Raw genomic sequence first — 56954 nt, 5'->3', positions numbered from 1 at the left:
AGGTCGATCTCTTGCAGCTCGCCACTGGCCAGGTCCAGACGCACGGCATCCAGCGGGGCGATCCACACCGCATCGTTGCGCAGCACATAACGTCGGCTGAGGGTAATGGACAGGGTTTCCAGGCGCTGGCGGGACTGGCTGATGCCGCACTGCACAAACAGGCTGTCGGCGAAGGCGCGAATGGTGGTGTTGGCCAATGGCACAACCAACGGGTAGTGCTCCAGCTGGCTGCGGTCCAGTGGCCCCCGGGTCAGGGGGTGATCTGCGCGCACCACCAAGGTCATGGATTCGCTGTAGAGGTGTTCAAAATTCATACCCTGAATTTCCGGGCTGTCGGTCATGCGCCCCACTACCAAATCCACATCACCTACACGCAACTGCGATAACAGATAGGCGCTAGGCCCGGTCACCACGCTCACCACCAACGACGAATGCCGGGCATGCAGACGCTGCACCAACTCGGGTATCAGCAGGCTTTCGACGGTGGACAACACCCCCAGCCGCACTGTGCCGCCCACGTATTCGCCGCCGCGCAGGGCATTCACGCCTTCACGCAAGGCCTGCACCGAAGGTGTCGCATAACGCAGAAATGCCACCCCGGCCTCGGTCAGGGTGACCCCGCTTTTACTGCGCACAAACAGGCTGACCGTCAACAGCGCCTCAAGCTCCTTGAGGGTTTTCGACATCGCCGGCTGGCTGACCGCCAGCACATCCGCCGCCCGCGCCAGACTGCCCTGGCGCGCCATCTCCAGAAAGCACACGAGGTGACGGTACTTGATACGGGTATCGATATTCACAGGGCTAACAACTCCGGGGCGGGGTCACGCATCATCAACGGGAACGTTCTGCAGATAAAACTCGTGCAGCTTGGCTTGCAATAACTTCTTGTCCGGCAGCCTGGTCTGATACTCAGCGATCAAAGCGGGAGACAGGGAACGGTTAAGCGCGTATTCAACCACTTCATTGTCTTTGCTGGCACACAGTAAAACACCGATTGCCGGGTTTTCGTGAGCCTTGCGGTGGCCCTGATCCAGGGCTTCGAGGTAGAAGTTGAGCTTGCCCAGGTGTTCGGGTTCGAAGCGCGTCACCTTCAGTTCGATCGCCAGCAGGCAATTGAGGCTGCGGTGAAAAAACAGCAGATCCAATGCAAAGTCCTGCCCGCCAACCTGGATCGGATACTCAGAACCCACATAGCAAAAATCACTGCCAAGCTCGGTCAGGAAGCGGCCAAGATGTTTAATCAGTCCCTGGTGAAGGTCGGACTCTGAATGATCGTTGGTCAACCCCAGGAACTCAAAAAAATACATATCCCTGAGGTACTGGGTCGCCAGTGGATGAATTTCTCTCAACGCTGTCGATACTTTTGCAGGTACGAGCTGGGTTCGCACAAACAGATGGTTATCCATCTGTCGTGCAACCTCGCGGACTGACCAGCGTTGCTCAACCGCTTTGCGCAAATAAAAAGCGCGCTCATCAGGGTGTTTTGCGCGAGTCAAAATGTGCAGATTCGATGACCATGGCAATTCTCTCAACAGTGTTGAGAGATGTGGCTCACTTCGATAAGCCTCGAAAAATTGCCGCATTCTCCAGATATTCTGCGAAGAAAACCCTCTGATACCGGGCTGTGTACGCTGAATGTAAGTGGCCAGCTCTAGAACCGTCGCTTTGCCCCAGCCAGCACTCGCAGTTTTCTGGCTTACGTATTGGCCAACTTGCCAGTACAACTCGATAAGCGCTGTGTTAATGGCTCTGGCTGTGTACTGGCGGGCCTGGTCAATCAGTTGCACTACCTCAAAAAATGATGAGTCCTGGGCTACCACTGCAGTTGGGCCAGATTGTTTTTTTGTCATGCCGAGCTCCGAACAAGATGCTGAGAAACCCAACGATATCTCCCGCCCTCTAGCTCGTAAGTCAGCCCCAGCCCACAAAAAGCCGATACGTTCTGTAGCCCTAAACAGCAAACCCTAACCCCCAGTGCCATACTCCCTCCCCAAATCAAGAAGCATCTGACAGCCGGGCTGGCGTGGCCTCGACTCAGCAACAACACTTTTGACCATGACTTATCAGAGGATTACCCCATGCTTTGGAAAAAAGGCCGACGTAGCGATAACGTCGAAGACGTCCGCGATCAAAGCACTGGCGGTGGCGGCGGTATGCGGATTGGCGGCGGCAAAGGGCTGAGTTTGATGGCCGTGGTGGTGATTGTCGGCATCGGTTTGTTAACCGGGCAGGACCCCATGCAGATTCTCGGACAGTTAAGCGGCCAGCTCACCGATCAATCTTCCCCCCAAGTTACCCAGCCCGCTGGTCGCGCACCGGCGGCCAATGACGAGCAGGCCGATTTTGTGCGGGCGATACTGGGCGACACCGAAGACACCTGGCGCCAAGTGTTTCAGCAAGCCGGGCGTAGCTATAAAGACCCGACCCTGGTGCTGTTTCGTGGCCAGATCAATTCGGCCTGCGGCTTTGCAACAGCTGCCAGCGGGCCGTTTTATTGCCCGGCCGACCAAAAGGTCTATCTGGATATGAGTTTCTTCCAGGAAATGGCTCAGCGCTTCAAGGCTGCTGGCGATTTTGCCCAGGCCTATGTAATCGCCCATGAGGTTGGCCATCATGTGCAGACCTTACTGGGTGTGTCGTCGAAAATGCAGATGGCCCGCCAACAGGGCAAGCGCATGGAAGGCGATGGCGGCTTGCTGGTGCGTCAGGAGTTGCAGGCCGACTGCCTGGCCGGGGTGTGGGCCAACCTGGCGCAAAAACGTCACAATTGGCTGGAAGCAGGCGATATAGAATCGGCCTTGAACGCCGCCAACGCCATTGGCGACGATCGCCTGCAACAGCAAAACCAGGGCCGTGTGATGCCGGACTCCTTTACCCACGGCACTTCTGCGCAGCGGGTCAAGTGGTTCAAGACCGGCTTTGCCCAGGGCAATATCAATCAGTGCGACACCTTCTCGGCAGCGAAACTGTAAATGGTGATACGTCCACTTGCGTCGATCCTGGGCCTGTTGCTGACGTGCTCGACTGCTCAAGCAGCGGAGCACGGGGTTAAAGAACTGAGTCCCGATCATCTGACCATCGGCCCCGGTGAGTTGAGTGTCGGGATCAGTCAGCAATGGCAACAACCGCTGCCGCAGGTGCAGCGCGCATTGATTGTGATTCATGGCCGCCTGCGCAATGCCCAGACCTACCTGCATAGCGCCGAGCAGGCTGCGATCCAGGCCGGGCAGTTATCCACAACCCTGATCGTCGCGCCACAGTTTCTCAATGACACGGATGGCTCGCGCCACGCCCTGCCCGACGCCGTATTGCGCTGGCACGCCAATGACTGGATGGCGGGTGATCCGGCGCTGGGCCCGGCGCCGCTGAGTTCCTACGCAGCACTGGATAAAATCCTTGAGCGGCTCGATGACCGCAAGCGCTTCCCGGCCTTGCGCGAGGTGGTGATTGCCGGGCACTCCGGGGGCGCCCAGGTGGTGCAGCGCTATGCCCTGACCACTCAAGCCGACAAGACCTTGCAGGCAGACGGGATCAAGGTGCGCTATGTGATTGCCAACCCTTCGTCTTATGCCTACTTCAATGCCCAGCGGCCGATTCCAACTTTTGATGCAGCGAACTGCCCGGGCTTCAATACCTGGAAGTACGGGCTTAAGGAGCTTCCTGCCTACGCTCAAGGGGAAAAACACCGACAGTTGGAGCAGGCTTATATCGAGCGTGACATCACCTATCTATTAGGAGCCAAGGACACCGACCCCAATCACCCGGCGCTGGATAAAAGTTGTGAGGCCGAGGCACAGGGGGCGTTCAGGCTGGAACGGGGCAAGAACTACTTTGAGTATTTGACCCAGCGCCATCCGCAGGGCCTCAACCAGCGACTGGTTGAGGTGCCCGGAGTCGGGCACAACGGCGAGCAGATGTTTACTTCGCCTGAGGGGCAGAAGGCGCTGTTTGGCGAGTAAGAGCACCCTGTGTAGCAGTTGCCGAAGGAACGAGGCTGCTTTCGATTGCAAAGCGATCGTGAAGTCTGAGTGCACGGTTTAACTGACTCACCGCGCTGCCTGGATTTACGACGGCTTCGCCGTCGAACGCAGCCTCGTTCCTTCGGCAGCTGCTACAAGTGTTTCGTTAACCGAGCAACTGCCGCAGCTCGTAACAGTCTTTGGCGTGCCAGTCGGTCAGCTCCGGCCACGGGTTTTCAGGCACGTTGACCAGTACGGTCTGGCTGCCGGCGGCGCGGCCACAGGCCAGGTCAAAGTAGTAATCCCCCACCATCACCATCTTCGCCGCCGCCACGTCCCAGGCCCGTGCCAGTTGCAGCAGGCCGTCCGGGTCGGGTTTGTGCGCAGCGTTGTCACGGCCCAGTACATCCTCGGGGGCAAAGCATTCACCCAGGCCGATGGCCTTGAGGGTGATATGGGCCAGTTCCTGGGCATTGCGGGTCAGAATGCCCAGGCGACAGCCTCGGGCCGCCAGGTCGCGCACCAGCTCAACCGCACCCGGCGCGGCGGTGGAGGCCTGCGCCAGTTCGCGTTCATGCTCCAGCAGCCAGGCATGCTTGGCCGCCGCCACTTCGGCGGGCAGGCCGTTGAGGTGGGTGAGGATGTCGGCATCTGCCGGGATTTCCAGCTCACGGCGGATCAGGGCAAAATCATGCACGGCAACAGTCAGGGTGCCGTCCATGTCAAAAACCCAGTGCTTGACGTCCTTGAGTGTCATGCCCAGTCCTTGCGATGGCGAATCAACCCTTCCTGCGTGACAGACGCAACCAGCTGGCCAGCGCGGTTGTAGACACTGCCACGGGAGAACCCGCGCGAGTTGCCTGCCCACGGGCTGTCCATCGCATAAAGCAACCAGTCATCGGCACGCAGGTCGGCATGGAACCACAGTGCGTGGTCCAGGCTGGCGACCTGCATGTCCTTTTGCCATACGCCTTTGCCGTGGGGCAGCAACGAGGTGGTCAGCAAGCCAAAGTCCGAGGCATAGGCCAGCAGGTATTTATGCAGCGCCGGGGTGTCAGGCAAGCTGCCATCGGCACGAAACCACACATATTTGATCGGATCAGTGACCTTGGGGTTGAACGGGTCTTCGCCTATTACCGGACGAAACTCGATGGGCTTGGCGCAGAGCAGTTTTTCCCGCATAGACTCGGGGATCAGGTCCGCACGCTGGCGGATCATGTCCAGTTCCGAAGGCAGATTCTCAGGGCCTACAACGTCAGGCATGGTCGTCTGATGTTCAAAACCGCCTTCGTCGTACTGAAACGAAGCGCTGCTGGTAAAAATCGGCTGACCCTTCTGGATTGCGGTTACCCGCCGCGTGCTGAAGCTGCCGCCGTCCCGCACGCGGTCGACCTGATACACCACCGGCAGGCTTGCATCGCCCGGGCGCAAAAAATAGCCGTGCATGGAATGCACATGGCGGGCGTCTTCAACCGTCTGGCTCATGGCCGACAGCGATTGACCGAGCACCTGACCGCCGAACAACTGGCGAAAGCCCAAGTCCTGACTGCTGCCGCGAAAGAGGTTCTCTTCGATCGGTTCCAGGGTCAGCAAATTGACCAGATCATCCAACACTTGGCTCATTCAGATTCTCCTCACACAGAGCATTACCGTCGTAATCTTCGTTACGCAGGTCAAAATTTTTGGCTTGCGCCGTTAAACACACGCCTAGCCGTGCAGGGTTTCCAGCCACTGTGCCCGCGTAATGCGGTACAGCACATGGGGCCTGAGCGGGTCATCCGCGCCCAGTAAGGGATGGTCAAAATCACCGTCCACATCGTGCTGCATGCCAATGGCCTGCATGACTTTCTGCGAGGGCAGGTTCAGTCGGCTGGTAAACGACACCACCTGATCCAGCGCCAGGCGATCAAAAGCACAACGCAGCGCTGCCCAGGCCGCCTCACTGGCGTAACCAAGGCCCCAATGCTCAGGCGCGAGGCGCCAGGCAATTTCAACGGCCGGGGTAAACGGCGCCTCGAATGACACATTCATCAGCCCGGTAAAACCGATAAAGGCACCGGTGTCCTTGCGCTCCAGTGCCCACACCCCGTAGCCATATTCGGCAAAGTGACCACGAATCCGGCCAATTAGCGCAGCGCTTTCGAGGCGGCTCAGGGGCGCGGGGAAATAGCGCATCACCTGGGGGTCGGCGCACATGGCAGCGAACTCGGGCAAGTCTGTGTCACGCCAGGGGCGCAAGTGCAAACGGGCACTTTCGAGTTCTTTGATCTGCTCCATCGGTTCTCTCCGATTTGTTACCGGGCTTTGCGTATGTCAGCAGTGTACAGCGCTGTTAATATCCAGCGCTCGTTACGACGCGAAAATCCCTATGCCTGTACCGCTGATTTACCACGATGACTACAGCCCAGTGTTCCCGGCGGATCACCGATTTCCGATGGACAAGTTCCGTCTGCTGCGTGACCACCTGGTCGAGTCCGGGCTGACCCAGGATGCCCGGTTGCTGCGCCCCGAGCTGTGCCCTGTGGATATCCTCGCCCTGGCCCATGACCCGGCCTATATCGAACGCTACATGGCCGGCGAACTGGCCCGCGAAGACCAGCGCCGGCTGGGCCTGCCCTGGAGCGAGGCGCTGGCACGGCGCACCGTGCGGGCCGTGGGCGGCTCGCTGCTGGCCGCCGAGCAGGCGCTGGAACACGGCCTGGCCTGCCATCTGGCGGGCGGTACCCACCACGCGCACTACGATCACCCCGCAGGGTTTTGCATCTTCAACGATCTGGCGATCATCAGCCGCTATATGCTAGAAAGCGGCCGGGTAAACCGCGTGCTGATTTTTGACTGCGATGTGCATCAGGGCGACGGTACTGCACGAATTCTTGAACATACGCCGGATGCCATTACCGTTTCCCTGCACTGCGAAAAGAATTTTCCGGCGCGCAAGGCGCAAAGTGACTGGGATATCGGCCTGCCTATGGGTATGGGCGATGGCGAATATTTGCAAGTGGTGGACGAGGCACTCAATTACCTGCTGCCGTTGTATCAGCCAGACCTTGTGTTGTACGACGCCGGGGTCGATGTGCACAAAGACGATGCGCTGGGTTATTTGAAGCTCACCGACGCTGGCGTGGCCGCGCGTGACGAGAGCGTGATGCGCCATTGCCTGGGCCGCGACATACCGGTGGTCGGGGTGATTGGCGGCGGTTACAGCAAGGACCGCAAGGCCCTGGCACGTCGCCACGGGATATTGCATCACAGTGCACAGAAGGTCTGGCTGTCATCGGGGTGTCACTAAGCTGTGATTTTTACCCACAATGCCTGTGGAACTGCCTGTGGATAACCTGAGTGAAAGCGCCTGCAGGCCACAGGGAGTATAGCTCTCAGAGGGCTGTATACTTTTCGTACAGTTATGAAAGCTGTGGGAGCGGGCTTGCTCGCGATGGCCTCTCCAGGGTTTGCCTGACACACCGCAGCGCCTGCATCGCGAGCAAGCCCGCTCCCACAAAGGGCAGATGCGGCCCAGTCAGGTAGAATGCCCGGCCTATTTCGCCGATTTGCAGCCCTGCCATGACTGAACCCTCCACGCTCCCTTCCCGTCACGTCGCCATTATTGGCGGTGGCCCCGCCGGTTTGATGGCAGCCGAAGTGTTGAGTCAGGCTGGGGTGAGGGTCGATCTCTACGATGGCATGCCGTCAGTGGGCCGCAAGTTTTTGCTGGCCGGGGTCGGCGGCATGAATATCACCCATTCCGAAGCCTACCCGGCCTTCCTGTCGCGCTACGCCGAGCGCGCACCGCAGATGGCACCGTTACTGCGCGCCTTCGATGCCGATGCGTTGTGCCAGTGGATTCACGATTTGGGTATCGAAACCTTTGTCGGCAGCTCTGGCCGGGTGTTCCCCACCGATATGAAAGCCGCGCCGCTGCTGCGTGCCTGGCTCAAGCGTTTGCGCGAGTCCGGTGTAGTTATCCACACCCGCCATCGCTGGCTGGGGTGGCAGGCCGATGGCCAGTTGCTGGTGGACAGCCCCGAAGGCCAAAAGCAGCTCAAGCCCGACGCGGTGCTGCTGGCCCTGGGCGGCGGCAGTTGGGCGCGTCTGGGTTCGGACGGTGCCTGGATGCCGTTGCTGGCCGAACGCGGCGTTGAGCTGGCACCGTTACAGCCGAGTAACTGCGGGTTTGATGTAACGGGCTGGAGCGAGGTCCTGCGCAGCAAATTCGCCGGCGCCCCACTGAAAAACATCGCCATTGCCCTGGAGCACGGCATGCCGCGCTTGGGCGAATGCGTGATCACCGCCAGCGGCATTGAGGGGAGTTTGATTTACGCCTGGTCGGCGCCGATTCGCGAGGCGATCAACCAACACGGCCAAGCGACCATCCTGATCGACCTGTTGCCGGGCAAGCCTGTGGATAAAGTCGCGGCCGCATTGGCCAAGCCCCGCGGCTCACGCTCGATGAGCAAGCACCTGCACAGCCAGTTGGGGATTGACGGGGTAAAGGCGGCGCTGCTGCGCGAATTGGCACCCGCCGAATGCTTCAACGACCCGGCGCAATTGGCCAAGGCCATCAAGGCGTTGCCTTTGCAACTGATAAAAGCCCGCCCATTGGACGAAGCCATCAGCAGCGCCGGCGGCGTGCGGTTTGAGGCTGTGGATGAAAACCTGATGCTCAAAGCGTTGCCGGGGGTATTTTGTGCGGGCGAAATGCTGGACTGGGAAGCCCCCACCGGCGGCTACCTGCTCACAGGCTGTTTTGCCAGTGGCCGGGCTGCCGGGTTGGGGGTTTTGAGCTGGTTGCAGGCGCCACGCTGATCAACCTGTGGGAGCGGGCTTGCTCGCGATGCAGGCAACGCTGTCTGGCTGACCCACCGCATGGATGCCATCGCGAGCAAGCCCGCTCCCACAGGTGCCGAGTGTTTACGGCTTGCGCTTGCGCGGGCCGGTGTTGAATACCGGCACTTTACGCACCGGCTTGACCGACGGCTCGGCTGGGGCCGCTTCACCGCTATCCACCCACTTGCCCAGGTTACGCTTGCCGCCACCGCCCGAAGTCTTCGGCTTTTTTGGCTTCTTCGGTTTCTTGATGACCTGACCCGACGCATCGGTCTCGGGCACGCGGTGCTCAGGTTCGAAATCCTGCTCTTCGTGGCGCGGCAATGTCTGACGGGTCAACATCTCGATTGCCGACAGCATATTCACTTCGTCTGCACAGACCAGGGAAATGGCTTCGCCTTTCTGACCGGCACGGCCCGTACGACCAATGCGGTGGATGTAATCTTCGGCCACGATCGGCAGGTCGAAGTTGACCACCAGCGGCAGGTCTTCGATGTCCAGGCCACGGGCAGCCACGTCGGTGGCCACCAGAATCTGCACTTCGCTGGCCTTGAAACGGTCCAGCGCCCGTTGGCGCGTGGCCTGTGGCTTGTCGCCATGAATGCCGTCAGCATTGACCCCCAACGCTTGCAGCTTGCCTACCAGTTCATCGACACCGTTGCGGGTCTTGGCGAACACCAGTACCTGCTTCCAGTGCTGGGTGCGCAGCAAGTGCAAGAACAGCTCGGCCTTGCGCTTTTTGTCGACCGGGATGACCCACTGCTTGACGCTGCTGGCCGCCACGTTGCGCGGGCTGACTTCGATGCTCAGCGGGTTGTCGAGCATCTGCTCGGCCAACAGGCGGATCGCGTCAGAAAAGGTCGCCGAGAACAGCAGGGTCTGGCGCTTTTTCGGCAAGGCACGGTAGATGTCCCGCAGCTCTTCGCTGAAGCCCAGATCGAGCATGCGGTCGGCTTCGTCGAGGATCAGGGTTTGCAGCTGGTTGAACTTGATCGCCTTCTGCCGGTACAGGTCCAGCAGACGACCCGGCGTTGCCACCAGCACATCAACGCCTTTGCGCATTTTCATCATTTGCGGGTTGATGCTGACACCGCCATACACCGCGTAGGTGCTCAACGGCAGGTGTTCGGCGTACTGGCGGATGCTTTCGTGAACCTGTTCGGCCAGTTCGCGGGTCGGCACCAGCACCAGTGCACGCACCGAGTTGCTGGCCACTTTCGGGCCTTCCATGGTCAGCGACTGCAACAACGGCAGGGCGAAACCGCCGGTTTTGCCGGTACCGGTCTGGGCCGCAGCCATCAGGTCGCGGCCAGCCAGTACTGCGGGGATCGCTTGGGCCTGAACCGGAGTTGGGGTCTTGTAGCCGAGCGTCTCAAGGGCGCGCAGCAAGGGTTCGATCAGACCAAGGGTGGCGAATGTCATGGGGATACCGTCGAAAAAGGTCAGCGCGTGGGTGCATAAGTTGCAATGGCGCGCAGTTTACCCTAATTCAGGCCGGTTTCTGCTTGCGCCACTGCGGCAAACCGATCAACACCACGGCGCTGATGATGACCGCCATGGCCAGGCACTCCTCAAAACCGATGCTCTCGCCCGCAAAGGCAATCCCCAGCATGACCGCCACGGCCGGGTTGACGTAGGCATAGCTGGTGGCCGCTGCAGGACGCACGTTTTTAAGCAGGTACATATAGGCGCTGAAGGCGATGATCGAGCCGAAGAACACCAGATACAGCAGTGCGCCCCAGCCTGCTGCGGTGGGCATTTGGGTCATGCGTTCGCCACTGAGCAGGCTGCCAGCCAGCAACACGGCGCCGGCAGTGAGCATTTCCGCAGCACTGGCCATTGGCCCAGCCGGAAGCGGCAAGTGACGGCTCCATACCGAGCCAAAGGCCCAGGCCGCGGCGGCAAAAATCACCATCGCCGCGCCCATCGGACTGGCCTGCAGGTTGGACCCCAGGTTGAGCATACCGATGCCGATAAGCCCCAGGACAATCCCGGCCCATTCCAGGCGGGTGTTGCGGTTGCCCCAGAAGTAGCCGAACAGCAGGGTGAACAACGGCACAGTGGCTACGGCCAGGGCGGCGACGCCAGAGGCAACGCCCGAGTGTTCGGCCAGGGTCACGCCGCCGTTGCCGCACGCGAGCAACAGAAAGCCGATCATGGCCGCCGAACGCCACTGCACGGCAGTGGGTGCCGGTGCACCGCGCCAGCGCATAAAGCCGTACATCAAACTGCCTGCAATCAGAAACCGCACGCCAGCCATCATCAACGGCGGCCAGGACTCAATACCGATGCGGATGGCCAGATAGGTCGAGCCCCAGATGATGTACAGGGCGAAAAAAGCACCGATCAGTTGTAGCGGAAAACGACGTGCGGCAGGCATGAAGGCAGCTCAAGGGCAGAGGCAGGGGACTGGAGAGTTTAGACAGGGAGCCGGGAAATAATAAGTAACAGAATGCACCAAAAGGGGCCGTACACTTTTAACGGAACCGAAAAACACTGTCCAGATTGCAGGCAGGGAACACAAACCCTCGTAGCAGCTGCCGAAGGAACGAGGCTGCGTCCGGCGGCAGAGCCGTCGTGAAATCAGGTTCGCCCGAGTGTCAGGCAGACCTGATGGTCTAGGTTTGCGAGCGCTACGCACTCGGACGCAGCCTCGTTCCTTCGGCAGCTGCTACACGATTTGTTGTCCTCGCAACCGCGTCGCGATGCTTTTAAAACCCGCGATAGCGCTTCAGATGCTCGTTGACCTTCGCTGCCGGGACTTTTTGCAAACCACACAGCAGGTCGTGATTGAGCTCTTTCAACCCATGCTTCTGGCGCAATTGCTCAGCCAGATACGCCGTCAGGTTGGCCGCCATCTCGGCATCGGCCATGGCCCGGTGAGCCTGGCCGGTATGTGGCAAATCGGCAAAAGTGGTCAGGGTGCCCAGCTTGTGGTTGGGCGCCGCCGGCATCAGGCGTCGCGCCAGCAGCAAGGAGCAGGCGAAATTCTGCAAACGGGTGCGCTTGATGCGACCCATTTCGAAATCCCAGAACTTTTGGTCAAACGCGGCATTGTGCGCCAGCAACGGGGTGATGCCGACGAACTCGTTGACCTCATTCATCACCTGCTCGGCCGACGGTGCGGTACGCAGCATGGCGTTGCTGATGCCGGTCAACTGCTCGATAAACCCCGGGACCCGCACACCGGCATTCATCAGGCTTTGGTAACGCTCGACAATGCGCCCGCGCTCCAGAATCACCACGGCAATTTCAGTGGCCCGGCAAGTGCTGCTCGGGGAGATGCCGGTGGTTTCAAAGTCAATTACCGCGATGCGTTCCAAACCTGGTCAATCCTGTAAAAAGTGGGTTACTTGAGCAACAAATTGCCTTCAATCGGCACATAGCGGCTGGCCGCGCGAATCAGTGAGTTGGCGGTCAGGCCGGGCACGCCGTAGGCCACGGTTTCAACTCCGTGCTTGCTGGCAATGCGCTCCAGCAGCAGGTCGAAATCACCGTCGCCCGAGGCCAGCACCACTTCGTCGACATTGGCCGCCGAGTCCATGATGTCGATGGTGATACCCACGTCCCAGTCGCCCTTGGCCGAGCCATCGCTGCGCTGGATATAAGGTTTGAGTTTTACGATAAAACCGAGGTTGCGCAGGATCTGCTGAAACTGCTGCTGCTTGCTGTCACCCCGGTCAATCGCATAGGCATAGGCCTCGACAATTTCGCCGCGCTGGCTGATATCAGCCCACAGGGCGGCGTAATTGAAATGGCAGCCATAGGCCTGGCGAACCGTGTAGTAAAGGTTCTGCACATCCGCGAAGACCGCAATTTTTTTCACCGGTAAACCCCATGGCACCCGGGCAGCGGGCACGCGACTGAAAACAAGGTTGCAGTATGCCAGCCTGCCGGGGGTTTGCGCGGATAAACCGCCCGGCGTGCAATCACCCGCCGGGCGACGGGATCAAACGTAGGAGTCGTCGTCAGAAAAGAAACCGTCATCGTCCAGACCGACGTCTTCAATTCCCGAACCGCTGTTGGCGTATTGCTGGTTGCCACTACCCCAACCACTGTCGCTGGCGGGGGTTGGCTGTTCGATGATTTCTTCAATCACCTGCGGCTGCTGATTGTGGTGGAACAGGCTGCTGATGCCCTGCGCCAGGATCACGCCACCCGCCACCCCCGCCGCCGTCTTGAGGGCTCCGCCAAGAAAGCCGCCGCCCATTGCCGGGGCCGCAGGCGCCGCTTGAGGAGCCGGAGCCGCTTGCGCAGGGGCCGCAGGGCCATCACGCCAGCCACCACTGCCTGGCGGTTGGCTAGGCGCAGCAGCAGGGGCCTGGGCAGGCGCAGAAGCACCGCCACCAAACAGACCGGATAAAAAGCTGCCGCCTGTGGGGGCTGCGGCCTGGGGTGCCTTGGCCTGGGCCAGTTCGGCCTGCAATTGCCTGTTCTGTTGGTCGAGCTGTTTGAGCGCGGCCTCTTGCACCAGCAGTGCCTGAGCCATGTAGTACGTTGCCGCCGGCTGGCGCGCCAGATGCTCATTGATGCGCGCCTGCGCCTGGGCATCGCGCGGAGCAGAACCTGCCTCTGCTTGCTGCAACCGTGTAAACAACCCGTCAATCAGGGTTTGCTCTTCGCTGTTCATGACCACCTCGTTCGATTGCAGCTAAAAACCTGCCCCTTGCACTACGCAGAAGCTCAAAAACCGTTCTTGGGGCATTACAGGAAGTTTCAACAGCAAATAGCCTGCATGAACTTTTGTTCATTCAGGGGGTTCATCGGGTAAAGTGATGCACCGCTCTTGACTGCTGACAACTGCCAATGAATCCGCTGACTGTTCTTCGCGACTCCCTGTATTTCTTCCAGCGCAATCTGAGCCAGATCGTGACGCTGTGCCTGCCGCTGGTCATTGTTGAAGCCATATTGCAGCGCATCGTTGACGATGCCGTTGGCCCCGATGCATCCGCCGGGTTTGGCCTGATTGTCGGTCTGTTGCTGTATCCGCTGTACACCGCGGCCCTGATCCTGTTTCTGGATGCCCGCAGCCGCGGTGAAAGCCCGCGCAACCGCGAGCTGCTGGCGCAAGCTGTCAATCTGTGGCCCAGGTTCGCCCTGCTCTCGGCGATCAGCACGTTGCTGATCGTGTTGGGGCTGTCGATGTTTTTTATTCCGGGGATTTTCCTCACCGTGGTACTGGCCTTCTCCGAGTACCGCCTGGTATTGCGCGGTGAAGCGCCACTGGCGGCCATGAAGTCGAGTTTCAGCCTGAGCCGTGGGCATTTCTGGCGGATTTTCGTGTGCATACTGGCCGTATTGGGCCCGCTGATGTTACTCAAGGAATTCAGTTACTCGCTGTTTTCCAAGGACGACAACACACTGCTGTCGCTGGCACTCGACAGCGCCAACAGCTTCTTGCAGTTGTTTGTTTCCGTCGTGCTGTTTCGTTTATTTATGCTAATTAGCGAAAAGTCAGGCCAATAAGAACAGCAATTTCCTACATAAAGAACCTTGGAATGCCGCACTGCCGTCGGGTATGTTCGATTATTCTCAGCAACGTCATAAGTCGAGCCCATGCCCCGTTTATTACGCCGCACCGTATCAGGTTTGCTGCTGTTCTCAGCGCTGCTGGCATGCCTGATTTATAGCGTGACATGGCGTCCCGATGCCCGCGAGGTGTTGCCGCTGACGTGCCCTGGCAGCGCCCCCGTGCTGGTGCCCGGCCAAGCGCTCAAGGTGATGACATGGAACATCCAGTACCTGGCCGGCAAGCGTTACGTGTTCTGGTACAACCTGGCCGACGGCAGTGGCCCTGATACCCGCCCCACCCTGGAAGACATGGCCTTCAGCCTGGATGAAGTGGCGCGGGTCATCCGTGACGAGCGCCCGGATCTGGTGCTGCTGCAGGAAGTCGATGACAACGCCAAGGCCAGCGCTTACCAGAACCAGCTGGCCCTGCTGCAAGAGCGTCTGGTCGACCTTTACCCCTGCAGCACCCAGGCCTTTACCTGGAAGGCTGATTTTGTGCCCGACTGGCATATTTTCGGCAGTGTCGGGCGCTCTCTGGTCACCCTCAGCCGCTTCCAGATCGAACACGCAGAACGTCTGCAATTGCCTCTGGCCGATGCCAACTTTGTCAGCCGCCAGTTCCAGCCCAGGCCTGCACTGCTGGTCAACTACCTGCCACTCAATGATGGCGGCCAACTGGCAGCAATCAACACCCAGCTGGATCCGCCCTCCGCCGACAACAGCAACCTGCGCCTGCAAATGCAGACCGTCGCCACACTGGCCGACAAGCTCGAAAGCCAGGGCACTCCGTGGCTGATCGGCGGGGATTTCAACCTGCTGCCCATCGGCCAGTACCTGCGCCTGCCCGCACCATTGCGCCAGGGCTACTCGCAAGACAGCGAGTTGCACCTGCTCTGGGAAAAGTACCCGATGATCCCCAGCAACCCTGAAGCCACCGGCATCGACCGCGAACTGTGGCTGACCCACTTGCCCAACCGCCCCGACGCCGACGAGCCCGACCGCACCCTCGACTACCTGTTCCACAGCCCCAAGCTGCAACGCATTGAAGGCTATGTGCGCCAGGAAGACACCCAGACCATTTCCGACCACCTGCCCGTGCTGGGCCGATTGCTGCTGCCTGCAGACTGATGGGCGTTGCATCGCTGCATATTTTTCTCCATAGTTGTACGATGACAGATAACTAATAACAATCCCTGCCATCCCCCGAGCGGAGAAACGCCATGACTGATCCAAAGCGCCACAACCATTACATCGGGGGCGAGTGGGTCGCCGCCACTGCATACAGCGCCAATATCAACCCGTCCGACCTGAACGATGTGATCGGCGAATACGCCCAGGCCGATGCCGCCCAGGTCCAGACCGCCATTGATGCGGCGCGGGCCGCGTTCCCCGCGTGGTCGACCTCCGGCATTCAGGCGCGCAGCGATGCGCTGGACAAGGTCGGCAGCGAAATCCTCGCCCGCAAGGAAGAGCTGGGCACCCTGCTGGCCCGTGAAGAAGGCAAGACCTTGCCCGAGGCCATAGGCGAAGTGAGCCGCGCCGGTAATATCTTCAAGTTTTTCGCCGGGGAATGCCTGCGCCTGTCAGGTGACTACCTGCCCTCGGTGCGCCCGGGCGTGCATGTAGAGGTTACCCGCGAAGCCCTGGGCGTGGTGGGTCTGATTACCCCGTGGAACTTCCCCATCGCCATCCCCGCCTGGAAGATCGCCCCGGCCCTGGCCTATGGCAACTGCGTGGTGTTCAAGCCTGCTGACCTGGTGCCGGGTTGCGCCTGGGCACTGGCCGAGATCATCTCCCGCGCCGGTTTCCCGGCTGGCGTGTTCAACCTGGTGATGGGCAGCGGTCGCGTAGTTGGCGACGCGATCGTCCACAGCCCGAAAGTGGACGGCGTAAGCTTTACAGGCTCAGTGGGCGTTGGTCGCCAGATTGCCATCAGTTGTGTGTCGCGCCAGGCCAAGGTGCAGCTGGAAATGGGCGGCAAAAACCCGCAAGTGATTCTCGACGATGCCGACCTCAAGCAAGCGGTCGAACTGGCGGTGCAGAGTGCGTTCTACTCCACCGGCCAGCGTTGCACCGCCTCCAGCCGCCTGATTGTCACGGCGGGCATCCACGACAAATTCGTCGAGGCGATGGCCGAGCGCATGCGTTCGATCAAGGTCGGGCATGCCTTGCAGGCCGGGATTGATATCGGCCCGGTGGTATCCCGCGTCCAGCTCGACCAGGATTTGGGTTATATCGACATTGCCCGCAACGAGGGTGCGCGCCTGGTCGCTGGTGGCAGCCTGGTGACATGTGACACCGAGGGTTACTTCCTGGCCCCGGCCCTGTTTGCCGACAGCACGGCCGACATGCGCATCAGCCGCGAGGAAGTGTTCGGCCCGGTGGCCAATATCATCAAGGTTGCGGACTACGAAGCAGCGTTGGCGATGGCCAATGACACCGAGTTTGGCTTGTCGGCGGGTATTGCCACGACCTCGCTCAAATATGCCAACCACTTCAAGCGCCATTCCCAGGCTGGGATGGTGATGGTCAACCTGCCCACGGCCGGCGTTGATTACCATGTGCCGTTTGGCGGGCGCAAAGGTTCGTCCTATGGCTCGCGCGAACAGGGCCGCTATGCGCAGGAGTTCTACACCGTGGTCAAGACCAGCTATATCGGGTCGTGAAGCTCTACTCACCGCGTTGATGCCATCGCGAGCAAGCCCGCTCCCACAGGAACTGCGCAATTTTATTGTGGGAGCGGGCTTGCTCGCGATGCGTACACCCGTTCGCTACGGCTTGCGCGGCTTGATCCGCGCCGTGGCTTCGGCCACCAGCGGGTCATCGGGCCAGTAGTGCTTGGGGTAGCGCCCCTTCAGGTCTTTCTTCACTTCGGCATAGGTACTGCGCCAGAAATTGGCCAGATCCTGGGTCACTTGCACCGGTCGCCGCGCTGGCGACAACAGGTGCAGTTTGACCACTTGCCGCCCGCCCGCAATGCGCGGGGTATCCGCCAGCCCGAACAACTCTTGCAGGCGCACCGCCAGAATCGGCGGCTGCTCGCTGTAGTCCAGCCGCACCGAGGAGCCCGACGGCACCTTGATGTGATGGGGCGCCAGTTCGTCCAGGCGCTGGGGCAGCGGCCATTTGAGCAAGTTATGCACAATGCTCGACAGGTCGAGGTTGGCAAAGTGGCTAAGCCGTGACACACGCCCCAGGTACGGCCCCAGCCAGTCTTCAAGCCCGGCCAGCAAGGCGCCATCGCTGACGTCGGGCCATTCGCTTTGCCCCGGAGCCAGCAGATCCAGTTGGCGCAATAACGCCACCCGCGCCTGCCACTGACGCAGCTCGGGCGTCCACGGCAACAGTTCCAGGCCCTTGCGCCGCACCAGATTGACCAGCGCCTGGGTGCGCGCTGCTTCGTCGAGCCCGTTCAAGGGCTCGCGGCTGAGCACCAGTTCGCCGACCTTGCGCTGACGTTCAGCGCGCAACACACCTTCGCGCTCGTCCCAATCCAGTTGGTCGACCACGCTGACCTGCTCGCTCAATACGTTATCCAGCAACCCGGGGTCGAATTCGGCGGCCAGATAGATACGTTCTTCACGTTGCCCCTGACGGCTGCCCAGGTCGGCAATCACCAGCCAGGACTGTTTCATCAGGCCGTCGACCTCGCTGAACAGCGCCGCCCGGCCATTGGCCAGCCGATACTCTGCACCGCCGGGTTTGCGCTGCTGGGCCACGCGGTCGGGGTAGGCCAGCGCCAGCAAGGCACCCAGCCAGCGCGGGTGATCGGGGTCGGCGACCGGTTGCGTGGCATTGCCGCGCAGGTAGCCGCGATAGTGCCGGGCCAGTTGTCTGGCCCGCTGCACGCCACCCTGCCCGCCCCGTGCAACACGGCTCTCGCCCGACAGTAGGGCCAGACGGCTGTGCACGTCCGCCCCGGCGCCGCGCAAAATATCCCGTTCACCGAGAAGCGCCGCCACGTCACAGGCCATTTCGGCCAGCCCCAAGTCCTGCCCGCGAATCAGCAAATGGGCAATACGTGGATGCGCGGGCAATTCAGCCATCGCTTCGCCGTGGGCGGTGAGTTTTGCTCCGTGCAAGGCACCCAGGCGTTCGAGCAATTGCCGGGCCTGTGCATAACTTGCCGAGGGCGGCATATCGAGCCAGATCAGTTGCTCGGGCGCCACGCCCCAGCGCGCCAGTTGCAAGGCCAGCCCGGCCAGATCGGCCTGGAGGATTTCCGCACTGCCATAGGCTGCCAGTTGCGCGTGCTGGTCTTCGGACCACAAGCGATAGCACACGCCGGGCTCCAGCCGCCCGGCACGGCCAGCGCGCTGGGTAGCACTGGCGCGGGAGATGCGCTGGGTATCGAGGCGGGTCATGCCGCTGCCCGGGTCAAAACGCGGCACCCGCGCCAGCCCGGCGTCGATCACCACGCGCACGCCGTCGATGGTCAGGCTGGTCTCGGCAATATTGGTGGCCAGCACGACCTTGCGCAGCCCCTTGGGCGCAGGTTCGATAGCGGCGCGCTGGGCCGCCAGATCCAGTTCGCCATGCAAGGGGCACAACAGAATATCGCTGCGCGAACCCAGCGCGTCGGCCAGTTGCTGATTGACCCGGCGAATCTCCGCCTGCCCCGGCAGGAACACCAGCAGGCTACCGCTTTCATCATTGATGGCATCAAGCACGGTCTGCACCACCCGCGGCTCGATAAATTCACCCGGCACAAACGGCCGGCCCCAGCGCATCGCCACCGGGTACATGCGCCCCTCACTGCGCAGGATCGGCGCATCGTCGAGGAGGCTGGCCAGCCGTTCGCCTTCCAGGGTGGCGGACATCAGCAGGATTTTCAGCGGCTGCTCGTCACGAAACAGCTCACGCCCGTTGAGGCTCAAGGCCAACGCCAGATCGGCATCCAGACTACGCTCATGGAACTCGTCGAAAATCAGCAGGCCCACCCCTTCCAGCGCAGGATCGTGCTGCAGGCGGCGGGTCAGGATGCCCTCGGTGACCACTTCGATGCGGGTCTCGGGGCCGACCTTGCTGTCGAGGCGAATGCGGTAGCCTACGGTCTGGCCGACTTTTTCACCCAGTTCACTGGCCAGCCGCTCGGCCGCCGCACGCGCCGCCAGGCGCCGGGGTTCGAGCATCAGGATCTTCTGCCCGGCCAGCCACGGCTCGTTGAGCAGGGCCAGCGGCACACGGGTGGTTTTACCAGCGCCGGGCGGCGCTTCGAGCACGGCTTCATGGCGCTCGGCCAGGGCCAGGCGCAGCGCAGGTAAAACTTCATCAATCGGCAAAGAAATCATGGTGGCTCCAGAACAGAGCGACGAGTATAACGGCGAACAGTAATGATCCTGTCCTTTGAGCATGTTTGAGGTTTTTTGTATGCGTATGCCTTCGCGAGTAATCGGCGGTGTCGTGGTTGCGGCACTGTTCACCCAACTGACTGCCTGCGGCAGTATTTTCTTCCCTGACCGGCGTGGCCAGATCGACGGCAAGATCGACCCCATGATTGCCGTGCTGGATGCCGTGGGCCTGCTGTTTTATGTGATCCCGGGGCTGATCGCCTTCGGTGTCGACTTTGCCACCGGGGCCATTTACTTCCCGCCGGGCAAGACCGCTCAAATCGCTCCGGAAAAACTGCGCGAAGCCATCGGGGCGGATGGCAAGGTGGATAACGCCAAGCTGCAGGCCATCCTCGAAAGCGAACTGGGCCGCAGCTTCCCGCTCAACGACCCGCGCCTGATCCAGCACAAGGGCAGCGCCCAGCAACTGGCCATGTACGGCTTGCAGCCTGCGGCCTGAACCCTTTGCCCATCACCAAGGACGCGCCATGACCGGCAGCCCGGAACACGCCCGCCTGTTACGCCTGGCCACCCGCGCCTCGGTGGCGGTGGCCAGCCTGTTGATCGTGACCAAGGCCATCGCTTGGTGGCTCAGCGGTTCGATCAGCATGCTCGCCGGCCTCACCGACTCGCTGCTTGACGGAGTGACCTCGTTTCTCAATTTGCTCGCGGTGCATTACGCGCTGCGCCCCGCCGATGAGGACCACCGCTACGGCCACGGCAAGGCCGAGTCGCTGGCGGGCATGGCGCAAGCGCTGTTTATTGGCGTGAGTGCGGTGCTGATCGCCTTCCAGGCGGTGGAGCGGCTGAAAAACCCCGAGCCGGTGGGCGCGCCCTGGATCGGCATTGGCGTGATCGTGTTTTCGCTGCTGATGACCGTGGCGCTGCTGGTGCTGCAACACCGGGTGATCAAGGCCACGGGCTCCAACGCAGTACGCGCCGACTCGCTGCATTACCGCTCGGACCTGATGCTCAATGGCAGTATTTTACTGGCGCTGGTGCTGGCCAGCGTGGGCTTCCCGCAGCTGGATGCCTGGTTTGGCCTGGGGATTGCGGTGTACATCCTGTGGAGCGCCATCCAGATCGCCCGTGAGAGTTTTGCCGTATTGATGGACGAAGAGTTACCCACCGATGTCAGCGAGGACATGCTCAAACTGGCCTGTGCCGTGCCCGGCGTGTTGGGCGCCCACGACCTGCGTACCCGGATCTCGGGCAATATCTGGTTTGTGCAGCTGCACCTTGAGCTGCCGGGCGAGCTGACCCTGTCCGCGGCCCACGCCATCTGTGACCGCGCCGCTGAAGCCATCGCCAAGGTCTACCCACGGGCCGAAGTACTGGTGCATGCAGACCCGAAGGAAGTGGTCAAACCTAGGCTGAGCAAGGCCCCGTAGCAGCTGCGTTGGTTTCAAGTCAGTTCGCCACCTGATATCCACGACTGCTCAAACAACTGCCCTGCGCCTGCCGATAGGCTTGCACCACTTGCGCAGCTGGAGCGTAGGTCGCCTTGGCCGGGTCGAAGCCGCTCTGTTCTACAGCCCAACGGTAGCAGTCGTAGCGATCCTGACCAATTTGTGCAGGGCTTTGACCATTCATCGGGTAAGCCACCATCTCATAGTTATTGCTCACGGGCTGCTGATTGGCCGCCGGAGGCTCAACCACGACATAGTCCCGGGTCGCAGGTTGATAGGCGTAATACGCCCCTGCCGCAAGAAACATCAAAGTACTGCCAAACCACACTTCCCTCGCATAATCAGGCAAAAATCCTACGCGCAACCCATATGGCGGCTGCACAACGATGTAACGCGGGCCTTGGGGCCGATACCAGTAGCCGCCTGAAAAGTAGTAATTCTGACCGCGATATGGCACTTGCCAGTGTTGACCGGGGAATCGGTCCACCACATTGCCCGGGCGATATTGCGGCCCCGGCCCCCAGCCATTGCCATGCCCGGACGGGCGACCGGCCCAGCGCTGATCATTGGGATGACGGTTATCCGCACCGGGGTTGTAACCGCCAGCATGCCAGTTCTGATTGCCCCCCCGGTTCGGCGACTGAGTCTGCTGCACCCTGTCGGGGCGCTGCTGGATCGGCAGGTTATTACCGTGCTGGTTCGGTCGCGGCTGGTTGGTGGCTTCGCCCTGCGGCCGAGCTTGCCAACCGCCATCCCCCCGCTCATCGGCCAACAACTGGCCGCTGACACTCACACAGAGCACGCCAACTGTAGCCATCTGCCAGATGCGCGATTTCATGCTGTTACTCACTATGGGAAAGAGCCTAAACATAAGACTGAAAATTCGAGAACCGGTTCTACACCGAACAGTCAGTGACGCAACTTATTTTTGCCAGACGAAAAAAGGGCGACCCGTCGGTCGCCCTTTGAATTTTTTCGTCCTGGCTCAACACTTGTGATGTTGGCTCACCTCGCTCCGTCTTCTGGACAGTGCGCAGCCCGGGGGCCGGGGCAACCCTGTGGGGTTGGCGGCCGCGGCTGGCCTGATTCGGCGGGCCGCAGTGGACTCTATGTCCGGGCAGTGATTCTGGTTTAAAGAATAGGCGTTTGGCCGCAGCAGGCGATTGCGAAGATTGCTCGATAAAACATTACTTGCGCAATTTTTGACTTAAGGTGGATACTTTCACGCAATAGTTATGACAAAGGGTAACTTCGTGAGCAAACTCGACCGGTATGACCTGAGCATTTTGGCGGAATTGCAGCGTGACGCACGCATCTCTAACCAGGAACTGGCCGAGCGCATCGGCCTGTCACCATCCCCTTGCTCACGCCGTGTTAAACAGCTTGAGGATGACGGCTACATCAGCCGCCAGGTAGCACTGCTCGACCGCAAACTGCTGGGCTTGAGCCTTACGGCCTACGTTCTGATCGGAATGGACCGACATACACCAGAGCGTTTCGAGAATTTCGAAGCCTGCATCCGCGCTTTGCCGCAGGTGCTGGAGTGCAGCCTGGTGACCGGGATGGACGCCGACTACCAGCTTAAAGTGGTGGTTGCCGACATGGACCACTACCAGAAACTGCTGCTGGGCGAGCTGACCCGCATCGAAGGCGTGACCAGCGTGCGTTCCAGCTTTGTGCTCAATCAGGTGCTTAACAGTACAGAACTGCCGTTAACCCATTTGCGCACGTGAAAATAAAACCTGTAGCAGCTGCCGAGGAACGAAGGCTGCGTTCGGCTGCGAAGCAGTCGTAAAATCAGCACACGCGACTCTTCAGTTGTACCGTGCAGTCTGATCTTGCGATTGCTTCGCAATCGAACGCAGCCTCGTGCCTTCGGCAGCTGCTACGGGGATAGCGACACCCTCTCACTACCCAGATCAATATCCCCCCCACTCCCCTGGCGTATACTCCTACGGCTTTTTCCCATGATGTCGCCGGAGAATACCGATGGATCCTGCCGTACTTGAAGAATGGATGATGACGATTCTGGTCAGCGTGCTGATCATTTTCATGGCTTTTATCGTCTGGGATCTGGCCAAAAAGTCCAAGGCCGGGCGCTTCGGTTCGATGATCCTGTTTTTCGTACTGGGCCTGGGCGTTGCCGCGTTCATCATCAAAAGCGTGGTCATCGGCCTGATCGAATCCGGCGCGCTATAGCCGCGCCGGCACTTCCCGGTATTGCCCCTGCTCCAGCCCTTCAATCGTCCAGTCACCAATGCGCACCCGCACCAGGCGCAAGGTCGGCAGGCCCACTGCAGCGGTCATGCGCCGCACCTGACGGTTGCGCCCTTCACGGATCACCAGCTCGAGCCAGGCCGTGGGGATACTCTTGCGAAACCGCACCGGCGGGTTGCGCGGCCACAGTTGCGGCTCGTCCAGGGCACGGGCCTCGGCGGGCAGGGTCTTGCCATCATTGAGCTCAACACCATCGCGCAATTGCTGCAGTTGCTCCGCTGTGGGCTCGCCCTCGACCTGCACCCAGTAGGTCTTGGGCAACTTGTGCTTGGGGTCGGCAATCCGCGCCTGTAACTGGCCATCGTTGGTTAGCAGCAACAACCCTTCACTGTCCCGATCCAGGCGCCCGGCGGGGTAGATCCCCGGGATGGGGATAAAGTCCTTGAGCGTGGCGCGCCCGCCTTCGTCGCTGAACTGGGTCAGCACATCGAAGGGTTTGTTGAACAGGTACAGCTTGGGCTCGGCTGGCGGTGCCTTCGCCACACGGCGGTTGGCAGCTTGCGGGTTGGGGCTTTTGGTGGCCGGGCGGCGCGGGGCGGGACGGGACATGACTAAAAAGGACATCTGGCGATCAGGGCTGGCAATGCTAGCCCCCGGACCGCCAAATGACCATCACCGATCAACGGAACGGCGGTTCGTCGAAGCTGCGCAGTTTGCGCGAGTGCAGGGAATTGAGCTGACCGCGCATCAAATCCACGGCGGCAATGCCGATTTTCAAATGCTGGCTGACCGCGCGCTCGTAGAAGGCGTTGGCCGAACCCGGCAGTTTGATTTCACTGTGCAGCGGTTTGTCCGACACACACAACAGCGTGCCGTACGGGACGCGCAAGCGATAACCCTGGGCAGCAATCGTGCCGCTCTCCATGTCCACGGCAACAGCACGGGACAGGTTGATCAGCGGACGCTCCTGAGCCCAGCGCAGCTCCCAGTTGCGGTCGTCATAGGTCAGCACGGTGCCAGTGCGCAGGCGTTTTTTCAATTCGTCGCCACGCTCACCGGTGACCTGTGCAGCAGCCTCCTGCAGCGCCAGCTGGACTTCAGCCAGGGCCGGAATCGGAATGTTCGGCGGCACGACCCGGTCAAGAATGCCGTCGCGACGCATATAGGCATGGGCCAGCACGTAATCGCCGATGGTCTGCGACTGGCGCAGGCCGCCACAGTGACCGATCATCAACCAGCAGTGCGGGCGCAGAACGGCCAGGTGGTCGGTGATGTTTTTCGCGTTGGAGGGGCCGACGCCGATATTCACCAGGGTCACGCCATGGCCATCGTTGGCCTGCAAGTGGTAGGCCGGCATCTGGTAGCGATGCCACACCACGCCCGCAGCGATGGCCTGGGCTTCGCCGTAGTCCATCGACTTTTCGATGATCACGTTGCCCGGCATTACCATGCGCACAAAACGCGGATCATCGCGCAGTTGCTCAAGGCCGTGAAGGATAAACTGGTCAACATAACGGTGATAGTTGGTCAGCAGGATCCACGGCTGCACATGGCGCCAGTCGCTGCCGGTGTAATGCACCAACCGGCGCAGAGAAAAATCGACCCGCGCCGCATCGAACAACGCCAGCGGCAACGGATCGGTGTTCTCCCAATCGTACAGGCCATCAGCAATGCCATCAGTGGCAGCGGACAGGTCGGTACTGGGGAACACTCGCGCCAGCGCTGCGGCCGTCACGCCGGAGCCGGCCAGCTCATCACCTTGTTCGACGACGTACGGGTAAGGAATGTTTTGCTCGCTGACACCGACTTCCACCTCAACGGTGAAATCGCGCATCAACGGCACCAACTGCTCCAAAAGGTAGTTACGGAAAGAGGAAGGATGGGTGACGGTGACACTGTATGTGCCGGGTAACTGGACCTTGGCATACGCACGGGTGGTGGTCGGCACTTCACCGTTGATACGGTAGGTCAAACGCAATTCGGGATAGCGAAACAGCGCGCGTTCTTGCGCAGAAGGTTCGACCCTATCCTTGAGGTAACGCTTGAGGGCCTGGCTCAAGGCCGTGGTTGCGCGTTCGTGCAAAGCGGCAAGGCGATCAACGGCCTCTTGCGCGGTGGAAACGACAATAAAAGCTTCGGTCACGATAAGCATCCTGTCTTCTGAACGGGCAGGCCTTTATCTTGCCTGTATCGATGGCTAATGGCAGCTACAAAATTGCCTGTTAGAGATTTCCTGTGGGAGCCGGGGGATAACAGAATACTGGCGGCCATACGCAAATCAGTTTGGGAGCGGGCTTGCCCGCGATGGTATCAACGGGGTCTGCCAGGCAAACCGCGCCGTCTGCATCGCAGGCAAGCCAGCTCCCACAGGGCCAGGGATCAGGCCATCTGCGGGGTTGAGCGGGCAACGATGGCGGCCACGTTCAACCCCCGTGGCAAGGTGCCGTACACCCGGCCGCTACCCTGTAGCCGACTGGCGATAAAGGCGTCGCTGACGTTGCTGTTGCCCGCCTCCAGCAGCAGTTTTGCCTGCAGGCCCAGAGCGATATCTTCTGTCAGTTGGCGAGCGCGGTACTGGATGTCATCAGTGTCCGTAAATGCGTTTTTAAGCTGCGCAATGTGCTGCGCCAAACGCCGGTCGCCATGCCCGTCGCCCAGCTCGGCAAACAGCGCATCGAGCACCCCCGGCTCTTTGGACAAGGCGCGCAGCACGTCCAGGCACTGAACATTACCCGACCCTTCCCACGTTGAATTGACCGGTGCCTCGCGGTACAGGCGCGGCAGGATGCTGTCTTCAACATAGCCCGCGCCGCCCATGCATTCGGCCGCTTCATTGATCATGGCCGGGGCCCGCTTGCAGATCCAGTACTTGCCCACCGCCGTTACCAGCCGCGAAAATCTGGCCTCATGAAGGTCGTCCGGGTTGTCCAGCGCCCGGCCCATACGCAGGCTCAGGGCCAGTGCCGCCTCGCTTTCCAGTGCCAGGTCAGCCAATACGTTTTGCATCAACGGCTGGTCTGCCAATACCCGACCGCTTACCAGACGATGAGCGCAATGATGGCTGGCCTGGGTCAACGCCTGACGCATCAAGGCGCTGGAGCCGACCATGCAGTCGAAACGAGTCATGGCGACCATTTCAATAATGGTCGGCACGCCACGGCCTTCTTCGCCGATCATCCAGGCCAATGCCCCACGGAACTCAACCTCGCTGGAGGCGTTGGAGCTATTGCCCAGTTTGTTCTTCAGGCGCTGGATATAAAACTCGTTGCGGCTGCCATCCGGTCGATGGCGCGGTAGCAAAAAGCAGCTCAGACCCTTGTCGGTCTGGGCCAGGGTCAGAAAGCCATCACTCATCGGCGCCGAGCAGAACCATTTGTGCCCCAGCAGTTCATAGGCCTGCCCCGGTCCCTTGGCGCCCACGGGGTAAGCCCGGGTGGTGTTGGCGCGCACGTCGGTGCCGCCCTGCTTTTCAGTCATGGCCATGCCCAGGGTCACCCCGGCCTTTTGGCTGATATCGATATTGCGCGGGTCATACTCGGTGGCCAGCACTTTGGGCAGCCAGATGGCAGCGAGGTCCGGTTGCAGGCGCAAGGCCGGCACACTGGCGAAGGTCATGGTCAGGGGGCAACCGCTGCCCGCTTCGGCCTGGCTGTGCAGGTAGGTCATGGCTGCGCGGGCCACATGGGCGCCGGGTTGCGGGTCGGTCCAGGGCAAGGACGGCAAGCCGTGTTCAATCGCCGTGCGCATCAGCTCATGGTATGACGGATGAAATTCAACCAGATCGATCCGATGGCCATAACGGTCATGGCTGACAAACTGCGGCTTGTTTTCATTGGCCAGAAAGCCCGCAGCCATCAACGGCCCACCCGCCAGGGCACCGTACTCGTCAATCCGCCCCTGTGCCCAACCTGCGCCGAAATGCTGGCTCCAGTGCTGGAGTGGCAGGTCAATGCGATACAGATTGACGCCGTCCAGGGACGGTGGCTGATTGGTCACCTGATGGGTTTCAGCGTATTGATGCAGGTTCATTGCGCGGGCTCCTGTGGCTCATGCCAATAAGCCAGTGAAGCACGCATCTGAACCTGAACAAGTGGCATAAACGCCTAAAACTCGGCGTTTTTACCATCCTCTTCAATCAATAAGCGCTGGCACAAAGCGTGCTGCAGGTCTTCAAAGCGCAGCGGCTTGAGCAGGTAATCGGTGATGCCATCCACCTGTTCAAGGGCCTCACGGGCCTCGGCCTCGGCGTCGAACAGAGCCAGTACGGGCAGTTGCGCGCACGCGGCCAGGGTCAGCAACTGGCTGCCCATCGAGGTGCCCGACACCTGGGCCAACGGGCACGCCAGCACTACCGCGTCCACCCGCTCGCGGCGCAGGGCTTCGATCGCCGCCTGGCCCGTATCGACACCCAGCACGCGGTAGCCCAGCTTGAGCAGCATGGCGCGTACCACGGCCGGGCTGACCGGGTCTTCCACCAACAACACGACACACTCACCCGGCGCACGCATCAGTGTGGGGCTATGCACCTGGAGGGGGGGCGCGGGCTCCAGCTCCAGCAACAATTGAAACTGTGAACCGTGCCCCGGCAGCGAATGATGAGTCAGGCGCCCGCCCAGCAGCTCCACCAAACGCCGGCAAATCGCCAGGCCGATACCCAGGCCACCATATTCGCGGGTCATCGAGCCATCAACCTGGAAAAAGTGCTGATACAGCTCGGCTTGCTCCTGGTGAACAAAACCGATGCCGGTGTCGATCACATTGAACGCCAGCGCCCAGCGCCCCGACTCGCCGGGTTTGCCGGTGACACGCACAAGCACGACCCCTTCACGGGTGAACTTGATGGCGTTGTCCAGCAGGCACTCAAGGCACTGACGGATTTTATCGGCATCACCCACCCAATGATCGGACAGCGTGCGTGTTACCTCATAGGAGAATGTCAGCCCTTTGCTGCGTGCCGCAGGCCCGAACTGCTCGCTCAGCCCTTGCATCAAGTCATTCAAACTGAACGGCCGGGGGCGTGCCACCAGCCGCCCTGCCTGCAGCTCTGTCAGGGTCAGGATGCCATTGACCATATGCATCATTTCCCGCGCCGAGCCTTGCGCAGTCTGGGTGTACTGCTCAAGCTCCGGCCCCATGTCCAGGGTCTTGATCAGCTCAAGAGAACCAATCACACCGTTCATCGGCGTGCGCAATTCATGGGTGACGGTCGCCAGGAATTCGTCCTTGAGCTGGTTGGTGCGGGCCAGTTGCTGGTTCATCGCCGCCAGCTTCTGCCCGGACTCCTGCAGGGTACGCGCCTGCAGGTCACGCATGGCATTGATGCGGTCGGCCAGCGCCAGCGACAGCAGGCCCACCTCAATCGCCGAACCGATCTGGCTGGCGTACATGGTCAGGAACACATTGGGCAAATAACCCAGCACCATCAGCGTATTGACCAGCCCCCCCAGCAAAAAAGCCGACCAGGCGATCACGAAGTAGCGCGCCACCCGCAGGCCGCGAACCCAGGCCACCACACCGGCAGTAAAAATGGTAACGATAAAGGCCAGCGCCAGGCCCGTGGCCAGACGCAATGACACGGCATAACTGGTGGTCAGTGCGAGCACCATCACCAGCACGCCAACGCCCATCAGCACCATCAGTGCCCGATCAAGCCAGCGGCTGTGGGAGGCGGTATGCAGGAAGGAACGGGCAAACTGGCAGCCGAAAAAGGCCGATGCACCAATCAGGAACGGGGTGGAGGCATTGGCCCACCACGGGTTGTTCGGCCAGAAGTACTGCACTGCTGCACCGTTGACCGACAGCTGGTACAGACCGAACGAAGCTATATAAAAGATGTAATAGAGGTAACTGGTGTCACGCACGCTTAGGTAGATAAACAGGTTGTAGACCAGCATGCCCAGCAACACGCCGTAGATCAGGCCCAGGATGTAAATGCGCACGGGCTGCTCTTCGAGGTAGGACTGCGCCGACCACAGTGTCAGTGGCGCCTGTACCGAGCCCTGGCTGGCCAGGCGCAAGTACACCGTCTGGCTTTGTCCCGGGCTGAAGTTGAGCTCAAACAGGTAGTTGTTTTCTTTGATCTGCCGGCTGTCGAAGGGCAGCGCATCGCCGGTGCGTTCTGCAAGCCGGTAATTGCCATCGGCATCTGCCAGATACAGTTCGATGGAATCCAGCGGCGGGTAGGCCAGTTCCAGCAGCCAGGTGCGATGCACTTGCGGGTCCCGGGGCTGGTACTGCAGGTCCATTTTGACCCAGAAGGCCGAGTGCGAGTAACCGGCGTTAAGTGTGTCTTGGGTATGGGGCTTGAACAGTTCGTCACGCGCGGTGATATCGGCCAGGGTTGCCTCGCCACCGGTGTCTTCAAACACTTGCATCACGCGGCCCAAGGGCAGGCTTTGTGTGGTTTCGTCAAAAGCGACTGCGCTGGCCAGCATCGGTAGCCAGCCCAAAAACATCATCAGCAAATAGCGCATACAGCCCCAACGTAGCTCGCCCGGTGACCTGCGCGATCTCATCTTCCCTTCAAGATCACGTCGACCGAACGACCGGTTATTAATTTAAAGGCACTTTAACATAGCCCTTAATGGCACATACACACTAGGCAACAAAACTATTAGACCCCTCTAAACCGGGCATTACAGAGGCCCATATAGATTCAGACGCAATTAACCCGAGCCGGTTTAAACGCTGTAAACGGCATCTGGCAGAGCACCTGGCAAGCGCCGCCAAAAACAGTTTGGTGGTAAGCTCGCGCACCATGAATATCTACAGTTCTCGCCCCGTTGTCCTCTGTCTCTCCGGCCATGACCCCAGTGGGGGTGCCGGCTTGCAGGCAGATATCGAAGCCCTGCTGGCTCAAGGCTGTCACGCCGCCCCGGTGGTGACCGCCCTGACTGTGCAGAACACCGTCAATGTCAGCGATTTCCGCGTGCTGGACCGTGAGTGGGTGCTGGCGCAAGCCGCTGCCGTGCTCGGCGATTCCACGGTCGCGGTGGTCAAGCTGGGCATGCTCGGCTCACTGGAGATGGTCGACACCGTGGTCGAACTGCTGCAGGCCAACCCGCATCTGCCGATGGTCTGCGACCCGGTGCTGCGCGCAGGCGGCGGCGGACGACTGGGCAAGGACGAAGTGGGCTACGCCATGCGCGAACGCCTGCTACCCCTGGCCACCATTGCCACTCCCAACCTTCCCGAAGCTCGCATCCTGGCCGAACTGCCCGAGGGCAGCGCCGATGAGTGCGCCGAAAAACTCCTGCCGTTTTGCCGCCACCTGCTGATTACCGGCGGTCACGGTGATGAGCACGAAGTGCATAACCGCCTGTACAGCCGCGACGGCAGCCGCCACACCTTCACTTGCCATCGCTTGCCGGGCAGCTACCACGGTTCGGGTTGTACCCTGGCCAGCACCCTGGCCGGGCGCCTGGCCATTGGTGAAGAACTGGTCAGCGCCGTGCAAACCGCGCTCAACTATACGTGGCGCACCCTGCGTGATGCCGAGCAACTGGGCCAGGGGCAATTTGTACCGCGCCGCTTGCCACTGGATTTTTGCTCATAACCAATGAGGCTCACCCCATGACGCTTCGCGGTCTTTATGCAATCACCGACAGCCAGTTACTGGCCGGCAAACTGCTGCCCTACGTTGAGGCAGCCCTCGATGGCGGCCTGACGCTGTTGCAATATCGCGACAAAAGCAACGATGACGCCCACCGCCTGCGCGAGGCCCAGGCGCTGCTGGATTTGTGCCAGCGCTACAAGGCGCACTTGATCATCAACGACGATGGCGAACTGGCCGCGCGCCTGGGTGTTGGCGTTCACCTGGGGCAAACCGACGGCCCGCTCACGCCTGCCCGTGCCCTGCTGGGGTCACAGGCGATTATTGGTTCGACCTGCCACAGCCAGCTCGAACTGGCCGAACAAGCGGCCAAAGAGGGCGCGAGTTATGTCGCCTTCGGCCGGTTTTTCAATTCCAGCACCAAACCCGGGGCGCCCACCGCGACCCTCGAAGTGCTCGACCATGCCCGCGCCCGCCTCAACCTGCCGATCTGCGTGATTGGCGGCATTACCCTGGACAACGCCGCGCCGCTGGTGGCCCACGGTGCCGACCTGCTGGCCGTGGTGCATGGTCTGTTCGGCGCCGAAAGCGCCCGGGAAGTCACCCTGCGCGCCAAGGCCTTCAACACCTTGCTGTCCATTTAAATACCGAATCCTGATTCAGAGAGAGCCCTCCATGTCTCGTTCCGAAACCCTGTTTGCCAATGCCCAAAAACACATTCCCGGTGGCGTGAACTCGCCCGTGCGTGCGTTCAAGAGCGTGGGCGGCACGCCACTGTTCTTCAAGCACGCCGAAGGTGCCTACGTCACCGACGAAGACAACAAGCGCTATGTGGATTACGTTGGCTCGTGGGGCCCGATGATCCTGGGCCACAGCCACCCGGACGTGCTCGACGCCGTGCGTGCGCAACTGGAACACGGCCTGTCATACGGTGCCCCAACCGCGATGGAAACCGAGATGGCCGACCTGGTATGTGCCATCGTGCCATCGATGGAAATGGTGCGTATGGTCAGCTCCGGTACTGAAGCGACCATGAGCGCCATCCGCCTGGCGCGGGGTTTCACCGGCCGCGACAATATCCTCAAGTTCGAAGGCTGCTACCACGGCCACTCCGACAGCCTGCTGGTAAAAGCCGGCTCCGGCCTGTTGACCCAGGGCGTGCCAAGCTCGGCCGGGGTGCCGGCAGACTTTGCCAAACACACCCTGACCACCGAGTTCAACAATATCGACGCAGTTGCTCAACTGCTTAGCGAAGTGGGCGACACCGTGGCCTGCATCATCGTCGAGCCGGTCGCCGGCAACATGAACTGCGTACCGCCTGCACCGGGCTTCCTGGAAGGCCTGCGCAGCCTGTGCGACCAGCACGGCGTGGTACTGATTTTTGACGAAGTGATGACCGGTTTCCGCGTAGCCCTGGGTGGCGCCCAGGCCCACTACGGCGTGACCCCGGACCTGAGCACGTTCGGCAAGATCATCGGCGGCGGCATGCCGGTCGGCTGCTTTGGCGGCAAACGGGAAATCATGCAGCACATCGCCCCCCTGGGCCCGGTTTACCAGGCTGGCACCCTGTCCGGCAACCCGCTGGCCATGGCCGCAGGCCTGACCACCCTGCGCCTGATCAGCCGCCCGGGCTTCCACGCCGAGCTGAGCGACTACACCACCCGCCTGCTCGATGGCTTGCAGCAGCGCGCCGATGCAGCCGGCATCCCCTTCGTCACCACCCAGGCGGGCGGCATGTTCGGCCTGTACTTCAGCGGCGCCGATGACATCGTCACTTTTGACGACGTGATGGCCAGCGATGCCGACCTGTTCAAGCGTTTCTTCCATCTGATGCTTGAAGGGGGCGTGTACCTGGCACCAAGTGCCTTCGAAGCCGGTTTCACCTCGATCGCCCACGGCGAAGCCGAGCTGCAACTGACCCTGGACGCTGCAGAACGCGCATTTGCTGCACTGAAGTGATGCCCAAAAACGGCAGGGGCCAGCGCCCTTGCCGTTTTTTTATGCCGGTAATGGGCTGATCTTTTGACCCTCCCGTCCAAAATCGTCTTAAATCAATGGATATCGCGCCCAGGCAGCAGAAAAACGAGTAAAGACTTTGTAAGGTTGCCTCCGCTTATTTCATAATGCGCGCCTATACATCCCATGATCGGGTTAACCCGTCATCCAGAGGTACGTCGATTCCCATGAACCGCACCGGCCGCGCCCTTGCACTGGGCTGCCTGTTGCTCCTACAGCCGTTGCTTGCCCAGGCAGGCGGTAACTCGTTGTTGATCCCAGCGATGGGTCGCTGCACCCTCAATACACAGCCTGAAGACCTCGCCGAGGCACTTGCAGCCTGTGAAGAGGCGGCAAAAGCCGGGGATGCAGAAGCCGAATACGAGTTGGGCGAGTTCTATTACGACGGTAAAAACACCCCGCAAGACTTCAACAAGGCACTGAGTTACTTCGAAAAAGCCTCGCTGCAAGGCCACGCCATGGCCCAGTTCCAGCTCGGTACCATGTTTTTCAAGGGCGAAGGTGTACCCGCCAATAACATTCAGGCTTACATCGTGTTGAAAATGGCCGCGGTCAATGGCGCAGAAGACGCGCTGGACACTGCCGACCTGGTAGCCGAGCAAATGCCGCGCGACCAGCTCGAAACCGCCACCCAGATCCTGGGGCAGATTTTCCGCAAGTATTTGCAGGAGCTGCAATCAACCGATGCCCGCTCGCCGTTTTCGCCGCTGCCTTAACGGCTCACTTGTTGCCGTAACGCATATTGACGGGCTTACTTGTCCGGCATCGGAAACGGAAACGGCATCACATTGCTGACACCCCGCGCTTCGCTGATTTTCGGCGTACCCAGCCGCTCAACCTCATCAATACGCACAATCGAGTGCATCGGCACAAAGCTGCGCACCACGCCTTCGAACTGGGCCTTGAGCTTTTCTTCGCTGGGGTCGACGACCATTTGCGTGCGCTCACCGAAGACGAATTCCTCGACTTCCAGAAACCCCCACAGATCACTTTGATAGATCTGCTTGGCGTACATTTCGAACACCTGGCCCTGGTTGAGGAAAATCACCTTGTAGATTGGAGCTTCACGTTTGGTCATGGTGGGCGGGTAAGCATCTGGAGGTAAAAAAGAGGGCGCGAACTATAGCATAGCCATCAGACGCGCAGCGCTAGGAACCAACGGCTATGCCCCCTATAATGCGCGGTTCTTTGAACCACTTGATGAACACCCATGGCCAAGAAGCTTTACATCGAAACCCACGGTTGCCAGATGAATGAGTACGACAGCTCGCGCATGGTCGACCTGCTGGGTGAACATCAGGCCCTGGAAGTCACAGCGCGCGCCGAAGACGCTGATGTCATCCTGCTGAATACCTGCTCGATCCGTGAACGTGCCCAGGACCGCGTGTACTCGCAGCTGGGTCGCTGGCGCGAACTGAAACTGGCCAACCCCGAGATGGTGATTGCCGTGGGCGGTTGCGTGGCCAGCCAGGAAGGCGCGGCAATCCGTGATCGCGCCCCGTATGTGGACGTGGTGTTCGGCCCGCAAACCCTGCACCGCCTGCCCGAAATGATCGACGCTGCGCGCATCACCAAGCTGCCGCAGGTGGATGTGTCGTTCCCTGAAATCGAAAAATTCGATCACCTGCCCGAGCCACGCATCGACGGCCCGAGCGCCTACGTTTCGGTGATGGAAGGTTGCAGCAAGTACTGCACGTTCTGCGTGGTGCCCTACACCCGTGGCGAGGAGGTCAGCCGACCGTTCGATGACGTGCTGGCCGAGGTCATTCACCTGGCCGAAAACGGCGTGCGTGAAGTGACCCTGCTTGGCCAGAACGTCAACGGCTACCGTGGCCTGACCGAAGGCGGCCGCCTGGCCGACCTCGCCGAGCTGATCCGCGTGGTAGCCGCAATCGATGGCATCGAGCGCATCCGCTACACCACCTCCCACCCGCTGGAGTTCTCCGACAGCCTGATCCAGGCCCACGCCGAAGTCCCCGAGCTGGTCAAGCACCTGCACTTGCCGGTGCAATCGGGTTCGGACCGCATTTTGTCGGCGATGAAGCGCAACCATACGGCGCTTGAGTACAAGTCCAAGCTGCGCAAACTGCGCGCCGCCGTGCCGGGCATCTGCATCAGCTCCGACTTTATTGTCGGCTTCCCGGGCGAAACCGAAAAAGACTTCGAGCAGACCATGAAGCTGATCGAAGACGTGGGCTTCGACTTCTCCTACTCTTTTGTCTACAGCCAGCGCCCAGGCACCCCGGCAGCGGACCTGACCGACGACACCCCGGAAGAGCGCAAGAAAGAGCGCCTGAACGCCCTGCAACATCGCCTCAACCAGCAGGGTTTCGAGATCAGCCGCCAGATGGTCGGTTCCGTGCAGCGGATCCTGGTAACCGACTACTCGAAAAAAGACCCTGGCGAATTGCAGGGCCGCACCGAGAACAACCGCATCGTCAACTTCCGCTGTGACAACCCGCAGCTGATCGGGCAATTCGCCGATGTGCATATCGATGCCGCCCAGCCGCACTCGCTGCGAGGCTCGCTGCTAAATTAGGCAGCCTGAGGCGAACCCTGTAGCAGCTGCCGCAGGCTGCGTTCGATTGCGAAGCGATCGTGAATGCTGAGAGCACGGTTTTTCTGAAACAACGTGTTGAGCAATTTCACGACGGCTTCGCCGCCGAACGCAGCCTGCGGCAGCGGCTACAGGTTTTATGTCGCATCAGTAAGTCCTTTCACGCTCGACCTGCTAGCGTTATCCTTGATTTCATCTCAATTGCCTAAGGGCGGCTAAATACGACCTTGAACGCACCCATCGAACCACATCGCTTCCTTCTCGAGCCCTTTGAGGCCCGCCGTTTCGCCAATCTGTGCGGGCAATTCGACGAGCACTTGCGCTTGATCGAGCAACGCCTGACGATCGAAATCCGCAATCGCGGTAACCAGTTCGAACTGATCGGCGACCCGAAAATCACTTCCTCGGCAGAAAACCTGCTGCGCCGCCTGTATCGCGAAACCAAAGCTACCGAGCTTTCGCCAGACATGGTGCATCTGTTCCTGCAGGAATCCGAAGTCCAGGACCTTGCCAGCAACCCGGTGGCCGAAGCCAGTGTTTCGCTGCGCACCAAAAAGGGCATGATTCGCCCTCGCGGTATCAACCAGCAGCGCTACGTCAAGGAAATCCTGGGCAACGACATCAACTTCGGCATTGGCCCGGCGGGTACGGGTAAAACCTATCTGGCTGTGGCCTGCGCAGTTGACGCCCTGGAGCGCGAGCAAATCCGCCGCATCCTGCTGGTGCGCCCGGCGGTCGAAGCCGGTGAAAAGCTCGGTTTCCTGCCGGGTGACCTGTCGCAAAAAATCGATCCGTACCTGCGCCCGCTCTACGACGCGCTGTACGAGATGCTCGGCTTTGAATATGTGGCCAAGCTGATCGAGCGCCAGATCATCGAAGTGGCTCCGCTGGCCTATATGCGAGGTCGCACGCTGAACAACAGTTTCATCATCCTCGACGAAAGCCAGAACACCACCGTCGAGCAAATGAAAATGTTCCTGACCCGTATCGGCTTTGGCTCCACCGCCGTGATCACCGGTGACATTACCCAGATCGACCTGCCAAAAGGCACCAAGTCCGGGCTCAATCACGTCATTGAAGTGCTCAAGGACGTGCCGGGTATCAGCTTTACCCACTTCCAGTCCAAAGACGTCGTGCGCCACCCGCTGGTGCAGCGCATCGTAGAGGCCTATGGCCGCTACGAACAGGAAGCCGCCGACAAGCTGGCCGCACTGCCCGCTGCAAAGGATTACCGCCACGATGCTTGAGCTTGACCTGCAACTGGCGACCAACGCCAGTGCCCCCAGCGAAGCCCAGTTCCGCCAATGGTGCGAACTGGCTTTGCGCCAGCGCAGCGCCGATTCGGAAATGACCATTCGTCTGGTAGACGAACCCGAAGGCCGTGAGTTGAATCACACCTGGCGCCAGAAAGACTACGCCACCAACGTGCTGTCCTTTCCGGCCGATGTGCCCGATGAGTTCCTCGATATCCCGCTGCTGGGCGACCTGGTGATTTGCGTGGCCGTGGTCGAGCGCGAAGCCGCCGAACAAGGCAAAAGCCTTGAGGCCCACTGGGCTCATCTGGTGATACACGGCTGCTTGCATCTTCTGGGTTACGACCATATAGAAGACGAAGAAGCCGAAGAAATGGAAGCGCTGGAACGAACGTTGCTTGCAGAATTGGGTCACCCTGACCCCTATGCAGACGACGAAACCGAATAACACCCACTGAAACTACCAAGGGATACGAGTAAATCGCTATGAGCGAAGACCGATCGAGCAACGGGCAAAAGTCATGGTTAGGTAAGCTGACCCAGGCCTTTGCCCATGAGCCGAAAAACCGCCAGGAGCTGCTTGAGCTGCTGCGCGAAGCACACCAGAACAAACTGTTGGACAGTGAAGCGCTGGCCATCGTCGAAGGCGCCATTCAAGTGGCTGACCTGCAGGTCCGGGACATCATGGTTCCGCGCTCGCAGATGATCAGCATCAAGGCGACCCAGACCCCCCGCGAATTTCTCCCGGCGATCATCGATGCGGCGCACTCGCGCTACCCGGTGATCGGCGAAAGCCACGACGACGTCCTCGGCGTCCTGCTGGCCAAAGACCTGCTGCCGCTGATCCTTCAAGAGAACGGCGACAAGTACAACATCAAGGATTTGCTGCGTCCGGCGACATTTGTTCCCGAGTCCAAGCGCCTTAACGTGTTGCTGCGCGAGTTCCGTGCCAACCATAACCACATGGCCATCGTGATCGACGAATACGGCGGTGTGGCGGGTCTGGTGACGATTGAAGACGTTCTGGAGCAGATCGTCGGCGATATCGAAGACGAACACGATGTCGAGGAAGACAGCTATATCAAGCCGCTGCCCAGCGGTGACTTCCTGATCAAGGCACTGACCCCGATCGAAAACTTCAACGAGTTCTTCGATACTGAATTCTCCGACGACGAGTTCGACACCGTGGGTGGCCTGGTCATGAGTGCATTCGGGCACTTGCCAAAACGCAACGAAACCACTGAAATCGGCCCTTACCGCTTCCGCATCCTCAATGCTGACAGCCGCCGGATTCATTTGATTCGTCTCACGCCTATTGCCCGCTAAACCTCAACACCAAGGATTGAAATGCGCTGGATAACCTCCCCCGGCTGGCCCGGTAACTTGCTGGCCGTGGTGGCCGGCGCACTGACAACCCTGGCGTTGGCCCCCTTCGATATCTGGCCATTGGCACTGGTGGCCCTGGCTCTGTTCTATCTCGGTTTGCGCGACCTGTCGCCAAAACAAGCCCTGGGCCGTGGCTGGTGCTTCGGTTTTGGCCTGTTCGGCGCGGGCACCAGCTGGATCTACTACAGCATCCACCACTTCGGCGGCGCTTCTGTGCTGCTGGCCGGCTTCCTGATGCTGTTGTTCACCGCAGCCATTGCCTGGTTCTTTGCCCTGCCCGCCTGGCTATGGGCACGCTGGATCCGCCGCAACGAAGCACCGCTGGCCGACACCCTGGCATTTGCTGCGCTGTGGGTCGCTCAAGAGGCCTTCCGCGGCTGGTTCCTCACCGGTTTTCCGTGGCTGTACTCCGGCTACAGCCAGCTCGACGGCCCGCTGGCCGGGCTCGCGCCACTGGGCGGCATGTGGCTGATTTCGTTCTCCCTGGCCCTGAGCGCAGCCCTGCTGTGCAATCTGCCACGCCTGATCAAGGCCAGACGCAAGGCTTTTGTCGCCGCAGGCGTGATCTTGCTGATCGGCCCCTGGGTTATCGGCCAGGCTCTCAAGCACCACGCCTGGACCAGCCCATCGGGTGACCCGCTGAGCGTGGCGGCGATCCAGGGCAATATCGAACAAAGCATGAAATGGGACCCGGCGCAGGTCAATGCACAGCTGGCCCTGTACCGCGACATGACCTTCAGTTCAAAGCGTGTGGACCTGATCGTGTGGCCAGAAACCGCCGTCCCCGTCCTCAAGGAGAACGCTGAAGGCTTTTTGAGCATGATGGGGCGCTTTGCCGCCGACCGGAATTCCGCGCTGATTACCGGCGTGCCGATCCGCCAGGAAGTACGTCATGAGCCGCGCTACTTCAACGGCATCACGGCCGTAGGCCAGGGCGACGGGGTTTACCTGAAACAAAAGCTGGTGCCGTTTGGCGAATACGTGCCGCTGCAGGATGTACTGCGCGGCCTGATCGCATTTTTTGACCTGCCAATGTCTGACTTTGCCCGCGGCCCCGCCGACCAGGCGATGTTGCAGGCCAAGGGTTATCAGATCGCGCCATTGATTTGCTATGAAGTGGTGTACCCGGACTTCGTCGCCGGGCTTGCGGCCCAGAGTGACATCCTGCTGACCATCAGCAACGACACCTGGTTCGGCACCTCGATCGGGCCGCTGCAGCATCTGCAAATGGCGCAGATGCGCGCCCTGGAAGCCGGGCGCTGGATGATTCGGGCCACCAACAACGGGGTCACGGCACTGATCGACCCGTTTGGGCAAATCACTACGCAGATTCCGCAGTTCGAGCAAGGCATCCTGTATGGCGAAGTGGTGCCCATGCATGACCTCACGCCTTACCTGCAATGGCGCTCCTGGCCGCTGATCATCCTGTGTGTCTTGCTGATTGGCTGGGCGCTGGTCACCAGCCGGATTGCCAAGACGGTCTAAGCCAGCCACCTGCACCCACACTGTTCCCTGCGGGTTCGGACTGTGTGGGCGCCGCAAAACCTGTGGGAGCTGGCTTGCCTGCGATGGCAGCAGCGCGGTTTGCCTGTCAGACCGCGCCGCCTGCATCGCGAGCAAGCCCGCTCCCACATGAGTTCATCGACTTAACTAGCGATAAAACAACGGATAGGCCATCTGCCCCACCGCCTCATTGATCAACAACCCGGACTGCCAGAACGCTTTGTACTCCGGCATCCAGCCCCCCAGCGGCCGCGCGTTGTCTGCACTGAAAAAGCCCACCGGCGCGGGCACCACTTCGAAACCAGCCTTTTCAAAACTCCAGACCGAACGCGGCATATGCCAGCCGTGAGTCACCACGACTACGCGCCTGATCCCCAGCGGCAGCAGAATGCCTGCAGTCATTTGGGCGTTTTCCCAGGTCGTACGGCTTTGTTCTTCTTTCCAACGTACTTGCACGCCGAAGTCATCACGCAAAGAGTCCGCCATCAACTGCGCTTCACTGGGCGGCGAGCCGTAGTGCAAACCTCCAGTCGTCAGTACCGGCAAGCCCGAGGCCTTGGCCAGTCGCGCGGCATAACGCTGGCGCTCAAGACCAATGCCCGTCGGCTGATCACTGCCCCAGGCCGGATCACCCCGCTCACGCCCCGAACCCAACACCACAATGGCATCGGCACGCCCGGCCAGCGTCGACCACTCGCTCTGCGCCAGCGGCGGCTCGCGCTCCAGCACCCGGGCGCCCCACTCCACCATCACTGGCAAGCTCATCAGCCAGAAACCGCCCAGCCCCAGGGCAAACAGCACGCACGCCACACGCGGACGCGAACACCGCAGCCACCAGGCAAGCACCAGGAGCAAGATCAAAATGCCGGGAGGCAATAGAAGTTGTTTAAAAAAATATCGAATAGGCATCGAGCATCTCCAAAGATGCCCGAAGCCTAAGGGGGTTGAGTGAGCGCATCAATAACGCAGGTGAGAAACCCAAACACAAACGCGTGATGCATCAACCCGGGGTACAACCTGTTTTGATACGGCTTTTGTTAAAGGCCGGGCCTGATTCGCCGTATGGCCTAAGCTCCCTGCACCCTGTCTTTGAGCCAGATGACCTTGGCTCTGGGGGCATCCTGCATGTTCACGCTGCCTTGCGAGCGTTTGACTGTCTCACGCCCGATCCGGTTCAAATAGAGGTTGATCAACTCCAGCTCGGCATGACTCAAGCCTCGCAATTCCAATTCGACTGGGCGTTCATCTCGCAATACGACAGCCGTCTTTGCTGAATCAAGAGCCATACTTAAACGATCAATCAGCCGCTCATACACTTGCGATGTTGCTACGCTGCGTTGCAACTCTGCCATCCGTCCACCTCATTTAAGGAAATGAATCTCCCCCAAAGGAGAGCTTAGCTGCGCATCTAAAAGCGGCGTGCTGCTGCGACCAACGGAGTGATGAGGTAATCAGGGTTTCCCTCGATAGAGCGGGGTCATGTATGCTACGGGACTTCCTGTAACCCCTGCTCCAACCTGACCGGGCAACACTGTCGCCGGTCTATGTTGAAGAGGATTAGGCCACCCTTTATCAGTACAAGTAGCCATGCACGAACAATATCAGCCCCGTGAAATAGAAGCCGCCGCCCAATCATTCTGGGACAACCAAAAGTCCTTCGAAGTCAGCGAAGATCTAGGCAAAGAGACGTTCTACTGCCTATCGATGTTCCCGTACCCAAGCGGCAAGCTACACATGGGGCACGTGCGCAACTACACCATCGGTGACGTGATCTCCCGTTACCAGCGCATGCTTGGCAAGAACGTTTTGCAGCCGATGGGCTGGGACGCCTTCGGCATGCCGGCCGAAAACGCCGCGATGAAAAACAAGGTCGCGCCGGCCAAGTGGACCTACGAAAACATCGCCTACATGAAAACCCAGCTGCGCAGCCTGGGTCTGGCCGTTGACTGGTCCCGCGAAATCACCACCTGCAAGCCGGATTACTACCGTTGGGAACAATGGCTGTTCACCCGCCTGTTCGAAAAAGGTGTGATCTACCGCAAGAACGGTACCGTTAACTGGGACCCGGTAGACCAGACCGTTCTGGCCAACGAGCAAGTGATCGACGGCCGTGGCTGGCGTTCGGGCGCGGTGATCGAAAAACGCGAAATCCCGATGTACTACTTCAAGATCACCGCTTACGCGGATGAACTGCTTGAAAGCCTCGACGACATGCCGGGCTGGCCCGAGCAGGTCAAAACCATGCAGCGCAACTGGATCGGCAAATCCCGCGGCATGGAAGTGCAGTTCCCTTACAACGTCGAGTCCATCGGCGCAGCGGGCGCACTCAAGGTCTTCACAACTCGCCCCGACACCCTGATGGGCGCTACCTACGTCGCCGTGGCTGCCGAGCACCCGCTCGCCACCCAGGCCGCGCAGGGCAACCCTGAGCTGCAGGCGTTTATCGCCCAGTGCAAGGGCGGCAGCGTGGCTGAAGCCGACATGGCCACCCAGGAAAAAATGGGCCTGCCGACCTCGCTGTTCGTCGAGCACCCGCTGACCGGCGAAAAACTTCCGGTCTGGGTCGCCAACTATGTGCTGATGCATTACGGCGACGGCGCAGTAATGGCGGTACCGGCACACGACGAACGCGATTTCGAATTCGCCACCAAGTACAACCTGCCAATCAAGCCGGTTGTGCGCACCAGTGCTGGCGACGAGTCACCTGCTCCCTGGCAGGACGCTTACAACGAGCACGGCCCGCTGATCAACTCCGGCGAATTTGACGGACTGGACTTCGACGCTGCCTTCGCCGCCATCGAAGCCGCCCTGACCGCCAAAGGCCTTGGCCAGGCGCGCACACAGTTCCGCCTGCGCGACTGGGGCATCAGCCGTCAACGCTACTGGGGCTGCCCGATCCCGATCGTGCATTGCGATACGTGCGGCGACGTGCCGGTCCCTGAAGCCCAGCTGCCAGTGGTCTTGCCAGAAGATGTCGTACCCGATGGCGCCGGTTCGCCACTGGCACGCATGCCTGAATTCTACGAGTGCAGCTGCCCTAAATGTGGCGCACCGGCCAAACGCGAAACCGACACGATGGACACCTTCGTCGAGTCCTCGTGGTACTACGCCCGTTACGCCTCGCCGCACTATGAAGGCGGCCTGGTCGAAAAATCGGCGGCAGACCACTGGTTGCCGGTCGATCAGTACATCGGCGGTATCGAACACGCCATTTTGCACCTGCTGTACGCGCGCTTCTTCCACAAGCTGATGCGTGACGAAGGCCTGGTCAGTTCCAACGAGCCGTTCAAGAACCTGCTGACCCAGGGCATGGTGATCGCCGAGACTTACTTCCGTACGCTGGACAACGGTGGCAAGGATTACTTCAACCCGGACGACGTGGAAATCGAACGTGATGCCAAGGCCAAGATCATCGGCGCCAAGCTGAAGACCGACGGCCTGCCGGTGGAAATCGGCGGCACGCAGAAAATGTCCAAGTCGCTGAACAACGGTGTTGACCCGCAATACATGATCGAGCAGTACGGCGCAGACACCTGCCGCCTGTTCATGATGTTTGCTTCGCCGCCTGATGCCAGCCTGGAATGGTCCGACTCGGGTGTTGAAGGTTCGCACCGTTTCCTCAAGCGCGTCTGGCGCCTGGCCCATGCCCATGTAGGCCAGGGCCTGCCGGGTGCACTGGATATCGCCAGCCTGACCGATGAGCAAAAAGTCATCCGCCGCGCCATCCACCAGGCTATCAAGCAAGCCAGCCAGGACGTTGGTCAGCACCACAAGTTCAACACCGCTGTCGCCCAGGTGATGACCGTGATGAACGTGCTCGAAAAAGCACCGCAAGCCACTGAACAAGACCGCGCCCTGCTGCAGGAAGGCCTTGAGACTGTTGCCCTGGTGCTGGCACCGATCACCCCGCACATCAGCCATGAGCTGTGGAACCAGTTGGGGCATGCGGGTGCAATCATCGACGCTGCATGGCCAACCCTGGACGAAAGCGCGCTGGTTCAAGACACCCTGCAACTGGTTATCCAGGTCAACGGCAAACTGCGCGGGCATATTGAAATGCCAGCCAGCGCCAGCCGTGAAGAGGTTGAAGCCGCAGCCCGCGTCAATGAGAACGTGTTGCGCTTTACCGAAGGCCTGACGATCCGCAAAGTGATCGTGGTACCGGGCAAACTGGTCAATATCGTCGCCAGCTAATTGGAACAGGCGCCCGTGCCAAGCGCGGGCGCCCAACAAGACCTTCAGGGCCGCTCAGTCGGCTTCTCTGGTTTCAATGGGAGCAACACATGATCAAACGCAACTTGCTGGTGATGGGTCTCGCTGTTCTGCTGAGCGCCTGCGGCTTTCAGCTGCGCGGCACCGGCACCAACCAGCTGACGATCACCGAACTCGACGTCAGCGCCCGGAACGCCTACGGCGACACGGTGCGCCAACTGCGTCAGGTACTGGAAAACAGCGGCGTTAAAATCACGCCAAACGCCCCCTACAAGCTGGTTCTGACTGACGAGAAAGAAACCCAGCGTGCGGCCAGCTACACCGGCAACACGGGCACCGCCGAGTATCAGTTGAACAGCGTGGTCAACTACGAAATCCAGGGCCAGAACCATCTGGTGCTGCTGAGCAACAAGGTTGAGGCCTACAAGGTTTACCTGCAGGACGGCAGCAACGTGGCCGGCAGCAACCAGGAAGGCGTGATGATCCGCAAGGAAATCCGTCGCGACCTGATCCAGCAACTGGTTCTGCGCCTGGAGCAGTTGACCCCGGCCCAGCTGGAAACACTGCAGCAGCAAGCTGAGGCAAAAGCCAAGGCTGAAGCCGACGCCATCGAAGCTGCGCGCAAGGCTCAAGAGGAAACTCCTCAACAGTCGCCTCTCGAACTGCAAAACCAGTAAGGCATACGGGGCGCTCAAGCGCCCCGCTATCGTTATGGCCCTATGAAACTCGCTCCCGCCCAACTCGCCAAGCATCTGCAAGGCACGCTTTCGCCGGTCTACATCATCAGCGGTGATGACCCGTTGCTGTGCCAGGAAGCCGCAGACGCCATTCGCAGCACCGCCCGCCAGCAAGGTTTCGATGAACGCCAGGTGTTCAGCGCCGATGCCAGCTTCGACTGGGGCACGTTGCTGCAAGCCGGTGCCAGCATGTCGCTGTTTGCCGAAAAACGCCTGTTGGAGCTGCGCCTGCCCTCCGGCAAGCCTGGTGACAAAGGTGCTGCGGCGCTGATCGAGTACTGCTCGCGCCCTGCCGAAGACACCCTGCTGCTGATTAGCCTGCCCAAGCTCGATGGCAGCGCGCAGAAGACCAAGTGGGGCAAGGCGCTGATTGAAGGCGCGCAAAACCAGTTCGTGCAGATCTGGCCGGTGGACGCCAACCAGTTGCCGCAATGGATTCGCCAGCGCTTGTCGCAGGCCGGGCTGTCCGCCACCCATGACGCCGTGGAGCTGATAGCCGCGCGGGTTGAAGGCAATCTTCTGGCTGCCGCGCAAGAAATCGAAAAGCTCAAGTTGATGGCTGAAGACGGGCAAATCACGGTCGAGACCGTGCAGGCGGCAGTAGCCGACAGTGCGCGCTTCGACGTATTTGGGCTCGTAGATGCGGTACTGAACGGCGAGGCTGCCCATGCCCTGCGCATGCTCGAAGGGCTGCGCGGTGAAGGTGTCGAGCCGCCGGTGATCCTGTGGGCCCTGGCCCGTGAGCTGCGGGTGCTGGCCAATATAGCGCTGCAATATAGCCAGGGCACACCGCTGGACAAGGCCTTCAGCCAGGCCCGGCCGCCGGTGTGGGACAAGCGCAAGCCGCTGATGAGCAAAGCCCTGCAGCGCTATTCCGCCCAGCGCTGGGCGCAATTGCTGCTGGATGCACAGCGTATCGATGCCCAGATCAAGGGTCAGGCTGCAGGTTCAGCCTGGAGCAGCCTGAGCCGCTTGGCGTTGCTGATGTGTGGGCAACGGCTGAATTTGCCAGCGGAGTAAACACTGCTTTCTGTGGGAGCGGGCTTGCTCGCGATGCAGGCGCCGCGACCTGACAGGCTGATTGCGCTGATTGCGCTGATGCTATCGCGAGCAAGCCCGCTCCCACCGATCACTATCCAGTGGACAATACGAAAAAACCGGCCGATGATTTGCGCTTGTTCAAACCACGCGAGAGCAAATGCCATGAGCAAGCGCCCCAACAAGGCCAAATCCATCGTCGCCCAACCCCTGTTCCGCAGCCGCCAGGAACGCCCCGCCAAAGGCAAAGGCAGCTACCGCCGCGAAGCCTTCCAGTCGAGAGACCGGGAGGCTTTTTACTTTCTGGCTGCCTGACGGCGGGGATGATAAGGTCTGCTTCTGTTTTGCATTACCTGGACCTGCGCATGCTCTCACGTCATACACGCCGTTGGCCGATGCGCCAACTGATCGCTGCTTCCAGCGTCATCCTTTTAGTCGCCTGCGCTGAGAAACCGACTGCAGCCGATGCTCAAACCCTGCCTGTGATTCCTCCGGCACCTGCGGTAATCACCAGCGCGCCTGCACCCGGCAGCGATACCCCCCTTGTTCAGCCCGCGCAAAGCTTCAGCGAGTGGCAAGCCGATTTCCGCGCCCAGGCACTCAAGGCCGGTATCAACCCACAGGTATTCGATAACGCCTTTGCCGGCATTACACCAGACATGAGTGTGATCAAGGCCGACCGCAGCCAGCCCGAATTCAGCCGCCCGGTCTGGGAATACCTGGACGGCGCCCTGTCGCCTTTGCGCGTGCGCAATGGCCAGCGCTTGCTGGAGCAAAACGCCGAGCTGCTGAGCCGCATTGAGCAGCGTTATGGCGTCGATCGCCAGGCACTGGTTTCGGTGTGGGGCATGGAAAGCAATTTCGGTTCGTTCCAGGGCAACAAGTCGGTTATTCGCTCCCTGGCGACCCTGGCCTACGAAGGGCGCCGCCCGGAGTTCGCCCAAAGCCAATTGATCGCAGCCCTGAAAATCATTCAGGAAGGCGATATCAGCCCCGACAAAATGCTCGGCTCGTGGGCGGGCGCAATGGGTCAGACCCAGTTTATCCCCACCACCTATGAAACCCACGCCGTGGATTTCGATGGTGATGGCCGTCGTGATATCTGGAACAGCTCGGCTGATGCCCTGGCCTCGACTGCCCACTACCTGCAAAGCTCTGGCTGGAAGCAAGGCCAGCCGTGGGGCTTTGAAGTGACGTTGCCTGCCGGGTTCGATTACGCACTGGCTGATGGCGCCGTCAAAAAGAGTGTCGCCGAGTGGCAACAACTGGGGGTCAAGGCACCCGCCAGCGCCGCCGGCTCAGAGCAGTTGAGCGCCACCCTGCTGCTGCCTGCGGGCTACCGCGGCCCGGCGTTTCTGGTGCTGGACAACTTCCGCGCCATCCTGCGTTACAACAACTCATCGTCCTATGCACTGGCCGTGGGCTTGTTGTCTCAGCGCTTCGGCGGTGGCGGGAGCATTTTGGCCGACTGGCCAAAAGATGACCGACCGCTGAGCCGCTCCGAGCGCGTCGAACTGCAGATGCTGTTGAGCCAGCGCAATTACGATGCAGGGAATGCGGATGGCATTATTGGCGCCAATACCCGCAAGGCGATCCGCAGCGCGCAGCAAGCCATGGGCTGGCCAGCCGATGGCTACCCGAGTCACAAGTTGCTGGAGAGTTTGCGTAACCGCTGAGTCGCGACTCAGCCTGTAGGAGCGGGCTTGCTCGCGATTGCATCGACTCGTTTTGTCAGAGATACCGAGTTGATAGCATCGCGAGCAAGCCCGCTCCCACGGCTCAGGTTTTGACTGTGACCACTGCCTGCTCTAGTACCAATAACTGCCGATCAGCATCCAGCCGCACTTGAGCCCCCATCGGCAAGGTCAGGTTCGGGTCGCAATGCCCGCTGCGCCAACCGGCCAGCACCGGAATACCCAGCCCGCCCAGTTCCTGAGTGAGCAACCGCTCCAGCGCCGCGACATCAACCCCGGCCACATCCCCCACCAGCACTCCGCGCAACCTTTCGAGCTTGCCCGCCAGGCGCAAATGCGTCAGCAGACGGTCGACCCGGTACAACGGTTCGTTGACGTCTTCGATAAACAGGATGATGTCTTCGCTGTCCAGTTCAAACGCCGTGCCCATCACCGCGCAGATCATCGACAGATTGCCACCCAGCAAACGGCCACTGGCGCAGCCCGGGGCAATGGTCGTCAACGGCCAGGCCGCGGGGTGCTCCAGCACGGGCGGCTGTTGCCCGCTGAGCATACGCAACAATGAAGTTTCGGTGGGCGGTTGTTTGTTGCCCAGCAGATCAGCGTTCAACATTGGTCCGTGAAAGGTCACAAAGCCCGCGTAACGAATGATCGCCAGATGCAACGCAGTGATATCGCTATAGCCGACAAATGGCTTGGGATGACGACTCAACAGCTCAAAGTCGATGCCATCGAGCAAGCGCGGGCTGCCATAGCCGCCGCGCAGGCAGAAAATGGCATCAATGCTGTCATCGGCAAAAGCCTCATGCAGGTCGCGTAAGCGCTCTGCATCAGAGCCGGCAAGATAACCCTCCCTTTGCCACACCCCCGGGTAGACCCGCAGCTGGTAGCCGCGTGCATGCATCCATTGGGTCGCGAGGTTCAGGTCAAGTTCGGCAGGGCCTGCCGGGGCGATCAGGGCGATCACCCCGCCAGCGGGCAACGCGGGCACCGCGCTGTGGGCCTTGAAGGACACTGGCGCGGTGAGCCGGGTAGTCATGGGGTCAGGCACTCACCAGCATGGATTTGACCAGCTTGGCTTGTTCATCAGCGTGGTACGAAGAACGTACCAGCGGCCCGGATGCCACGTTTTTAAAGCCCATTTTGTAGCCTTCCTCGGCAAACCACGCGAAGGTATCCGGGTGTACGAAACGCTGGACCGGCAAGTGGTTGCGCGACGGTTGCAGGTACTGGCCCAGAGTCAGCATGTCGATGTCATGTTCGCGCATGCGCTTCATCACTTCGATCACTTCGTCGTCCGTTTCGCCCAGGCCCAGCATCAAGCCGGATTTGGTCGGGATGTGCGGCATCATCTGCTTGAAGCGCTGCAACAGGGTCAGCGACCACTGGTAGTCGGAACCCGGACGCGCAGCCTTGTACAGGCGCGGCACGGTTTCGAGGTTGTGGTTGAACACGTCTGGCGGCTCGGCGGCGGTGATTTCCAGCGCAACGTCCATGCGACCACGGTAATCCGGCACCAGGGTTTCCAGCAGTACGCCCGGCGACAGCTTGCGGATCTCGCGGATGCAGTCGGCAAAGTGCTGGGCACCGCCGTCACGCAGGTCGTCGCGGTCTACAGAGGTGATCACCACATACTTCAACCGCAGGTCAGCAATGGCAATGGCCAGGCTTTCCGGTTCGTTGGTATCCAGTGGCTTCGGTCGGCCGTGGCCCACGTCGCAGAACGGGCAACGACGGGTGCAGATGTCACCCATGATCATGAAGGTCGCGGTACCACCCGAGAAGCACTCGCCCAGGTTCGGGCAGGAGGCTTCTTCGCACACGCTATGCAGCTTGTGCTTACGCAGCAGGGACTTGATGCGGTCGACTTCCGGGGAAACCGGAATACGCACACGAATCCAGTCGGGTTTTTTCGGCAACTCGGTGGTCGGAATGATCTTTACCGGGATACGCGCAACCTTCTCGGCACCGCGCAACTTGACGCCGGTCTCAACCTTGGAACGGGCCTCGCTGGCGCGGGCTGCACGTTCTGAGATATCCAGCGTTGGGATCAGGGTTTGAACAGCGTCTTGCGCAGTAGTCATATCAATCGATTCCGCCCGTCAGGGTCGTCTGCTCAGCATAGTCGAGGTGTTTGACGAGCTGCGAGCGCAGCCGGGCACCTACCTCGGCAAATTCAATCGGCCCTGCATGATCACGCAGCTGGGTCATCGCCAGCCCTGCATAACCACAGGGGTTAATCCGTCGAAACGGTTCCAGGTCCATGTCCACATTCAGGGCCAGACCGTGGAAGGAGCAGCCATTGCGGATCCGCAGGCCCAGTGAGGCGATTTTCGCGCCATCGACATACACGCCCGGCGCATCGGCCTTCGCTGCAGCGCTCACGCCATAGCTGGCGAGCAGGTCGATCAGGCACTGTTCCATCCGCGTGACCAGCTCACGCACGCCATAGCCCAGCCGGCGCACGTCGAGCATCAGGTAGGCAACCAGCTGGCCAGGGCCGTGATAAGTCACCTGGCCACCGCGATCCGACTTGACCACCGGGATGTCCCCCGGCAGCAGCAGATGCTCGGCCTTGCCTGCCTGACCTTGGGTAAACACCGGCGGATGCTGCACCAGCCAGACTTCGTCTTGCGTGTCCGGCACCAGCTTGCGCTCATCGGTGAATCGCTGCATCGCCAGCCAGGTGCGCTCGTAATCAAGCAGACCCAGCTCACGAATACCCAAGACCTGTGACATCACAACACCATATGTACGAAGCCGGTGGCCCGCAATTCGCTGTTGATGTTGTAAAGCTGATCCTGATCGGTTGCCACGATGTGCAACTGGATCGTCGTGTACTTGCCGTTGGTGCTCTGGCGTTCATCGACACGATCATCGTTGACCGTCGCGTGCTTCTTGACGATATCGATGATCTTGTCCTTGTTGCCCACACCCGTGTCGCTGATTACCTTAACCGGGTAATCCACGTTGGGGAATTCGATCTTTGGCGCCTTTACTTCGGTATCGCTCATGGCGTATTGGCCTCGTAAGCCCGGAACAACAAAGGTGCTCCCGCGCAGGGTAAAGCGCGGGGGCACTCAGGTGGGTGCAATCAGTTGAACAGCCCGTAGAAGAATAGACGGATGCTATCCCACACGCGTCGGAAAATTCCACCTTCCTCGACAGGCTCAAGCGCGATCAGGTCAGCGCTGTGCACAACCTTGTCGTCGAGTTTGACCTCAACCTTGCCGATCACATCGCCTTTGGCGATAGGGGCCATCAGTTGCGGGTTCATGGTCATGCTTGCGGCCAGCTTTTTCAATTGGCCTTTTGGCAGGGTCATGGTCAGGTCATCCGCCAGACCGGCTTTAACCTGGCTGGTGGTGCCTTTCCAGACCGGAGCCTGAGCCAGCTCGGTGCCCTTCTGGTAGAAGGTCTGGGTTTCGAAGAAACGGAAACCGTAGGTCAGCAGCTTCTGGGTCTCGGCCGCTCGGGCGGCTTCGCTGTTGGTGCCGAACACCACGGCGATCAGGCGCATGCCGTCGCGTACAGCCGAAGACACCATGCAGTAGCCGGCTTCGTCGGTGTGACCGGTTTTCAGACCGTCAACGGTCTTGTCACGCCACAGCAACAGGTTGCGGTTAGGCTGCTTGATACCGTTCCAGAAGAACTCTTTCTGCGAGTAGATCGCGTAGTGAGTTGGGTCTTCGTGGATGATGGCGCGAGCCAGCAACGACATGTCGTGGGCCGAGGAGTAGTGATCCGGGTTCGGCAAGCCGGTCGGGTTCATGAAGTGGCTGTTGGACATGCCCAACTCGCCCGCCGTCTTGTTCATCATGTCGGCAAACGCGTCTTCACTGCCGGCAATGTGCTCGGACAGGGCAACACTGGCGTCGTTACCCGACTGGATGATGATGCCGTGCAACAGGTCGCTGACCGACACCTGGGTGCCGACCTTGATGAACATCCGCGAACCACCGGTGCGCCATGCGTTTTCGCTGACGGTAACCGGGTCGTTTTCGCCGATCTGGCCACGACGGATTTCCAGAGTCGCGATGTAAGCGGTCATCAGCTTGGTCAGGCTGGCTGGCGGCAGACGCTGGTCGCCGTTGTTCTCGACCAGCACGTTACCGCTGCTGGCATCCATCAGAACATAGGACTTGGCTGCAAGTTGCGGCGGCGACGGCATCATCTCGACTGCCCAGGCGGCAGGAGTGACGATCAGCGGTACTAGCAGGCACAGGCGTTTGGCAAAGGTGGTGATGTTCATCCGTCTCTCGAAGTTGTTAATGGAAACTTACCCTCGCGGGCAAAACTGTACAGGCAGTCTTTTGACTGACTGCCGCGTATTCAGTTGCAGTCCCGGCCCCTGGAAGGGCTTTTATTCTTGACCTCTGCAACTGCGTTTGGGCCGCGAATGTTCGCGGCCCAACGCTTTGTTCAATGTTACTGATCCGACGTCACAACGCTCGGCTGGCCCAGATTGGCCAGGCGCACGCTGTTTTGCGTTTGTGCCACTTCACCCGCCGAGGCGATAGGCCCCAGGCGCACGCGGTGCAAGGTTTGCTGATTGCGCACAATCGAGCTGATAAATACGGGTGTGCTGACCATGCCACTGAGTTTGGAGCGAAGCAACTCGGCGGCGTCCGGATTGGCAAAGGCGCCTACTTGCAAATAGGTGCCCTGGCCCTTGACCATCGGGCTCACTGGCACCACATCGGCGGCATGCTGCTGGGCCGGCGGTGTCCATTGCTCAACCTTGCCGGTCGACACGGTCGGGGCGGTGTTCTGGGCCATTTTCGGCTCGTTGAGCATCAATGGCGCAGGGCGCCCACGTTGCGCCCACCAGGCTTGCGGGTCAATGCCTTCAACCTTGACCCGGGCCGTACCGGTCTCGGCATAGCCGAGCTTTTTGGCAGCGGCGTAGGACAGGTCGATGATGCGGTCCGAATAAAACGGGCCACGGTCATTGACCCGCAGGATCACGGCCTTGCCGTTATCGAGGTTGGTCACTTTGACGTAGCTGGGCAACGGCAGGGTCTTGTGCGCCGCGCTCATACCGTACAGGTCATACACTTCGCCGTTGGCGGTGTTTTGACCATGAAACTTGGTGCCGTACCAGGACGCCGTGCCCGAGGCCACATAGGTCTTGGACTCTTGCAGCGGGAAATAGGTCTTGCCCAGCACCGAGTACGGCGCGGCCTTGTACGCGCCGGTGTGCAGGGTCGGCGTGGCGTCGGGGATGCGCGATACATCGACATCCCACCACGGCGCGCCGTCCTTGTGCGCACGGTTGATATCCAGGCCCGGCTTGGAGGTGACGCCCGCCGACGTTTGTGGCGGCGTGCGGCTGCTCGAACAGCTCACCACCAGCAGCGCAATAGCGGCGCAGGCAGCGAGTTTCAACGGTGTGCGGATCGCTTGAAACGGCATTACTTGTTGCCCCGTGCTTGAACCAGCAGATCGGACAGTTGATGCACTGCCATGGCGTACATCACGCTTCGGTTGTAGCGCGTGATCGCATAAAAGTTCTTCAGGCCCATCCAGTATTCAGGGCCGTCGGCGCCTTCGAGACGGAACGCTGTGACCGGCATGTCGTCGCGCAGCGCATCATGACTCGACCAGCCCAGCGCTCGCAACTCCCCGACGGTCTTGACCGGCTCGATACCCTGGGTCAGGCCTTCATCGACCCGATCACCGCGCACATCGGCGCGGCTCACCACCGGCTCGCCACCTACCCAGCCATGACGCTTGAAGTAGCTGGCAACGCTGCCAATGGCATCGTCCGGGTTGCTCCAGATATTGATATGGCCATCACCATCGAAATCCACGGCATAAGCACGGAAGCTGCTGGGCATAAACTGCGGCAAGCCCATCGCCCCGGCATAGGAACCCTTGAGGGTCAGCGGGTCGACCTGCTCTTCGCGGGCCAGCAACAGGAATTCACGCAGCTCTTTGCGGAAGAACTCGGCGCGGGGCGGGTAATCGAAACCCAGGGTCGACAGTGCGTCGATCACCCGGTAATTGCCGGTATTACGGCCATAAAAGGTTTCAACGCCGATGATCGATACAATCACCTGGGCCGGTACGCCGTATTCCTGCTCGGCACGGGCCAATACGGCCTCGTGTTCGCGCCAGAAGTCGACACCACGCGCCACCCGGGCGTCGGTGAGGAACATCGGGGCGTACTCTTTCCACTGCTTGACGCGTTCGGCGGGGCGCGAAATGGCATCGAGGATGCTCTGCTTGCGCTCGGCCTCGCGGAACACGCCCATCAGCTGCTCACCGGCAAACCCGTAGTCACGGGTCATTTCACCGACGAACTCGGCCACTTGGGGCGAGCCTTCGTAGTCACCGGCCAGCGCGCCCGGCGCTGCCCCGAACAGACCCAGCAGGCCCACCCACGGCGCGTATCGAGCGGCCCAGCCACGCATTGCTTGCATTGAATAATTCACCTTAATCAAACTTGTGCGATCCACTTGCGATGCGTGTGAATCGACATCAAAACCCCAAACGCTGACAACAGCGTCACGAGGGAAGTGCCGCCGTAACTGATAAATGGCAAGGGCACACCCACGACGGGCAACAAGCCACTGACCATACCGATGTTGACGAAAACATAAACAAAAAACGTCATGGTCAGGCTGCCCGCCAACAACTTGCCAAACAGGGTCTGGGCCTGGGCGGTAATCACCAGGCCACGACCGATCAACAGCAGGTAAATCAGCAGCAAGGCACAAATGCCCACCAGGCCGAACTCTTCGCCCATTACCGCAATAATGAAGTCGGTATGGCTTTCAGGCAGGAAGTCCAGGTGCGATTGAGTGCCCAGCAGCCAGCCCTTGCCGAACACCCCGCCCGAGCCGATGGCCGCCTTGGACTGGATAATGTTCCAACCGGTACCCAGCGGGTCGCTTTCCGGGTCAAGGAAGGTCAGCACGCGTTGCTTCTGGTAGTCGTGCATCACGAACATCCACATGGCAATCGCCACTGGCACGGTGGCGGCCAGTACGCTGAGGATCCAGCGCCAGCGCAACCCGCCCATAAACAGCACGAACGCCCCCCCCGCCAGTACCAGCAGCGCCGTACCCAGGTCCGGCTGACGCACGATCAGGGCAAAGGGCACGCCGATCAGCATCAGGCTGACCGCCACATGCTTGAGCTGCGGTGGCAGGGTGCGCTTGGACAGATACCAGGCGATGGTCGCGGGCATCAGGATTTTCATGAACTCCGAGGGCTGAAAGCGGATCACCCCGGGAATATTGATCCAGCGCGTTGCACCCATTGCGTTGTGGCCCATGATGTCCACCACCACCAGCAACATCACCCCGATCAAGTAGCCGATCGGCACCCAGCGCGCCATGAACCGCGGCTCCAGCTGGGCGATGATAAACATCGAGACCAGGCCGATGCCGAACGAGGTTGCCTGCTTGCTCAGCAGGTCCCAGCTCTTGCCGCTGGCCGAATACAGGACAAACAGGCTGCCCGCCGCCAGGGTCAGGAGCAGGATCAGAAGCGGGCCATCGATATGCAAACGCTGAAGCAGCGTGGCACGGCGGCGCATCACATCCTCACTGGAGAGGATGCGGTCGAAATTACTCATCATTGGCCGGAACCTCTGCCTTTACGGGGCCGCCGTACTCGGGTTTGAGTTTGCCGTCTTCACCCAGCAACCAGGCATCCATGACCTTGCGCACCACGGGCGAGGCGACACGGCTGCCGGCTTCGCCGTTTTCAATCATCACCGAAACGGTAATCTGCGGGTTGTTGGCCGGCGCAAAGCCGACGAACAAGGCGTGGTCGCGGTGACGTTCCTGCACCTTGGAGCGGTCGTATTTTTCGCCCTGCTTGATCGCCACTACCTGCGCCGTACCGCTCTTGCCGGCAATCAGGTACTGCGCACCAACGCCCGCCACCCGCGCCGTGCCGCGCGCGCCATGCACCACTTGCTGCATGCCGTGGTTGACCTTGGCCCAGTTGGACGGGTCACGCAGGACGATATCCGGCACCGGGTCCGGATCCACCGGCGGCACGCCCTCGATGGTCTTGGCCAGGTGCGGGCGGATCCACTTGCCTTTGCTGGCGATCAGCGCGGTGGCCTGGGCCAGCTGCAAGGGGGTGGACTGCATATAGCCCTGGCCAATTCCCAGAATCAGCGTCTCGCCCGGGAACCAGGCCTGGCGCCGGGTGGCGCGCTTCCATTCGCGGGACGGCATCAGCCCGGCGGACTCCTCGAACATGTCCAGCGAGACCTTGCGGCCGATGCCGAACTGGTTCATGTAGCTCGACAGGCGGTCGATGCCCAGTTTGTGGGCCAGGTCATAAAAATAGGTGTCGTTGGAACGCATGATTGCGGTATCCAGATCGACGTAGCCATCACCGGTGCGGTTCCAGTTACGGTATTTGTGATCGTAATTGGGCAACTGGTAATAGCCGGGGTCATACACCCGCGACGAGCCGGTGATCACGCCGCTGTCCAGGCCAGCAATCGCCACCGCAGGCTTGATCGTCGAGCCAGGTGGGTACAGGCCGCGCAGGATGCGGTTGAACAGCGGTCGGTCAATGGAATCTCGCAGCTCGGCATAGGCCTTGAAGCTGATGCCGGTGACGAACAGGTTGGGGTCAAAGCTCGGCTGGCTGACCATGGCCAGCACTTCGCCCGTCATCGGGTTCAGTGCCACCACTGCGCCACGACGCCCCGCCAGGGCTTCTTCGGCCGCCTCTTGCAGCTTGATGTCGAGGCTGAGCACGATGTCCTTGCCGGGGATCGGGTCGGTGCGCTTGAGTACGCGCAATACCCGGCCACGGGCATTGGTCTCGACTTCTTCGTAACCCACCTGACCGTGCAGCTCGGCTTCGTAGAAACGCTCGATGCCGGTTTTGCCGATATGGTGGGTGCCGCTGTAATTGACCGGATCGAGGGTTTTAAGCTCTTTTTCGTTGATCCGCCCCATGTAACCCACCGAGTGCGCAAAATGCGCGCCCTGCGGGTAGTGGCGCACCAACTGCGCAACCACTTCAACGCCGGGCAGGCGGAACTGGTTCACGGCAATCCGGGCGATCTGTTCTTCGTTGAGCTCAAACAGGATGGGCACCGGCTCAAATGGCCGCCGCCCCTGCTTCATACGCTTTTCGAACAGGGCGCGATCTTCAGGGGTGAGCTGCAGCACTTCAACAATAACGTCGAGCACTTGCTGCCAGTCGCCAGAGCGCTCGCGGGTCATGCTCAGGCTGAAGCTGGGACGGTTGTCCGCGATAACCACGCCATTGCGGTCAAAAATCAGACCCCGGGTCGGTGGAATCGGCTGCACATGCACCCGGTTGTTTTCCGACAAGGTGGAGTGGTAGTCGTACTGCACCACCTGCAGGTAATAAAGACGCACGAGCAGCACACAAATAAGTGTCACCACCACAATTGCACCAACCACGACCCGTCCGCGCACAAGGCGTGAGTCTTTCTCGTGGTCTTTAAGGCGAATCGGCTGAGACATTCAGGGCGCTGAGCTATTTGTGATACGGGTGCCCGGACAATACAGTCCAGGCGCGATACAACTGCTCACCGATCAGAATCCTTACCAACGGGTGTGGCAGCGTCAACGGCGACAGCGACCAGCGCTGGTCGGCGCGGGCGCAGACTTCCGGCGCCAGCCCTTCCGGGCCACCGACCATAAAGTTCACCGTGCGCGAATCCAGGCGCCAGCGGTCAAGCTCAACCGCCAGCTGCTCGGTACTCCACGGCTTGCCGTGCACTTCGAGGGTAACGATCCGCTCGCC

The 56954-nt window shown here is 60.5% G+C and carries 54 protein-coding genes (2 of these 54 running past the window's edge); 25 read left to right on the top strand and 29 right to left on the bottom strand.

All coding sequences use genetic code 11. The annotated features are described in order from the left end of the window. Positions 1-797, bottom strand: the 5' portion of a protein-coding gene (gene pcaQ / locus AB3G35_RS06155; RefSeq protein ID WP_086795825.1) for a pca operon transcription factor PcaQ. The gene continues 133 nt to the left of window position 1, outside the view; 797 of the gene's 930 nt are visible here — the first part of the coding sequence; it begins with the start codon at positions 795-797; its stop codon lies beyond the left edge, outside the window. Positions 798-821: 24 nt separating this feature from the next. Continuing rightward, positions 822-1850 (bottom strand): YhcG family protein, encoded by a 1029-nt coding sequence (locus tag AB3G35_RS06150; protein ID WP_159259158.1) that lies wholly within the window; start codon positions 1848-1850, stop codon positions 822-824. 228 nt (positions 1851-2078) lie between these two features. Here AB3G35_RS06150 and AB3G35_RS06145 point away from each other — a divergent pair, with 228 nt between their 5' ends. Next, a complete protein-coding gene (locus AB3G35_RS06145; RefSeq protein WP_086795823.1) occupies positions 2079-2972 on the top strand; it encodes a neutral zinc metallopeptidase in 894 nt (297 codons plus the stop codon). Next, on the top strand, positions 2973-3959 hold the full coding sequence (locus tag AB3G35_RS06140) for an alpha/beta hydrolase (RefSeq protein WP_369782383.1): 987 nt from the start codon (positions 2973-2975) through the stop codon (positions 3957-3959). A 166-nt stretch (positions 3960-4125) separates the two neighbouring features. Here AB3G35_RS06140 and AB3G35_RS06135 read toward each other — a convergent pair whose 3' ends face one another. The 3 genes from AB3G35_RS06135 to AB3G35_RS06125 form a co-directional block, all read right to left on the bottom strand. After that, a complete protein-coding gene (locus tag AB3G35_RS06135) occupies positions 4126-4716 on the bottom strand; it encodes an HAD family hydrolase (protein ID WP_086795821.1) in 591 nt (196 codons plus the stop codon). Further along, positions 4713-5582: an acyl-CoA thioesterase II gene (gene tesB, locus AB3G35_RS06130; RefSeq protein WP_016779335.1), complete on the bottom strand. Its 870-nt coding sequence runs from the start codon at positions 5580-5582 to the stop codon at positions 4713-4715. Before tesB ends, AB3G35_RS06135 begins: the two co-directional genes overlap by 4 nt. An 84-nt stretch (positions 5583-5666) precedes the next feature. Further along, positions 5667-6236: a GNAT family N-acetyltransferase gene (locus AB3G35_RS06125; RefSeq protein WP_086795820.1), complete on the bottom strand. Its 570-nt coding sequence runs from the start codon at positions 6234-6236 to the stop codon at positions 5667-5669. A gap of 91 nt (positions 6237-6327) precedes the next feature. Between AB3G35_RS06125 and AB3G35_RS06120 the strand changes: the two genes are divergently transcribed. Together AB3G35_RS06120 and AB3G35_RS06115 are read left to right on the top strand one after the other, a co-directional pair. Beyond that, positions 6328-7248, top strand: coding sequence for a histone deacetylase (locus AB3G35_RS06120; RefSeq protein WP_169911186.1), 921 nt, complete (start codon positions 6328-6330; stop codon positions 7246-7248). Positions 7249-7520: 272 nt separating this feature from the next. Continuing rightward, complete coding sequence (locus AB3G35_RS06115) at positions 7521-8762, top strand: TIGR03862 family flavoprotein (RefSeq protein ID WP_106116355.1); 1242 nt, start codon at positions 7521-7523, stop codon at positions 8760-8762. Between the two features lie 105 nt (positions 8763-8867). On the opposite strand, the gene AB3G35_RS06110 is transcribed toward AB3G35_RS06115, so the two are convergent. The 5 genes from AB3G35_RS06110 to AB3G35_RS06090 form a co-directional block, all read right to left on the bottom strand. Next, a complete protein-coding gene (locus AB3G35_RS06110) occupies positions 8868-10205 on the bottom strand; it encodes a DEAD/DEAH box helicase (RefSeq protein WP_083369759.1) in 1338 nt (445 codons plus the stop codon). Positions 10206-10272: 67 nt separating this feature from the next. Continuing rightward, on the bottom strand, positions 10273-11163 hold the full coding sequence (yedA, locus tag AB3G35_RS06105) for a drug/metabolite exporter YedA (protein WP_094999398.1): 891 nt from the start codon (positions 11161-11163) through the stop codon (positions 10273-10275). A 331-nt stretch (positions 11164-11494) separates the two neighbouring features. Next, complete coding sequence (locus tag AB3G35_RS06100; protein ID WP_016779329.1) at positions 11495-12106, bottom strand: PolC-type DNA polymerase III; 612 nt, start codon at positions 12104-12106, stop codon at positions 11495-11497. A 26-nt stretch (positions 12107-12132) separates the two neighbouring features. Next, positions 12133-12609: an NYN domain-containing protein gene (locus AB3G35_RS06095; RefSeq protein ID WP_016779328.1), complete on the bottom strand. Its 477-nt coding sequence runs from the start codon at positions 12607-12609 to the stop codon at positions 12133-12135. Between the two features lie 123 nt (positions 12610-12732). Beyond that, complete coding sequence (locus AB3G35_RS06090) at positions 12733-13413, bottom strand: DUF2076 domain-containing protein (RefSeq protein WP_106116354.1); 681 nt, start codon at positions 13411-13413, stop codon at positions 12733-12735. A 176-nt stretch (positions 13414-13589) separates the two neighbouring features. Between AB3G35_RS06090 and AB3G35_RS06085 the strand changes: the two genes are divergently transcribed. From AB3G35_RS06085 to AB3G35_RS06075, 3 genes are all read left to right on the top strand, one after another. Beyond that, positions 13590-14249, top strand: coding sequence for a YciC family protein (locus tag AB3G35_RS06085; RefSeq protein ID WP_016779326.1), 660 nt, complete (start codon positions 13590-13592; stop codon positions 14247-14249). Between the two features lie 90 nt (positions 14250-14339). Then, complete coding sequence (locus tag AB3G35_RS06080) at positions 14340-15422, top strand: endonuclease/exonuclease/phosphatase family protein (RefSeq protein WP_106116353.1); 1083 nt, start codon at positions 14340-14342, stop codon at positions 15420-15422. A 92-nt stretch (positions 15423-15514) separates the two neighbouring features. After that, a complete protein-coding gene (locus tag AB3G35_RS06075; RefSeq protein WP_369782382.1) occupies positions 15515-16960 on the top strand; it encodes an aldehyde dehydrogenase family protein in 1446 nt (481 codons plus the stop codon). A 105-nt stretch (positions 16961-17065) separates the two neighbouring features. On the opposite strand, the gene hrpB is transcribed toward AB3G35_RS06075, so the two are convergent. Then, entirely contained in the window at positions 17066-19585 is a 2520-nt protein-coding gene (hrpB, locus tag AB3G35_RS06070) for an ATP-dependent helicase HrpB (protein WP_369782381.1), read from the bottom strand. Between the two features lie 79 nt (positions 19586-19664). Here hrpB and AB3G35_RS06065 point away from each other — a divergent pair, with 79 nt between their 5' ends. Together AB3G35_RS06065 and AB3G35_RS06060 are read left to right on the top strand one after the other, a co-directional pair. After that, positions 19665-20084, top strand: a complete 420-nt coding sequence (locus tag AB3G35_RS06065) for a hypothetical protein (protein WP_029611210.1) — start codon at positions 19665-19667, stop codon at positions 20082-20084. Positions 20085-20112: 28 nt separating this feature from the next. Further along, entirely contained in the window at positions 20113-21015 is a 903-nt protein-coding gene (locus tag AB3G35_RS06060) for a cation diffusion facilitator family transporter (RefSeq protein ID WP_086795794.1), read from the top strand. A 19-nt stretch (positions 21016-21034) separates the two neighbouring features. Here AB3G35_RS06060 and AB3G35_RS06055 read toward each other — a convergent pair whose 3' ends face one another. Further along, the gene (locus AB3G35_RS06055; protein WP_083369757.1) at positions 21035-21871 is read right to left on the bottom strand and encodes a DUF6515 family protein; all 837 of its coding nucleotides are present in this window, start codon (positions 21869-21871) and stop codon (positions 21035-21037) included. Between the two features lie 397 nt (positions 21872-22268). Here AB3G35_RS06055 and AB3G35_RS06050 point away from each other — a divergent pair, with 397 nt between their 5' ends. Further along, on the top strand, positions 22269-22766 hold the full coding sequence (locus AB3G35_RS06050; protein WP_016779293.1) for an Lrp/AsnC family transcriptional regulator: 498 nt from the start codon (positions 22269-22271) through the stop codon (positions 22764-22766). Positions 22767-23022: 256 nt separating this feature from the next. Beyond that, complete coding sequence (locus tag AB3G35_RS06045) at positions 23023-23232, top strand: DUF2788 domain-containing protein (protein WP_016779292.1); 210 nt, start codon at positions 23023-23025, stop codon at positions 23230-23232. On the opposite strand, the gene AB3G35_RS06040 is transcribed toward AB3G35_RS06045, so the two are convergent. From AB3G35_RS06040 to AB3G35_RS06025, 4 genes are all read right to left on the bottom strand, one after another. Beyond that, positions 23227-23793, bottom strand: coding sequence for a pseudouridine synthase (locus AB3G35_RS06040; protein ID WP_166672938.1), 567 nt, complete (start codon positions 23791-23793; stop codon positions 23227-23229). The genes AB3G35_RS06045 and AB3G35_RS06040 overlap by 6 nt on opposite strands. A gap of 136 nt (positions 23794-23929) precedes the next feature. Then, on the bottom strand, positions 23930-25402 hold the full coding sequence (gene amn, locus AB3G35_RS06035) for an AMP nucleosidase (RefSeq protein ID WP_166672931.1): 1473 nt from the start codon (positions 25400-25402) through the stop codon (positions 23930-23932). A 227-nt stretch (positions 25403-25629) separates the two neighbouring features. Next, positions 25630-27279 carry an acyl-CoA dehydrogenase family protein gene (locus AB3G35_RS06030; RefSeq protein ID WP_369782380.1) on the bottom strand — a complete coding sequence of 550 codons (1650 nt, stop codon included), beginning with the start codon at positions 27277-27279 and terminating at the stop codon, positions 25630-25632. A gap of 74 nt (positions 27280-27353) precedes the next feature. Then, on the bottom strand, positions 27354-29723 hold the full coding sequence (locus tag AB3G35_RS06025) for a hybrid sensor histidine kinase/response regulator (RefSeq protein WP_369782379.1): 2370 nt from the start codon (positions 29721-29723) through the stop codon (positions 27354-27356). 284 nt (positions 29724-30007) lie between these two features. On the opposite strand from AB3G35_RS06025, the gene AB3G35_RS06020 reads away from it, so the two are divergent. From AB3G35_RS06020 to AB3G35_RS06005, 4 genes are all read left to right on the top strand, one after another. Further along, complete coding sequence (locus tag AB3G35_RS06020; RefSeq protein WP_369782378.1) at positions 30008-30805, top strand: hydroxymethylpyrimidine/phosphomethylpyrimidine kinase; 798 nt, start codon at positions 30008-30010, stop codon at positions 30803-30805. 17 nt (positions 30806-30822) lie between these two features. Further along, positions 30823-31446: a thiamine phosphate synthase gene (gene thiE, locus AB3G35_RS06015; RefSeq protein ID WP_169911177.1), complete on the top strand. Its 624-nt coding sequence runs from the start codon at positions 30823-30825 to the stop codon at positions 31444-31446. 31 nt (positions 31447-31477) lie between these two features. Continuing rightward, positions 31478-32761: a glutamate-1-semialdehyde 2,1-aminomutase gene (gene hemL, locus AB3G35_RS06010; RefSeq protein WP_016779284.1), complete on the top strand. Its 1284-nt coding sequence runs from the start codon at positions 31478-31480 to the stop codon at positions 32759-32761. A 224-nt stretch (positions 32762-32985) separates the two neighbouring features. After that, a complete protein-coding gene (locus tag AB3G35_RS06005; protein ID WP_016779283.1) occupies positions 32986-33534 on the top strand; it encodes a tetratricopeptide repeat protein in 549 nt (182 codons plus the stop codon). Between the two features lie 35 nt (positions 33535-33569). Here AB3G35_RS06005 and AB3G35_RS06000 read toward each other — a convergent pair whose 3' ends face one another. After that, positions 33570-33896 (bottom strand): DUF1820 family protein, encoded by a 327-nt coding sequence (locus AB3G35_RS06000; RefSeq protein ID WP_016779282.1) that lies wholly within the window; start codon positions 33894-33896, stop codon positions 33570-33572. Between the two features lie 132 nt (positions 33897-34028). Between AB3G35_RS06000 and miaB the strand changes: the two genes are divergently transcribed. The 5 genes from miaB to lnt all read left to right on the top strand — a co-directional run bounded on the left by miaB (position 34029) and on the right by lnt (position 39499). Continuing rightward, on the top strand, positions 34029-35357 hold the full coding sequence (miaB, locus tag AB3G35_RS05995; RefSeq protein WP_086795790.1) for a tRNA (N6-isopentenyl adenosine(37)-C2)-methylthiotransferase MiaB: 1329 nt from the start codon (positions 34029-34031) through the stop codon (positions 35355-35357). A gap of 245 nt (positions 35358-35602) precedes the next feature. Further along, positions 35603-36622 (top strand): PhoH family protein, encoded by a 1020-nt coding sequence (locus AB3G35_RS05990; protein WP_016779279.1) that lies wholly within the window; start codon positions 35603-35605, stop codon positions 36620-36622. Beyond that, positions 36615-37076, top strand: a complete 462-nt coding sequence (gene ybeY, locus AB3G35_RS05985; RefSeq protein ID WP_169911175.1) for an rRNA maturation RNase YbeY — start codon at positions 36615-36617, stop codon at positions 37074-37076. The genes AB3G35_RS05990 and ybeY overlap by 8 nt, the downstream gene beginning before the upstream one ends. 38 nt (positions 37077-37114) lie before the next feature. Next, positions 37115-37954: an HlyC/CorC family transporter gene (locus tag AB3G35_RS05980; protein WP_016779277.1), complete on the top strand. Its 840-nt coding sequence runs from the start codon at positions 37115-37117 to the stop codon at positions 37952-37954. Positions 37955-37975: 21 nt separating this feature from the next. Next, positions 37976-39499, top strand: coding sequence for an apolipoprotein N-acyltransferase (lnt, locus tag AB3G35_RS05975; RefSeq protein ID WP_086795789.1), 1524 nt, complete (start codon positions 37976-37978; stop codon positions 39497-39499). 165 nt (positions 39500-39664) lie between these two features. On the opposite strand, the gene AB3G35_RS05970 is transcribed toward lnt, so the two are convergent. Next, positions 39665-40426 (bottom strand): YdcF family protein, encoded by a 762-nt coding sequence (locus AB3G35_RS05970; RefSeq protein ID WP_369782377.1) that lies wholly within the window; start codon positions 40424-40426, stop codon positions 39665-39667. Positions 40427-40584: 158 nt separating this feature from the next. Next, complete coding sequence (locus AB3G35_RS05965) at positions 40585-40869, bottom strand: hypothetical protein (protein ID WP_095037796.1); 285 nt, start codon at positions 40867-40869, stop codon at positions 40585-40587. Positions 40870-41104: 235 nt separating this feature from the next. On the opposite strand from AB3G35_RS05965, the gene leuS reads away from it, so the two are divergent. The 5 genes from leuS to AB3G35_RS05940 all read left to right on the top strand — a co-directional run bounded on the left by leuS (position 41105) and on the right by AB3G35_RS05940 (position 47180). After that, positions 41105-43711, top strand: a complete 2607-nt coding sequence (gene leuS / locus AB3G35_RS05960; RefSeq protein ID WP_083369756.1) for a leucine--tRNA ligase — start codon at positions 41105-41107, stop codon at positions 43709-43711. Between the two features lie 89 nt (positions 43712-43800). Next, positions 43801-44406, top strand: coding sequence for an LPS assembly lipoprotein LptE (lptE, locus tag AB3G35_RS05955; RefSeq protein WP_016779272.1), 606 nt, complete (start codon positions 43801-43803; stop codon positions 44404-44406). A gap of 42 nt (positions 44407-44448) precedes the next feature. Then, the gene (gene holA / locus AB3G35_RS05950) at positions 44449-45486 is read left to right on the top strand and encodes a DNA polymerase III subunit delta (protein WP_369782376.1); all 1038 of its coding nucleotides are present in this window, start codon (positions 44449-44451) and stop codon (positions 45484-45486) included. 183 nt (positions 45487-45669) lie between these two features. Then, entirely contained in the window at positions 45670-45819 is a 150-nt protein-coding gene (arfA, locus tag AB3G35_RS05945; protein ID WP_003444166.1) for an alternative ribosome rescue factor ArfA, read from the top strand. A 50-nt stretch (positions 45820-45869) separates the two neighbouring features. After that, positions 45870-47180: a lytic murein transglycosylase gene (locus AB3G35_RS05940; RefSeq protein WP_016779270.1), complete on the top strand. Its 1311-nt coding sequence runs from the start codon at positions 45870-45872 to the stop codon at positions 47178-47180. A gap of 103 nt (positions 47181-47283) precedes the next feature. On the opposite strand, the gene AB3G35_RS05935 is transcribed toward AB3G35_RS05940, so the two are convergent. From AB3G35_RS05935 to rlmH, 10 genes are all read right to left on the bottom strand, one after another. After that, a complete protein-coding gene (locus tag AB3G35_RS05935) occupies positions 47284-48237 on the bottom strand; it encodes an LD-carboxypeptidase (RefSeq protein ID WP_369782375.1) in 954 nt (317 codons plus the stop codon). A 4-nt stretch (positions 48238-48241) separates the two neighbouring features. Beyond that, positions 48242-49282, bottom strand: coding sequence for a lipoyl synthase (gene lipA / locus AB3G35_RS05930; RefSeq protein ID WP_016779268.1), 1041 nt, complete (start codon positions 49280-49282; stop codon positions 48242-48244). 1 nt (position 49283) lies between these two features. Continuing rightward, positions 49284-49937, bottom strand: coding sequence for a lipoyl(octanoyl) transferase LipB (lipB, locus tag AB3G35_RS05925; protein WP_086795784.1), 654 nt, complete (start codon positions 49935-49937; stop codon positions 49284-49286). Further along, positions 49937-50212, bottom strand: coding sequence for a DUF493 domain-containing protein (locus tag AB3G35_RS05920; RefSeq protein ID WP_016779266.1), 276 nt, complete (start codon positions 50210-50212; stop codon positions 49937-49939). Before AB3G35_RS05920 ends, lipB begins: the two co-directional genes overlap by 1 nt. Positions 50213-50292: 80 nt before the next feature. After that, positions 50293-51450 carry a D-alanyl-D-alanine carboxypeptidase family protein gene (locus AB3G35_RS05915; RefSeq protein WP_016779265.1) on the bottom strand — a complete coding sequence of 386 codons (1158 nt, stop codon included), beginning with the start codon at positions 51448-51450 and terminating at the stop codon, positions 50293-50295. A 176-nt stretch (positions 51451-51626) separates the two neighbouring features. Beyond that, complete coding sequence (locus AB3G35_RS05910) at positions 51627-52613, bottom strand: septal ring lytic transglycosylase RlpA family protein (RefSeq protein WP_095039846.1); 987 nt, start codon at positions 52611-52613, stop codon at positions 51627-51629. After that, positions 52613-53623: a lytic murein transglycosylase B gene (gene mltB / locus AB3G35_RS05905; protein ID WP_083369755.1), complete on the bottom strand. Its 1011-nt coding sequence runs from the start codon at positions 53621-53623 to the stop codon at positions 52613-52615. Before mltB ends, AB3G35_RS05910 begins: the two co-directional genes overlap by 1 nt. Before the next feature lie 17 nt (positions 53624-53640). Next, complete coding sequence (rodA, locus tag AB3G35_RS05900; protein WP_162939404.1) at positions 53641-54744, bottom strand: rod shape-determining protein RodA; 1104 nt, start codon at positions 54742-54744, stop codon at positions 53641-53643. Positions 54745-54775: 31 nt separating this feature from the next. Continuing rightward, the gene (mrdA, locus tag AB3G35_RS05895; protein ID WP_029611206.1) at positions 54776-56671 is read right to left on the bottom strand and encodes a penicillin-binding protein 2; all 1896 of its coding nucleotides are present in this window, start codon (positions 56669-56671) and stop codon (positions 54776-54778) included. A gap of 13 nt (positions 56672-56684) precedes the next feature. Further along, on the bottom strand, positions 56685-56954 hold the 3' portion of the coding sequence (gene rlmH / locus AB3G35_RS05890) for a 23S rRNA (pseudouridine(1915)-N(3))-methyltransferase RlmH (RefSeq protein WP_003444191.1). Its footprint extends 198 nt past the window's final position; 270 of the gene's 468 nt are visible here — the last part of the coding sequence; its start codon lies beyond the right edge, outside the window — the gene reads right to left on this strand; its stop codon occupies positions 56685-56687.

This window comes from Pseudomonas sp. WC2401 (assembly GCF_041200115.1).
GTDB lineage: Bacteria > Pseudomonadota > Gammaproteobacteria > Pseudomonadales > Pseudomonadaceae > Aquipseudomonas > Aquipseudomonas fragi.
The sequence above is the reverse complement of the archived record's forward strand: the minus strand, read 5'-3'. Positions and strand labels throughout refer to the sequence as shown.

Coding starts and splice junctions, on each gene's coding strand:
- AB3G35_RS06150 (WP_159259158.1), bottom strand. CDS start 1,850: ATGACAAAAAAACAATCTGGCCCAACTGCAGTGGTAGCCCAGGACTCA.
- AB3G35_RS06145 (WP_086795823.1), top strand. CDS start 2,079: ATGCTTTGGAAAAAAGGCCGACGTAGCGATAACGTCGAAGACGTCCGC.
- AB3G35_RS06140 (WP_369782383.1), top strand. CDS start 2,973: ATGGTGATACGTCCACTTGCGTCGATCCTGGGCCTGTTGCTGACGTGC.
- AB3G35_RS06135 (WP_086795821.1), bottom strand. CDS start 4,716: ATGACACTCAAGGACGTCAAGCACTGGGTTTTTGACATGGACGGCACC.
- tesB (WP_016779335.1), bottom strand. CDS start 5,582: ATGAGCCAAGTGTTGGATGATCTGGTCAATTTGCTGACCCTGGAACCG.
- AB3G35_RS06125 (WP_086795820.1), bottom strand. CDS start 6,236: ATGGAGCAGATCAAAGAACTCGAAAGTGCCCGTTTGCACTTGCGCCCC.
- AB3G35_RS06120 (WP_169911186.1), top strand. CDS start 6,328: ATGCCTGTACCGCTGATTTACCACGATGACTACAGCCCAGTGTTCCCG.
- AB3G35_RS06115 (WP_106116355.1), top strand. CDS start 7,521: ATGACTGAACCCTCCACGCTCCCTTCCCGTCACGTCGCCATTATTGGC.
- AB3G35_RS06110 (WP_083369759.1), bottom strand. CDS start 10,205: ATGACATTCGCCACCCTTGGTCTGATCGAACCCTTGCTGCGCGCCCTT.
- yedA (WP_094999398.1), bottom strand. CDS start 11,163: ATGCCTGCCGCACGTCGTTTTCCGCTACAACTGATCGGTGCTTTTTTC.
- AB3G35_RS06090 (WP_106116354.1), bottom strand. CDS start 13,413: ATGAACAGCGAAGAGCAAACCCTGATTGACGGGTTGTTTACACGGTTG.
- AB3G35_RS06085 (WP_016779326.1), top strand. CDS start 13,590: ATGAATCCGCTGACTGTTCTTCGCGACTCCCTGTATTTCTTCCAGCGC.
- AB3G35_RS06080 (WP_106116353.1), top strand. CDS start 14,340: ATGCCCCGTTTATTACGCCGCACCGTATCAGGTTTGCTGCTGTTCTCA.
- AB3G35_RS06075 (WP_369782382.1), top strand. CDS start 15,515: ATGACTGATCCAAAGCGCCACAACCATTACATCGGGGGCGAGTGGGTC.
- hrpB (WP_369782381.1), bottom strand. CDS start 19,585: ATGATTTCTTTGCCGATTGATGAAGTTTTACCTGCGCTGCGCCTGGCC.
- AB3G35_RS06065 (WP_029611210.1), top strand. CDS start 19,665: ATGCGTATGCCTTCGCGAGTAATCGGCGGTGTCGTGGTTGCGGCACTG.
- AB3G35_RS06060 (WP_086795794.1), top strand. CDS start 20,113: ATGACCGGCAGCCCGGAACACGCCCGCCTGTTACGCCTGGCCACCCGC.
- AB3G35_RS06055 (WP_083369757.1), bottom strand. CDS start 21,871: ATGAAATCGCGCATCTGGCAGATGGCTACAGTTGGCGTGCTCTGTGTG.
- AB3G35_RS06050 (WP_016779293.1), top strand. CDS start 22,269: ATGACAAAGGGTAACTTCGTGAGCAAACTCGACCGGTATGACCTGAGC.
- AB3G35_RS06045 (WP_016779292.1), top strand. CDS start 23,023: ATGGATCCTGCCGTACTTGAAGAATGGATGATGACGATTCTGGTCAGC.
- amn (WP_166672931.1), bottom strand. CDS start 25,402: ATGCTTATCGTGACCGAAGCTTTTATTGTCGTTTCCACCGCGCAAGAG.
- AB3G35_RS06030 (WP_369782380.1), bottom strand. CDS start 27,279: ATGAACCTGCATCAATACGCTGAAACCCATCAGGTGACCAATCAGCCA.
- AB3G35_RS06025 (WP_369782379.1), bottom strand. CDS start 29,723: ATGCGCTATTTGCTGATGATGTTTTTGGGCTGGCTACCGATGCTGGCC.
- AB3G35_RS06020 (WP_369782378.1), top strand. CDS start 30,008: ATGAATATCTACAGTTCTCGCCCCGTTGTCCTCTGTCTCTCCGGCCAT.
- thiE (WP_169911177.1), top strand. CDS start 30,823: ATGACGCTTCGCGGTCTTTATGCAATCACCGACAGCCAGTTACTGGCC.
- hemL (WP_016779284.1), top strand. CDS start 31,478: ATGTCTCGTTCCGAAACCCTGTTTGCCAATGCCCAAAAACACATTCCC.
- AB3G35_RS06005 (WP_016779283.1), top strand. CDS start 32,986: ATGAACCGCACCGGCCGCGCCCTTGCACTGGGCTGCCTGTTGCTCCTA.
- AB3G35_RS06000 (WP_016779282.1), bottom strand. CDS start 33,896: ATGACCAAACGTGAAGCTCCAATCTACAAGGTGATTTTCCTCAACCAG.
- miaB (WP_086795790.1), top strand. CDS start 34,029: ATGGCCAAGAAGCTTTACATCGAAACCCACGGTTGCCAGATGAATGAG.
- ybeY (WP_169911175.1), top strand. CDS start 36,615: ATGCTTGAGCTTGACCTGCAACTGGCGACCAACGCCAGTGCCCCCAGC.
- AB3G35_RS05980 (WP_016779277.1), top strand. CDS start 37,115: ATGAGCGAAGACCGATCGAGCAACGGGCAAAAGTCATGGTTAGGTAAG.
- lnt (WP_086795789.1), top strand. CDS start 37,976: ATGCGCTGGATAACCTCCCCCGGCTGGCCCGGTAACTTGCTGGCCGTG.
- AB3G35_RS05970 (WP_369782377.1), bottom strand. CDS start 40,426: ATGCCTATTCGATATTTTTTTAAACAACTTCTATTGCCTCCCGGCATT.
- AB3G35_RS05965 (WP_095037796.1), bottom strand. CDS start 40,869: ATGGCAGAGTTGCAACGCAGCGTAGCAACATCGCAAGTGTATGAGCGG.
- leuS (WP_083369756.1), top strand. CDS start 41,105: ATGCACGAACAATATCAGCCCCGTGAAATAGAAGCCGCCGCCCAATCA.
- lptE (WP_016779272.1), top strand. CDS start 43,801: ATGATCAAACGCAACTTGCTGGTGATGGGTCTCGCTGTTCTGCTGAGC.
- holA (WP_369782376.1), top strand. CDS start 44,449: ATGAAACTCGCTCCCGCCCAACTCGCCAAGCATCTGCAAGGCACGCTT.
- arfA (WP_003444166.1), top strand. CDS start 45,670: ATGAGCAAGCGCCCCAACAAGGCCAAATCCATCGTCGCCCAACCCCTG.
- AB3G35_RS05940 (WP_016779270.1), top strand. CDS start 45,870: ATGCTCTCACGTCATACACGCCGTTGGCCGATGCGCCAACTGATCGCT.
- AB3G35_RS05935 (WP_369782375.1), bottom strand. CDS start 48,237: ATGACTACCCGGCTCACCGCGCCAGTGTCCTTCAAGGCCCACAGCGCG.
- lipA (WP_016779268.1), bottom strand. CDS start 49,282: ATGACTACTGCGCAAGACGCTGTTCAAACCCTGATCCCAACGCTGGAT.
- lipB (WP_086795784.1), bottom strand. CDS start 49,937: ATGTCACAGGTCTTGGGTATTCGTGAGCTGGGTCTGCTTGATTACGAG.
- AB3G35_RS05920 (WP_016779266.1), bottom strand. CDS start 50,212: ATGAGCGATACCGAAGTAAAGGCGCCAAAGATCGAATTCCCCAACGTG.
- AB3G35_RS05915 (WP_016779265.1), bottom strand. CDS start 51,450: ATGAACATCACCACCTTTGCCAAACGCCTGTGCCTGCTAGTACCGCTG.
- AB3G35_RS05910 (WP_095039846.1), bottom strand. CDS start 52,613: ATGCCGTTTCAAGCGATCCGCACACCGTTGAAACTCGCTGCCTGCGCC.
- mltB (WP_083369755.1), bottom strand. CDS start 53,623: ATGCAAGCAATGCGTGGCTGGGCCGCTCGATACGCGCCGTGGGTGGGC.
- rodA (WP_162939404.1), bottom strand. CDS start 54,744: ATGCGCCGCCGTGCCACGCTGCTTCAGCGTTTGCATATCGATGGCCCG.
- mrdA (WP_029611206.1), bottom strand. CDS start 56,671: ATGTCTCAGCCGATTCGCCTTAAAGACCACGAGAAAGACTCACGCCTT.